The 57,671-nt window shown below is 69.0% G+C and carries 45 protein-coding genes and 11 pseudogenes; 28 read left to right on the top strand and 28 right to left on the bottom strand.

Annotation, left to right across the window (positions count from 1 at the left end; translation table 11 throughout):
- Window positions 1-545 precede the first annotated feature (545 nt).
- From CV755_RS08860 to CV755_RS08820, 9 genes are all read left to right on the top strand, one after another.
- Window positions 546-1,316, top strand: a complete 771-nt coding sequence (locus CV755_RS08860) for an SPDY domain-containing protein (protein ID WP_109279626.1) — start codon at window positions 546-548, stop codon at window positions 1,314-1,316.
- A 42-nt stretch (window positions 1,317-1,358) separates the two neighbouring features.
- On the top strand, window positions 1,359-3,158 hold the full coding sequence (locus CV755_RS08855; RefSeq protein ID WP_109279625.1) for a type IV secretory system conjugative DNA transfer family protein: 1,800 nt from the start codon (window positions 1,359-1,361) through the stop codon (window positions 3,156-3,158).
- A 184-nt stretch (window positions 3,159-3,342) separates the two neighbouring features.
- On the top strand, window positions 3,343-3,942 hold the full coding sequence (locus CV755_RS08850; RefSeq protein WP_109279624.1) for a hypothetical protein: 600 nt from the start codon (window positions 3,343-3,345) through the stop codon (window positions 3,940-3,942).
- 410 nt (window positions 3,943-4,352) lie between these two features.
- Window positions 4,353-4,577, top strand: a complete 225-nt coding sequence (locus CV755_RS08845) for a hypothetical protein (protein ID WP_109279623.1) — start codon at window positions 4,353-4,355, stop codon at window positions 4,575-4,577.
- Between the two features lie 124 nt (window positions 4,578-4,701).
- Window positions 4,702-5,571 (top strand): adenine nucleotide alpha hydrolase family protein, encoded by an 870-nt coding sequence (locus CV755_RS08840; protein WP_109279622.1) that lies wholly within the window; start codon window positions 4,702-4,704, stop codon window positions 5,569-5,571.
- A complete protein-coding gene (locus CV755_RS08835) occupies window positions 5,568-6,815 on the top strand; it encodes a DNA cytosine methyltransferase (RefSeq protein ID WP_109279621.1) in 1,248 nt (415 codons plus the stop codon). Before CV755_RS08840 ends, CV755_RS08835 begins: the two co-directional genes overlap by 4 nt.
- Complete coding sequence (locus CV755_RS08830) at window positions 6,815-7,942, top strand: DnaB-like helicase N-terminal domain-containing protein (RefSeq protein WP_109279620.1); 1,128 nt, start codon at window positions 6,815-6,817, stop codon at window positions 7,940-7,942. Before CV755_RS08835 ends, CV755_RS08830 begins: the two co-directional genes overlap by 1 nt.
- A 56-nt stretch (window positions 7,943-7,998) precedes the next feature.
- Entirely contained in the window at window positions 7,999-9,402 is a 1,404-nt protein-coding gene (locus CV755_RS08825) for an SPDY domain-containing protein (RefSeq protein WP_109279619.1), read from the top strand.
- Window positions 9,403-9,492: 90 nt separating this feature from the next.
- A complete protein-coding gene (locus tag CV755_RS08820) occupies window positions 9,493-10,692 on the top strand; it encodes a DUF6236 family protein (RefSeq protein ID WP_109279618.1) in 1,200 nt (399 codons plus the stop codon).
- 180 nt (window positions 10,693-10,872) lie between these two features.
- Here CV755_RS08820 and CV755_RS37115 read toward each other — a convergent pair whose 3' ends face one another.
- A complete protein-coding gene (locus CV755_RS37115) occupies window positions 10,873-11,076 on the bottom strand; it encodes a cold shock domain-containing protein (protein ID WP_364853062.1) in 204 nt (67 codons plus the stop codon).
- A 2,252-nt stretch (window positions 11,077-13,328) separates the two neighbouring features.
- On the opposite strand from CV755_RS37115, the gene CV755_RS34570 reads away from it, so the two are divergent.
- From CV755_RS34570 to CV755_RS37110, 3 genes and pseudogenes are all read left to right on the top strand, one after another.
- Window positions 13,329-13,748, top strand: a complete 420-nt coding sequence (locus CV755_RS34570) for a hypothetical protein (protein ID WP_161968626.1) — start codon at window positions 13,329-13,331, stop codon at window positions 13,746-13,748.
- A 536-nt stretch (window positions 13,749-14,284) separates the two neighbouring features.
- Window positions 14,285-14,494 (top strand): hypothetical protein, encoded by a 210-nt coding sequence (locus CV755_RS08800; protein WP_109279614.1) that lies wholly within the window; start codon window positions 14,285-14,287, stop codon window positions 14,492-14,494.
- Window positions 14,495-14,750: 256 nt separating this feature from the next.
- Window positions 14,751-15,821: pseudogene (locus CV755_RS37110) on the top strand (TOTE conflict system archaeo-eukaryotic primase domain-containing protein); the annotation flags it as partial.
- A gap of 655 nt (window positions 15,822-16,476) precedes the next feature.
- Here the strand turns inward: CV755_RS37110 and CV755_RS35930 are convergent.
- From CV755_RS35930 to CV755_RS08775, 3 genes are read right to left on the bottom strand one after another with little or no spacing between them, the layout of a single operon-like run.
- Entirely contained in the window at window positions 16,477-16,995 is a 519-nt protein-coding gene (locus CV755_RS35930) for a DUF6262 family protein (protein ID WP_241561084.1), read from the bottom strand.
- Window positions 16,996-17,000: 5 nt separating this feature from the next.
- Window positions 17,001-19,493: a site-specific integrase gene (locus tag CV755_RS35550; RefSeq protein ID WP_206608402.1), complete on the bottom strand. Its 2,493-nt coding sequence runs from the start codon at window positions 19,491-19,493 to the stop codon at window positions 17,001-17,003.
- The gene (locus tag CV755_RS08775; protein ID WP_109279611.1) at window positions 19,490-20,635 is read right to left on the bottom strand and encodes a tyrosine-type recombinase/integrase; all 1,146 of its coding nucleotides are present in this window, start codon (window positions 20,633-20,635) and stop codon (window positions 19,490-19,492) included. The genes CV755_RS35550 and CV755_RS08775 overlap by 4 nt, the downstream gene beginning before the upstream one ends.
- Window positions 20,636-20,799: 164 nt before the next feature.
- On the opposite strand from CV755_RS08775, the gene CV755_RS08770 reads away from it, so the two are divergent.
- Window positions 20,800-21,963, top strand: a complete 1,164-nt coding sequence (locus CV755_RS08770) for a DEAD/DEAH box helicase family protein (RefSeq protein WP_109279610.1) — start codon at window positions 20,800-20,802, stop codon at window positions 21,961-21,963.
- A gap of 196 nt (window positions 21,964-22,159) precedes the next feature.
- On the opposite strand, the pseudogene CV755_RS08765 reads toward CV755_RS08770, so the two are convergent.
- The 3 genes and pseudogenes from CV755_RS08765 to CV755_RS08760 all read right to left on the bottom strand — a co-directional run.
- A pseudogene (locus CV755_RS08765) lies at window positions 22,160-22,963 on the bottom strand (hydrogenase maturation protein); the annotation flags it as partial.
- A gap of 271 nt (window positions 22,964-23,234) precedes the next feature.
- On the bottom strand, window positions 23,235-23,642 hold the full coding sequence (locus tag CV755_RS34135; RefSeq protein ID WP_153068619.1) for a hypothetical protein: 408 nt from the start codon (window positions 23,640-23,642) through the stop codon (window positions 23,235-23,237).
- Between the two features lie 123 nt (window positions 23,643-23,765).
- Window positions 23,766-24,038, bottom strand: coding sequence for a hypothetical protein (locus tag CV755_RS08760; RefSeq protein WP_109279609.1), 273 nt, complete (start codon window positions 24,036-24,038; stop codon window positions 23,766-23,768).
- A 186-nt stretch (window positions 24,039-24,224) separates the two neighbouring features.
- Between CV755_RS08760 and CV755_RS08755 the strand changes: the two genes are divergently transcribed.
- Window positions 24,225-25,097 (top strand): helix-turn-helix domain-containing protein, encoded by an 873-nt coding sequence (locus tag CV755_RS08755; protein ID WP_109279608.1) that lies wholly within the window; start codon window positions 24,225-24,227, stop codon window positions 25,095-25,097.
- A gap of 108 nt (window positions 25,098-25,205) precedes the next feature.
- Window positions 25,206-25,664, top strand: a complete 459-nt coding sequence (locus CV755_RS08750) for a hypothetical protein (protein WP_153068618.1) — start codon at window positions 25,206-25,208, stop codon at window positions 25,662-25,664.
- An 89-nt stretch (window positions 25,665-25,753) separates the two neighbouring features.
- Here the strand turns inward: CV755_RS08750 and CV755_RS37105 are convergent.
- Window positions 25,754-26,078: pseudogene (locus CV755_RS37105) on the bottom strand (IS701 family transposase); the annotation flags it as partial.
- A gap of 160 nt (window positions 26,079-26,238) precedes the next feature.
- Between CV755_RS37105 and CV755_RS34560 the strand changes: the two are divergent.
- The 4 genes from CV755_RS34560 (at window position 26,239) to CV755_RS37350 (ending at window position 29,640) form a co-directional block, all read left to right on the top strand.
- Entirely contained in the window at window positions 26,239-27,006 is a 768-nt protein-coding gene (locus tag CV755_RS34560) for a hypothetical protein (protein WP_161968624.1), read from the top strand.
- Between the two features lie 523 nt (window positions 27,007-27,529).
- Window positions 27,530-27,973 carry a hypothetical protein gene (locus tag CV755_RS08735; RefSeq protein ID WP_109279606.1) on the top strand — a complete coding sequence of 148 codons (444 nt, stop codon included), beginning with the start codon at window positions 27,530-27,532 and terminating at the stop codon, window positions 27,971-27,973.
- 21 nt (window positions 27,974-27,994) lie between these two features.
- Window positions 27,995-28,279: an HNH endonuclease signature motif containing protein gene (locus CV755_RS08730; protein ID WP_109279605.1), complete on the top strand. Its 285-nt coding sequence runs from the start codon at window positions 27,995-27,997 to the stop codon at window positions 28,277-28,279.
- Between the two features lie 365 nt (window positions 28,280-28,644).
- Window positions 28,645-29,640: a DUF8175 domain-containg protein gene (locus CV755_RS37350; RefSeq protein WP_479681634.1), complete on the top strand. Its 996-nt coding sequence runs from the start codon at window positions 28,645-28,647 to the stop codon at window positions 29,638-29,640.
- Window positions 29,641-29,746: 106 nt separating this feature from the next.
- Here the strand turns inward: CV755_RS37350 and CV755_RS08720 are convergent, their stop codons facing one another.
- Window positions 29,747-30,241 (bottom strand): hypothetical protein, encoded by a 495-nt coding sequence (locus CV755_RS08720; RefSeq protein WP_109279603.1) that lies wholly within the window; start codon window positions 30,239-30,241, stop codon window positions 29,747-29,749.
- A 414-nt stretch (window positions 30,242-30,655) separates the two neighbouring features.
- On the opposite strand from CV755_RS08720, the gene CV755_RS08715 reads away from it, so the two are divergent.
- Window positions 30,656-31,204 carry a hypothetical protein gene (locus CV755_RS08715; protein ID WP_153068616.1) on the top strand — a complete coding sequence of 183 codons (549 nt, stop codon included), beginning with the start codon at window positions 30,656-30,658 and terminating at the stop codon, window positions 31,202-31,204.
- A gap of 214 nt (window positions 31,205-31,418) precedes the next feature.
- Here the strand turns inward: CV755_RS08715 and CV755_RS08710 are convergent, their stop codons facing one another.
- Complete coding sequence (locus CV755_RS08710; RefSeq protein ID WP_241561063.1) at window positions 31,419-31,784, bottom strand: helix-turn-helix domain-containing protein; 366 nt, start codon at window positions 31,782-31,784, stop codon at window positions 31,419-31,421.
- A gap of 15 nt (window positions 31,785-31,799) precedes the next feature.
- On the opposite strand from CV755_RS08710, the gene CV755_RS08705 reads away from it, so the two are divergent.
- Together CV755_RS08705 and CV755_RS08700 are read left to right on the top strand one after the other, a co-directional pair.
- On the top strand, window positions 31,800-32,756 hold the full coding sequence (locus CV755_RS08705) for a hypothetical protein (RefSeq protein WP_241561062.1): 957 nt from the start codon (window positions 31,800-31,802) through the stop codon (window positions 32,754-32,756).
- 128 nt (window positions 32,757-32,884) lie between these two features.
- Complete coding sequence (locus CV755_RS08700; protein WP_153068615.1) at window positions 32,885-34,549, top strand: hypothetical protein; 1,665 nt, start codon at window positions 32,885-32,887, stop codon at window positions 34,547-34,549.
- A gap of 270 nt (window positions 34,550-34,819) precedes the next feature.
- On the opposite strand, the pseudogene CV755_RS08695 reads toward CV755_RS08700, so the two are convergent.
- A pseudogene (locus CV755_RS08695) lies at window positions 34,820-35,061 on the bottom strand (aldehyde dehydrogenase family protein); the annotation flags it as partial.
- A gap of 133 nt (window positions 35,062-35,194) precedes the next feature.
- Window positions 35,195-36,099, bottom strand: a pseudogene (gene nicT, locus CV755_RS08690) (Nickel transporter NicT); the annotation flags it as partial.
- 163 nt (window positions 36,100-36,262) lie between these two features.
- Here nicT and CV755_RS08685 point away from each other — a divergent pair.
- Window positions 36,263-37,162 carry a DUF5710 domain-containing protein gene (locus tag CV755_RS08685; protein ID WP_109279600.1) on the top strand — a complete coding sequence of 300 codons (900 nt, stop codon included), beginning with the start codon at window positions 36,263-36,265 and terminating at the stop codon, window positions 37,160-37,162.
- A 156-nt stretch (window positions 37,163-37,318) separates the two neighbouring features.
- Here CV755_RS08685 and CV755_RS08680 read toward each other — a convergent pair whose 3' ends face one another.
- Window positions 37,319-37,819, bottom strand: a complete 501-nt coding sequence (locus tag CV755_RS08680) for a hypothetical protein (RefSeq protein WP_109279599.1) — start codon at window positions 37,817-37,819, stop codon at window positions 37,319-37,321.
- Window positions 37,820-38,516: 697 nt separating this feature from the next.
- Here CV755_RS08680 and CV755_RS08675 point away from each other — a divergent pair.
- The gene (locus CV755_RS08675; protein ID WP_153068614.1) at window positions 38,517-38,756 is read left to right on the top strand and encodes a hypothetical protein; all 240 of its coding nucleotides are present in this window, start codon (window positions 38,517-38,519) and stop codon (window positions 38,754-38,756) included.
- A gap of 145 nt (window positions 38,757-38,901) precedes the next feature.
- Here CV755_RS08675 and CV755_RS08670 read toward each other — a convergent pair whose 3' ends face one another.
- The 5 genes and pseudogenes from CV755_RS08670 to CV755_RS08650 form a co-directional block, all read right to left on the bottom strand.
- Window positions 38,902-39,276, bottom strand: a complete 375-nt coding sequence (locus CV755_RS08670; RefSeq protein WP_161968623.1) for a PIN domain-containing protein — start codon at window positions 39,274-39,276, stop codon at window positions 38,902-38,904.
- Entirely contained in the window at window positions 39,273-39,527 is a 255-nt protein-coding gene (locus CV755_RS08665; RefSeq protein WP_109279597.1) for a hypothetical protein, read from the bottom strand. The genes CV755_RS08670 and CV755_RS08665 overlap by 4 nt, the downstream gene beginning before the upstream one ends.
- Before the next feature lie 163 nt (window positions 39,528-39,690).
- Entirely contained in the window at window positions 39,691-40,029 is a 339-nt protein-coding gene (locus CV755_RS08660) for a hypothetical protein (protein ID WP_109279596.1), read from the bottom strand.
- Window positions 40,030-40,166: 137 nt separating this feature from the next.
- Window positions 40,167-40,954 (bottom strand): annotated as a pseudogene (locus CV755_RS37100) (helicase-related protein).
- 154 nt (window positions 40,955-41,108) lie between these two features.
- Complete coding sequence (locus tag CV755_RS08650; protein WP_109279594.1) at window positions 41,109-41,570, bottom strand: nuclear transport factor 2 family protein; 462 nt, start codon at window positions 41,568-41,570, stop codon at window positions 41,109-41,111.
- Window positions 41,571-41,657: 87 nt separating this feature from the next.
- On the opposite strand from CV755_RS08650, the gene CV755_RS08645 reads away from it, so the two are divergent.
- A complete protein-coding gene (locus CV755_RS08645) occupies window positions 41,658-42,224 on the top strand; it encodes a TetR/AcrR family transcriptional regulator (RefSeq protein WP_109279593.1) in 567 nt (188 codons plus the stop codon).
- A 138-nt stretch (window positions 42,225-42,362) separates the two neighbouring features.
- On the opposite strand, the pseudogene CV755_RS08640 reads toward CV755_RS08645, so the two are convergent.
- The 8 genes and pseudogenes from CV755_RS08640 to CV755_RS08605 form a co-directional block, all read right to left on the bottom strand.
- Window positions 42,363-43,036, bottom strand: a pseudogene (locus CV755_RS08640) (adenosylcobinamide amidohydrolase); the annotation flags it as partial.
- A 284-nt stretch (window positions 43,037-43,320) separates the two neighbouring features.
- Window positions 43,321-44,532 (bottom strand): annotated as a pseudogene (locus CV755_RS08635) (IS701 family transposase).
- A gap of 331 nt (window positions 44,533-44,863) precedes the next feature.
- The gene (locus CV755_RS08630) at window positions 44,864-47,458 is read right to left on the bottom strand and encodes an ABC transporter permease (RefSeq protein WP_109279592.1); all 2,595 of its coding nucleotides are present in this window, start codon (window positions 47,456-47,458) and stop codon (window positions 44,864-44,866) included.
- Between the two features lie 104 nt (window positions 47,459-47,562).
- Window positions 47,563-48,351 (bottom strand): ABC transporter ATP-binding protein, encoded by a 789-nt coding sequence (locus CV755_RS08625; RefSeq protein WP_277751790.1) that lies wholly within the window; start codon window positions 48,349-48,351, stop codon window positions 47,563-47,565.
- A 375-nt stretch (window positions 48,352-48,726) separates the two neighbouring features.
- A pseudogene (locus tag CV755_RS08620) lies at window positions 48,727-49,080 on the bottom strand (carbonic anhydrase); the annotation flags it as partial.
- 423 nt (window positions 49,081-49,503) lie between these two features.
- Window positions 49,504-50,727 (bottom strand): annotated as a pseudogene (locus CV755_RS08615) (IS4 family transposase).
- 77 nt (window positions 50,728-50,804) lie between these two features.
- Window positions 50,805-51,150, bottom strand: a pseudogene (locus CV755_RS35925) (transposase); the annotation flags it as partial.
- Window positions 51,151-51,415: 265 nt separating this feature from the next.
- On the bottom strand, window positions 51,416-52,513 hold the full coding sequence (locus CV755_RS08605; RefSeq protein ID WP_109279747.1) for an NADH:flavin oxidoreductase/NADH oxidase: 1,098 nt from the start codon (window positions 52,511-52,513) through the stop codon (window positions 51,416-51,418).
- A gap of 287 nt (window positions 52,514-52,800) precedes the next feature.
- Here CV755_RS08605 and CV755_RS08600 point away from each other — a divergent pair, with 287 nt between their 5' ends.
- On the top strand, window positions 52,801-53,859 hold the full coding sequence (locus CV755_RS08600) for an NADH:flavin oxidoreductase/NADH oxidase (RefSeq protein ID WP_241561061.1): 1,059 nt from the start codon (window positions 52,801-52,803) through the stop codon (window positions 53,857-53,859).
- Between the two features lie 2 nt (window positions 53,860-53,861).
- Here the strand turns inward: CV755_RS08600 and CV755_RS08595 are convergent, their stop codons facing one another.
- Both CV755_RS08595 and CV755_RS08590 read right to left on the bottom strand, forming a co-directional pair.
- Window positions 53,862-55,040 (bottom strand): acyl-CoA dehydrogenase family protein, encoded by a 1,179-nt coding sequence (locus CV755_RS08595; protein WP_109279589.1) that lies wholly within the window; start codon window positions 55,038-55,040, stop codon window positions 53,862-53,864.
- Window positions 55,041-55,151: 111 nt separating this feature from the next.
- Window positions 55,152-55,928, bottom strand: a complete 777-nt coding sequence (locus tag CV755_RS08590; RefSeq protein ID WP_109279588.1) for a phosphatase PAP2 family protein — start codon at window positions 55,926-55,928, stop codon at window positions 55,152-55,154.
- 241 nt (window positions 55,929-56,169) lie between these two features.
- Between CV755_RS08590 and CV755_RS08585 the strand changes: the two genes are divergently transcribed.
- Both CV755_RS08585 and CV755_RS08580 read left to right on the top strand, forming a co-directional pair.
- The gene (locus tag CV755_RS08585; protein ID WP_109279587.1) at window positions 56,170-56,595 is read left to right on the top strand and encodes an ATP-binding protein; all 426 of its coding nucleotides are present in this window, start codon (window positions 56,170-56,172) and stop codon (window positions 56,593-56,595) included.
- A gap of 633 nt (window positions 56,596-57,228) precedes the next feature.
- Window positions 57,229-57,671: AfsR/SARP family transcriptional regulator (locus CV755_RS08580; protein WP_193553377.1), on the top strand; the 443-nt coding region annotated here is incomplete at its 3' end.

Genomic DNA, 57,671 nt, shown 5'->3' with positions numbered 1-57,671 from the left:
CTGCACCACCTCGACGGATTCCTCGACGACAGCGAGAAGATCCTCGGCTCCTGGGACGCCTACTCCGAGGAGCACACCGGCCTCGACGGCTGGCCCTACGACGAGGACGCCTACGGTCTGCGCGCCAGCCAGCGCGACGCCGACACCGCCGCGGCGTTCGAAACCGTCCGCCCCGGCGCCCGGCACCTGCTGGCCACCGCCGAGACGCAGCTCGCGCACCTGCCCGCCCCCGCCGTACAAAGCCACTGGGCCTGGCAGCTGGGCGTCCTGCACGCCGCCCTCGACCGTCTGGACGCGCTGCACGAGCAGTGGCTGCAGACCCGCGACAGCCTCCCTCTGGATGCCCGGCCCGGCACTCAGGTCTTCGACGACGCGCTCGCCGAACATCACGCCGAGTGCTGGAGCTACCTCGACGACTGGGCCACCCACGGGCACGTCCTGCGCGACATCAACGCCGCCGCACGCCATGCCCCCTCGCCCCTGGCCCCACCGCCGGCCGCGACCCCCTTGCCCGCGGCCGGCCGGAGCGGCCCGGTGCGGAGAGGATGAGCGTGCACGAGACCATCGAGCAGGCGCTGGTCGCACCCCGCTACCTCGCCGGCGGCGGCGACCCCGCCTGGGCTACCGTTCCTCTCCATCGGGCCTGCGGGTGGAGTTTCGGCAACGACCCGCTGATGCCCCGCGTCATCCTGACCAGCCCCGACCAGCAGGCCGATCTGCGCCTCGACCCCGCCCCGGATGACCAGTGGTGGCGCCTGCACCACGCTGCCACCGCCGACCGCCCGGCCTGGTGGGCGAGCTTCGGCGCGCGCACCCCGGTGGAACTCATCGCCGCCGTCCTCGACGCGCTCACCGCCCCCGCCGCACCGCCAACGGCCGCCACCGACCCCTTGGAGCCTCTGCGACAAGCCGGATGGCGCTGGTCACCCAACTCCCGCATCTCGCCCGACGGCATCGCCGAGGTCGAGCACTTCACCGATCACGGCAGTAACACCTGGTTCATCACGGCCGCCGTCGGCGAGGGCCCAGAGCACCATCTCTGGCAGGCACGCATCAACGGCAACGCCCCTGGCCACCTGGTGACCGCCTTCACCCGGGCCCTCGCCAGCCCCACGCCGCTGGTCCGCGATCCCTTCCGCCTCCCGCCGCACACGCGCCAGCACGCCCACATCCGCACCGAGCAACTGCCCGTCAAGACCGTGGCATTCGCGCTGGAGCGACGAATTGCGGACCTCACCGCCCGGCACGCGAGCGCCACCACGCAGTCCCCTGCCGCCGGGGCGCCTCGCCTGCCGAAGCCGGGCCGCACCCGCTGACCCACCGGCCTTCTCGACCGCCCCCCCCTTGGAGGCGCCCTCTTGCCCAACAGCTCGTCCAACTCCAGCAGCACCGACGGCTACGACATAGCCTTCCGCGTCCTGCTCGGCGCCCTCGCCATCGCCGTGCCGGCGGCCAACCTCGCCTGGCTCGGCGGCAACACCACCGCCTGGCTCACCGACTCCGGCCCCTGGGCCCCGTACCAGCCCGTCGAAGCCCTCCTGCACCCCCACCACCTCTGGCCCCACCTGGGCGATACGGCGCTGCTTTTCGGCGCACGCATCGTCCCCGGCGCGGCCCTGATCGCCCTGGGCGTCGTCGGCGCCGTGCTCTGGTCCCGGCACCACGGCGGCACCGGTGGGCGAAAGAAGAAGATCGCCGGGATGGCGAAGCCCAAGGACATCGAGCCCCTGCTCGCCAAAGCCACCACCGCCAAGGCCCGCTCCCTGCGGCCCAGTTTGAAGGACAGCAAGACCATCTCAGCGAACGACACCGGCATCCTGCTCGGCAACATCCAAGGCACCCGCCACGAAGTCCGCATGGGCTACGAGGACGTAGCGGTGGCCATCATGGCACCCCGCTCCGGCAAGACCACCAGCCTGGCCATCCCCTCCATCCTGAGCGCCCCCGGCCCGGTGCTGCTGACCTCCAACAAGGCCGCCGGCGACGCCTACACCGCCACCCTCGAAGCCCGGGCCCAGGTCGGCCGGACCTGGACGATGGACCCGCAGCAAATCGCCCACGCCAGCCGCGAGATGTGGTGGAACCCCCTCGCCGACGCCAACACCCTCGAAGGCGCCGGTCGGCTCGCCGGGCACTTCCTGGCCGCCTCCGTGGATGCCTCCCAGCAGGGGGACTTCTGGTCCAAGGCCGGATCCAACATCCTCTCCCAGCTGTTCCTGGCCGCCGCGCTGGACGAGCGGCCGATCACGGACGTGATGCAGTGGCTGGCCTTCCCCGGCGACCGCACCCCGCTGGACATCCTGCGCGACCACGGCCACGCCGCTGTCGCGGCCCAGCTCAAGGGCACCGTCGAAGGCCCGCCGGAGACCCGTGACGGCATCTACGAGACCGCCCGCCAGTACGCCTCCGCCCTCCTCAACGCCGAGATCGCCGCGTGGGTCACCCCGCAGAAGGGCATCCCGGAGTTCCGGCCGGCCGAGTTCGTCACCTCCCGCGACACGCTCTACCTGCTGTCGAAGGACGGCGGAGGCGGCGCCTCAGCGTTGATCGCCGCGTGCGCGGACTCCGTCATGCGGGCCGCCACCGCCCAGGCCGAACGCGCCGGCGGACGCCTCGACCCGCCGATGCTCGCGATCCTGGACGAGGCCGCCAACGTCTGCAAGATCTCGGACCTGCCGGACCTGTACTCCCACCTCGGCTCGCGCGGGATCATCCCGATCACGATCCTGCAGTCCTACCGCCAGGGCCAGAAGGTCTGGGGGGAGGCGGGCATGGACGCCATGTGGAGCGCCTCCACGATCAAGGTCATCGGCTCCGGTATCGATGACCCCGACTTCGCCGACAAACTCTCCCGCCTGATCGGCGACCACGACGTGGAGACCAAGTCCACCTCCACCTCGGACTCCGGCACCTCCACCAGCATCAGCATGCGCCAGGAACGGATCATGGCCGCCGACGCCATCCGCGCCCTGCCCAAGGGCACCGCCATCTGCCTGGCCACCGGCATGCGCGCCGCCATGCTCGACCTGCGCCCCTGGTACGCCGAGCCCGGCGCCGACGACCTCGCCGCCGCCTCCGCCCGCGCCTCCAAGGCCATCACCACCCGCGCCATCGCCAAGGCAGCACCCAAGCCGGACGACTTCGGCACCGCCGCATAACAGCCGCACCCCCACCCGGCACTTCGCAAGGGCGCCAAGGGCAGCCGTCACCCCGCCCGCCGCCGGCACCCGGCGGACCCGCACCCCCGTCACCGTCCGCCGACAGCGGCACGGCTCGCCAAGGCGCCCTTGCGAAGCCCGGCCCCCTCATCCCCGGTTCTTCCCCCCATAGATCTGGACCGCTATGGCCTTCACCGACCACCACGCCGTCTTCGTCGGCTCCACCGACGACGGCCACACCTTCGTCCTCGTCAACCAGCCGATCCGATCGGCCCACCGCATCCTCACCGCCAGCGGCTTCACCCCCCGCGAGCACCAGGGCCGCACCCTGTACCTCCTGCCGCCCGACACCTCCCGGGAAGACGCGCACAACCGCACCGGCGAAGCCCTTCACCAACTCCTCGCCCACACCATGGACTTCGTCGACCTCAGCTGGACCACCCGCTACCACGCCACCGGCCCGGCACCCAAGGCCGTCGTCCGCTTCGACCTCTCCGACGGCCGCGTCACCGCAACCGCCCACACCCAGGCCGCCCAAGAGGTCCTGGAACAGCACGGGTTCACACCGACCTCGGCCGGCCACATCCTCCCCTCCCACCTGGGCGAACGCGAGAACGTCGGGGCCGTCGCCCGCGCTGAGACACACCTGTGGTCCCTCGGCCTCGCCTCCGAAACCCGCCTCGGCCTGCCCACCCCCGAAGCCATCGCCGCAGTGCCGGGACGCACCCGGCCCACCAGGCCGGCACCGCCGCCCGCGCCCACGCACCAGCGGCACACCCGCTGACCACCACGCGGCACAGCCGCCCAGCCAATCGCCAGTTTCCACAGGCGAGTTAGGCACCTGCTCTTGCCCTCGCCTCGCATCCCTTCTCTTTTACGGAGGCCGCCACGACTGCCGACACACCCACCCCGCATGACCTCGCCCGCGCCCTGGCCGCCGAGATCGCCCCGGACGCCGCACCACGCGACGTCATCGCAAGCTTCCGCGTCCGCCCGCAGGCCGGAGCGCGCTACGGATACAAGACCTCCGGCGGGCCCGTTCAGGGCCTGGCCCAGTCGCTGCACGCCCGGCTGTACGGGCTTCCCACCGACCCCGCACCGCTGCCCACCGCGCTGGATGAACTCCTCCAGGCCACCCGCACCGCACCAACCGGCGAGCAGCAGGCCGCCATCCTCGCCCAGCTCGCCGAGCAGTTGCGCAACGCGGTCGAGATCCTCCAGTGGGCCCAGCACCACGCCCACTGGCAGCAGCTGCCCGCCGACGTCTTCGACTGGCTGAAGTCAGCCAAGGACGCCGCCCAGCAGCTCGCCGACGGCCTGGACCGCACCAGCACCGCCTTCGCCTCCCGCCCGGCGCCGACGCCGGCACCGCTCCCGGCACCGCCAGCCGCGCCAGCCACCGCGCCCGCACGGCGCTGACCCGCTTTCCCCCTCTTTCCCGGCCGACGACCGGCCAGTCCCGCACACCGCAAGGACCAAAGCCATTTCCACACCCCCCGCATTCCGGTGCATCTCGCTAGGTGCAGGCATTCAATCGAGCGCGATGCTCGCCTTGTCGGCCGAGGGCGCCCTCCCGAAGGTGGATTATGCCATTTTCGCCGACACAGGATGGGAACCCAGAGCCGTTTATGACCATCTCGAACGACTGGAAAATGAGATAGCCGAACCAGCCGGCATCCCCCTCCTGCGCGTCACCTCCGGAAATATTCGCAAGGATGCCATTGACCCGGATCACCGATTCGCATCCATGCCGCTCTACATCCTCAATCAGGACGGCAAGCCTGGTATGACTCGACGGCAGTGCACAGGCGAATATAAAATTAAGCCGATAAAGAAGAAGGTCCGTGAACTCCTCGGCTACCCCTACCCCGCACGCATTCCGAAGGGGATATTCGTCGAGCAGTGGGTCGGCATCTCCACCGACGAGTTCCACCGGGCCAAGGATGCCGACGTCAAGTACATGCGCAACCGGCACCCCTTGATCGATATGGGCTGGTCGCGAGCCGACTGCGTCCGCTACCTGACCACGCTCGGCCTGGCCGATACGCCGAAATCCAGCTGCCTCGGCTGCCCTTATCACGGGAACGCACAGTGGCGCCATATCCGGGATAATTCGCCGTCCGAGTGGGCGGACGTGGTGGCCTTCGACGCGGCGATCCGCAAGGGCAACGCCCGCGCCAACGCCACCGGCAACCGACTGCTCGGCGAAGCTTTTCTCCACCGTTCCCGCATTCCTCTCGACCAGGCTCCGATCGACCACGTCACCGCCGCCGAATGGGCTGCCCTCCAGCAAGAGATCGGCACCGAATCCCCGCATTCCGAGGAGCTGGAGCAGGGGGTCATCGACGGTTGCTCCCCCTGGGCATGCCGCGGCTCCGAAATCACGCAGGATGACTTCGGGCTGGCGTCTTGATAATTGACCTCTTCAGCGGCCCCGGCGGCTGGAGTTTTGCCCTGTCCATGCTGGGTTTTCGGGACGTGGGCCTGGAATGGGACGAGTGGGCCTGCAAAACCCGGGCCGCGGCGGGACAGCTGACGATCCGGACCGATGTGGCCCAATATCCGGTCTGGCCGCTTGTCGGCAAAACCACCGCACTGATTGCGTCACCGCCGTGCCAGGCATGGTCGAGGGCCGGTAAACGCCTCGGGCTCATCGACAAGCCGCTGGTCCACCAGGCCGTCGCCGACCTCGCCCAGGGCCGCGACACCCGCGCCCGGCTCCTGGCTTCGTGCCGCGACGAGCGCTCCCTGCTCGCGGCCGAGCCGATGCGCTACCTGCACGCCCTCCACACCGTCGGCCAGCCGGAATGGGTGGCCATGGAGGAAGTCCCGGACGTACTGCCCCTGTGGCGCCAGTACGCGGCCGTGCTGCGCGGCTGGGGTTTCTCGGTGTGGGCGGGGGTCTTGAACGCCGCCGACTACGGTGTGCCGCAGACCCGGCGGCGGGCGATCCTGCTGGCCTCCCGCACGCGCACCGCCGCGCCCCCGCCGCCCACCCATGCGGACGTCGCCGAGCCGCAGACGCTCTTCGGCCCGGGCCGAGCGCGGTGGGTGTCCATGGCCGAGGCCCTCGGCTGGGGCGCCACCGACCGACCCGTGCCCACCCTGTGCGCCGGCGGCGGCCCCGGCGGCGGACCGGAGCCCTTCCCGTCGGGCGCGCGCAGGGCGCTGACGGATGCCCGCGACCGCGGCACCTGGAAACACCACCCCACCACCACCGGCCTCGCACGCGGATCGCGATGCGAGGGACCCGAGTCGGCTGAACCGCACAGCCCGTGCGCGGCATACCCGGCCGGGGCATCTGCCGGGTGGTCCTGGTCGCTGCGGAGCAACAACCAGGCCAACGCCACCGTACGACGGGTGGACGAGCCGGCCGGGACGCTGTTCTTCGGGCACCGCGCCAACGAGTGCGTCTGGGTCGCCGAACCGGCACCCGACGCCAGCAGCCCGGACACGTCCGTGCCGGAGTCGATCCGGATCACCGCGGCCGAGGCCGGCGTGCTGCAGACCTTCCCCGCCGATTACCCCTGGCAGGGCAACAAAGGCCAGCAGTTCTCCCAGATCGGCAACGCCGTCCCACCCCGGCTCGCCGCCCACCTGCTCGCCCCGCACCTCGGCAAAACCCTCGGCCCCGACGACTTCGCCCTGGCGGCCTGATGCCCACCACCACCCCCGAACCCGACGAGGACCTCTACCCGGACGACTTCCCTCCGCCGGAGCCGGTGCACTACGCCGAGCAGGCACTCCTCGGCGCGCTCCTTCTCCACCCGCAGCGGTTGAAGACCATCGGCCCACTGGAGCCCGACCACTTCGGCAACCACTCCCACGGAACCTTGTTCGCTGCGATGCGCACCGTGCCCGTGCCCGACCCCGAAGCACACGCCAAGGAGCCGGTCTGGCTGAACGCCGTTCTTGAGGCCGCCCGGCCCGAGGCCCCTGGGCTGGACGCCTCCTACTTGTTCACCCTGGTCCAAGCCTGCCCGCGGCCCGAGCACGCGGCGACGTACGCACAGATGATCCGTGCTGGCCATGCCCGCCGGACGCTGCGCATGCACGCCCAGCGCCTCGCCCATACCGCCGCCGACACCACACTGCCCAATCCCGCTGCCAGCACCGTGGAACAGGCCGACGCCCTGGCTCGGTTCCTGGACGAACTCGCCGGCCAATTCCCCCCGCACCCCGGCTCCCTGCCTCGCACCCCGCTCCCCCCACCGCCGCCCCGGGAGACGCACGAGGATGCCCTGGACGAGGAGCGGCTGCTCCTGGCCACCGCGACCGCCCACTCCGCCGAGCTGAAGACCATGCGGTGGCTGCAGGCCACAGACTTCTCCTGGCCCCTGCACGGAGCCGTCTTCCAGTGCCTGGCCGCCCTCGCCCACCGCGGCGACCCCGTCGATCCGGTCACCGTCCTGTGGGAAGCCCAGCACCGCGCCCTGCTCACCCCAGGCATCGCCCCGGCCGACCTCATGGCCCTCCTCTCTACGCCCGCCGGCTCCCCCGAGTACTGGGGCGAGAAGATCCTGCAGCGCTCCCTGCTGGCCCAAGCCCGCACGACAGCCGAACGAATCCAGGCACTCACCGACGACCCGGCCAACACACCGCACCAACTCGTCACCGGCAGCAGACGCGCCCTGGCCGATTTCACCGCGGTACGCGCCCGCTGGCAGCACACCGGGACCAAGCCTTCTCCCGCGGCGCGGCTCCCCTCGCGCGCACCGGCCGCCCCCCGCGCCGGCCCGCCACGCCCCGCTCCGCCGGCGACGCCAGTACGCGTCACTCGATAGACCACCTTCTTGTCCGGCCGGCACCCACCGGCCGGACCAGCGAATCCGGAGCCCTGATGCCCCACCCCGCCCTCAACGCCCGCATCCATCTCGCCCGGCATCCCCTGCACCCCGACGCAGTCATGGCCACGATCACCAGCTCCGGCACCCACACCGCCCGTGCCCTGCTCTGCGCACACGGGTTCCGCCCGATCGACGAGCACACCGTGATCCTCGTCCGCATCGATCACGAGGAGCCCTACTACGCCGACCAGGCCGCCCACGCCCTGCGCGAAGAAGGCGCCACCGTTGACATCTCTCCCGGCCTCCAGGAGGACATCGACACCGAGTGGACGTGGGCCAATTACCCGATGCCCTGGCTGAACCGCGACGAGATCCGCGAAGTCTCCAACGAGGCCCAGGCCATCCACGACGACATCGCCTCCGGCCGCCTCTTTATCCACGCCCACGCCGACGACGGCCACACCACCGTCGCCGTGGGCACCTACCCCCACAACGGCAACAGCGTCCACCTCCACGGAGAAAACCACCTGCGCGTGGTCGCCCTGGTCTACGACAACCCCGGCGAAGCCATCCGAGAGTTCCACCGCCTCTACGGCGACGCCATCCGACCGGGCCCTGCACCTGCCACCGACACCGAACGGCGCGCCGCCATCGCCCTCGCGACCACAACCACAGGAGCGCACACCATTCCGCCGGCCACCCAAGGCCCCGAACCTGCCCAGCCGAAGGCCGAGACCATCCCGGTGTACGCCGCCGACCCTGGAAACCACGAGACCCTGCTCACCACCTTCCTCGACTCCCACAGCGACTGGGAGAAATACCGCACGTGGTCAGACGAGACCACGATCGCCAGCCATGAATCACTGACCCTGCGCGCCGAGTTCGACCACGAAGCCGTCGGCCGGGACACGAAATGGACATTCGCCGCCTACGAGTCGCCGGTCGGAGCCCGCCTCTGGCACGCCACCGCCACCGCCAGCACCCCCGTCGAGATCGTGCGCACCCTGCTCGACGCCCTCGCCGCCGAGTCGGCATGGGGCACCGGGCCGGGCACGCCCATCTCCGAGCGCACCATCACCGAGGCGACACGGCCTCTGTCCGACGCTAGTTGGAAGCAGGCGGTCAACGGACGCTGGATCAACTGGACAGCAGCCCACGGCAGCGCCGGCACCCAATTCGACGCGTTCGCCGCCCAGAAGGCCGACAGCCCGGTTCCGACATGGATCTTCTGGGGCGGCAACACCATCGACCGCCCCACCTGGGCCATGCACTTCTCCGCCCACACACCCGTCCCCCTCCTGCAAGACCTCGCCGCCGAACTCGCCCATGGCTACACCCACCGGCCAGCATCCGCTCACGAACCGACCCCTCAGTCCGCCCTCACCCTCCCCCCGGGTCCCCGTGCCACATCCGCCGCTCCTCCTCCGCCCACCGGCGGCACACCCCTGGTGCGCTGAGACGATCGAGATGCCACAAGCGCCCCCCTACGCGGACGTGCCAGGCTTGGACCGGGTCATGGGGATGCCTGTGGGTTAACGGAGGGCGGCATGGACGACTTGGCGTTGTACTACCCGTTCGCGCACATCCAGAACGATGCGTGGTTGAAGGCCGCCGCCTTGTACTGGACCAGGATCGGGCGCATCCGGCCGGGGGCCGGTGAGACGGACTTCCCTCGGCGGGACTCTGCTGTCGCACGCGCCCTCACCGACGCGACGAACCTGATCGTCGACCTCTCAACTGACGGGGCAGGCTTCCACGCGGCCGGGGCGTTCGCCGACCGATTCCTCTCGGAATCCGAACAGGTGATGCAACTGCGTCAGCGCTACCCGTGCCCGCCCCAAGACATCGAACTGGTCGATCCGGTGCCCCTTCCCGGCTCGGCTGCCGCACGGGAAGACGTCGAGTGGATTTTCGCAGCGCACGAGAGCGCTATTGAGTATTCCAAGGTGCCCCCTGGGCTGGTCGAGGGTCTGGTGGGAGCAGGGCTCGGGGTGTTGCGGGCACGCGACGGCTGGCACTGGCTCGGTGTGCACCCGGACCTAGCCCGCTTGTACCTGACCTGGCTCGCGCACGTGATCGCCGATGAGTACGGACTGCGGCTCGTCACCGATCAGCTCCCTAATCCCGAATCGCCGACCGCTTGGACGACTCACACCGTCGTCGACGATGTTCTTCCCCCCATCAAACCGTCAGCTCGCGCCCTGTATGCGGCCGTGGCGTTGAACACCGTCGTGCCTGGCAACCTGGAGCAAGTGCCCGTCGAGAGGATCATCAAGGCTCGGCAGGAGCTGGCTCCGCAGTTCGCCGCATTCCGTGCCCATCTTGATGACCTGGGTGGGGTGTTCGCCGATTGTGACGGCACCGGGAACCTGCAGATCCTGCGCGCGAGGGTGGAGCAGCTCGCGCACGACAAGATCCTTCAGGACGTCGCCGATCTGGAGCGAGGGCTGCGTCAGCTGAAGCTGGAACCGGTCAAGGCCACCATGCGGTTGAAATCCTTCGAACTGCCCGCGGTCGCTGCGGCGGCTGCAAGCGCGCTGCCGCACATTCACGACCGCGCGGTTCTGTTGGACGCCGGGGTGGTAGCCGCCTGCTTCTTCTCGGCGGTCGTCGATCAACGGCGCAGTGAGCAGCAGCTGCGCCGCGGTGCCGCTGGCTACCTCTTGAGTCTGGGCGATCTTCTCACCCCGGGCAGGCGGAGCCGCCGTCTTCCCTGGCTCCGACTGCCCAGCGGCCCAAGAACATGAAGCCTCCACGCTGGTCTGAGGGTGGTTGGCTGCTTCGATCGGAAGGTGGATGAGCGCCTCGACGCCGCCCGGGACATGCGATGGGCGGGATTCTCCGGTGGCACAGCCGTGAAGGCCACCCCAACAACCATGACCAACCGCCACGCAAACCGGCCGACTCGTCGCCCTAAAGCGCCGAACTCAATGTCGGTCTTGCCGCAGTCGGCGGATGTTGTCCGCTCGGGTCCCCTCAGCATCCCTCTTCAGATCGAACTGGACCCGGTCACCAGCCATGAGCGGCCTGCCCTCACCGCTCTGGACTGCTTGCTGCTCTGCTACGGCGTCTAATCCGCCACCATCCGGCCGGATCCGTCCCACTCCCAGCGCCCGGTCGAACCACCGCACTGTGCCCAACGGCACCTCCACCACCCCGCTTCCCTTGGACAACCCTGGCCCAGGATCCGCAGCCGGTATGGCCGCCGCCCACCATCGCCCCGTCTGACGACAGCGACAAGAACTGGGCGCCTTCTTCTGGCACCTGTACCCCTGCGCCACGGATCGCGCACTGATGGCCAAGGCCCGGCCCAGCCGATGGTGATGGCATCGGGCGGCATGCCGTATCGCCGCATGCCCGCACCGCCCTGCCCGCACACGACAACGCGCGGTCCTCCTAGGATCGGCTGGTCGAAGCAACAGGTGGCAAGGCGGGAGACAGCAACGTGCGGTTCGCAGTGGTCGATGATGCTCACTTCTTCACAGACCAAGCGGAGTACGCCGACGCCCTGCTGGTGCGCGACCCCTGGGATGACTCCGGATACCGCACCACGTTCACACTCGTCCTTCTCGTTGACGGCCATCCCCGTGAGATCGGCACAGTGAAGATCGGCCACACCTCGATGAACAGGGACCACGTGAGCGTCGTGCCCCTGCCGGAACGGTTCAGCCAGCTGGACCACCGCTTCTTCTACCTCGGGCAGGACGACGGATACTACGAGCGGCTCCGGCAGATACCCGGCGGGCACCGCGAAGAGGTGCTGGAAGCCCTGCAGGACATGGCGTACAGCGAGGACAGCTTCCACACCGCGATGCAGCACGACGTCACGCGGATGTCCTTGGTCCGGTTCGTAAAACTGGCCACCGTCCGAGGGCAGTTGCGTCGCATCGCCCGCGGTGGCGCGCGTAGAGACTTGTTCGACATCGCCTACGAGCCCCCTGCCCCCCGCGGCATCGAACCCCCGCGCCTGCGCTTTCGCGTCGTGCCCGACTCCCAGCCTCCCAGCAACGTCCACGCTCTCACCGGTCGCAACGGCGTCGGGAAGTCTTACCTCCTCTCCCACCTCGCCCGGGCGGTCGCCGCCGCCGAGCCCCAGCGCGCCCGGCTCGGCCAGGTGATCGAGTACGGGCGTGAAGGGCGCTCGTTCGGCAACCTCGTCGCCGTCTCTTTCAGTGCCTTCGACGAGTTCCCCCTCGTCGAGGGCGACGAGATGTTCACCGCCTCCTACGTGGGCCTGCGGGTGCCCGGTGCACGGTCGCCGAAGTTCAAGACTGCCTGGCCCACCTGCCGCCTGAGGCGCAGAACGACCTGGCAGTCATGCTGCTGGTCAAGACGTGCAATGACGTCATCGCCTCGCTCAAGTTCCTCGAGGACGCAGGCTTCTCGCCCCAGGCAGCAGCACAAGCCGCACAAACCAAACCCCAGACGTCCACGGCATCGGGAAGGGGCCGCAAGACGCCGGGGAACACAGGAAGGAGCTGACCGGCGAAAGGGAACGAACCGGGCCGGCCCACGGGAAGGGTGGGCCGACCCGGCCCGCTCATCGAGCCTCGCCGCCCCCGCCGCTGGCCGCAAGTCGGGCATCCCGATCAAGGCGACCGGTCCCCCCACGCGCCGTGCACCGCAGCCGCACAGCGGGCCCCCCCTCCGCCCACCCAGGGTGCTTCGTTCTACCGTAACGCCCTCTTTGCTGGCCGCTCGGAGCCGCAGCCGCCGCGCCGGGAGGCCTACCTGCGGCTGCTGGAGGGCTGGGCGGCCCAGTACCCCGCTCCCGACCAGAGCGAGCCAGTGCCCGCCCCGGCGACACCGCAGACGTACCCCCTGGCGCCGGCTGCGCCCGAGTGCCTTGCTGCCGAGCCCTTCGACGCCGCTGGACATGCGTGAAGTAGACCTCCTGCAGCCCGTCCGCGACACGTGCTTGCGGGCCTGGGCGCGCACCCGGGGTCGCCATACCTTGCGGACTTCGCAGCGGGTGACCATCTTCCCTCGCCGCAGCGGGTCCTTGGAGTGCATGAACTGCTCCAGCCGGTGGCCGTCGTGGGCCGCGGCCGGCCTGGGCATCGGTGCCGAGGAAGACATGCCGTGCCGCACTCTGCACCGGCTCGCCCGGCCACCGCGCACCGCCCCGCAAACCGTACGCGACGGCGTTCGCTGGGCACGGCATCGCCAGCTCCTGACCGGGCCCGTGCGGCTGACCATCGCCAGTGTGACCCTCGTGCTCACCTGCCCCGAGGACGTCACCGCCGACACCGCCCGGAGGTGGCCGCCCTTCGGGACGCGGTCGCCGGTCTCGGTGACATCACGCGGGTACGGGCGGTGTGGAAGCGCCCATCTCCCAGGGCTAAGTGGACCAGCACGAGTTCCCCGCAAGGAGCTGACCGTCATGGCGCGACACGCAGCCAGCTCACGCCATGAATGGGTAAACGTTTTCTCGGGGTATCGCCTGATGGGGAGCTTTGGTTCCCAACTGCCCATGGGATACAGGCTCTTTCCTGCTATGGGAGGGGCCTGCCGGGAAGAAGAGGATGGACTGATGAGAATGTCCGCCCGCAAGGCAACCGCGGTGACCGTCGCTGTGATCAGTGCCTGGGGCTGCCTTGGCGCCGTCGCCACCACAGCCCAGGCAGCCGCCAGCAACCATTCGCCCACGAGGTCGGCCGCACCGGCGCGGCCGTTGGACAACGTGCCGGCTCCGAGCTGCTCCGACAACAACAACACGGTTCCCTGCTGGGAGTACCAGACCTGGTACTGGACCTACGACAACTGCAACAAAGCGGGCACCAACGCCGTAGACGCAGATTGAGGCAAGTACGACAACCACGTTTGCGTCCTCACCAGCAACCGCGTCGGCGTGGGGCTGTGGCTGCACAAACTTCACGACTGATCACACCCCACAGGACGCCGCTCCGGCGGCTCGGAAGCTGGGTACCAGCGGGAAGCCATGGCCGCGCCGGCGTACCGGCCAGGGCGGGAGCTGGCGGATCCGGTACAGGCCCAGCCAGCTGACGGGGCAGAGGTGTGGCGGCCCGATGCGACGTGCGAATCGGGGCAGAGGGCCGCCGTGCCGCGCCCTGTCATACGGCACTTGTGACCGTACGGCCGCAGTCCGCACCGGGCACTCGGGCGGGACCGGCAGAGTGATCTCGTGCCGGATCATCACTAACACGCTGCTGCCCCCGGAGACCGGTTCAGAACGCGGCTCGCCCCTGGTGACCTGAGTTATTGGTTCGCCCGGCCCGACCACCGGAGAAGGATGCGGCGCCCCGGCCCCGGTGTACACCGGCGCCCGGAGCTGACCAAGACTCACGCGCTGCTGCGGATCAGCCCCCATCCTGCGCCGTGAGCTCCTCCAACACGAGTACACCCGGCGCCGGCCCGCCCCCGGCAGGCACTGCCCCCGCCGAAGAGCAGGAATTCCTGCTGCAGCACGCGGCCGCCTTCAGCCAACCCGCTGCTGCTGACGCCGAGTTCACCTTCACCGCTTGGTTTACCCACTACCTGGGCAACTTCGAGCGCCGCCACCCGCACCTCGCGGCGGAGAACGCCTGACCGGGCTGCGTGTCTCCGTCCACTGTTGTGGCGGCCGTGTCGTGTCGGCGGCGTCCCGTTCCACACCACCGCCTTCTCCAATGGACCCCGGCGACCGGCTTCTCCTCTGCACTGATGGCCTCGCCGAAACGCGTCAGCATCTCATCGGCGAGCGCCTGGGGGCCCTGCTGCGCGCCCTCGGCCAACCCGGCCGGTCCCTTCAGGAGACTTGCTCCTGACTCCCTGACGCCCTGCTGTGGCATCCCGACGAACCACGATGACGTCGCGGTCCTCATCGCCCAGGCCGCACCGATCGCGCCAAGCTGACTGGTCGGGACTTGGCCGCGCGGTGGCCACTTTCAGGCCAACCTTGGCGATTTTCCGGTGTGCCGGGCCCGTCATGTGGATCATGATGGCTGTGGAGGACTGGTCAGACCCCGTCGAACTGTGGGCACGGCTCGATGTGGTACTCGAGGAGAACGCCGAGCTGCACGAGGAGGTCGCCCGGCTCCGGGCAGAGATCACTCAGCTGAAGAAACAGACACCGTCCGCCCTCCGGCAGCAGCCGTCGCTGCTGGCTATCACCGAGCCCGCTTCCGCGCCGCCGCGTCTGTCCGGCGACCTTCCGTACGCCGACGCCTCTTCCGGAACTGATGCCAAGGTCGCGTTGTTCCGGGCTCTGTTCGTGGGCCGTGACGACGTGTACGCCACACGCTGGGTCAGCGCCAGGTCAGGCCGCACCGGCTGGAGCCCGGCCGAGGACAACCCTTTCGACCGCACCAAGGCCGACGCGGACCGGGTGTTCTGGCCGCTCACCGACGAGGCCGTCTACCGCCACCTCGACCCCATCCAGCAGGGCCGTGAACTCCACCTCGGCTTGTACCCGATGCTGGCCGATGACACCTGCCGTCTCTTGGCCTGCGACTTCGACGGCAAGGACGGCAGCGACTGGCGCGGTGACGCCGCCGCCTACGCCGCGGCCTGCCGCGAAGCCGGCGTCCCCGCCCTGGTCGAGATCTCCCGCTCCGGCGCCGGCGCGCACGTCTGGACGTTCTTCACCGCACCTGTCCCGGCCGCCACCGCCCGCACCCTGGGCATGGCGCTCCTGCGCCGCGCCATCGACGCCCGGGGGCAGATGACCCTGGCCAGCTACGACCGGCTCTTCCCCGCCCAGGACTTCCTGCCCGACAAGGCCAAGGGCAGCTTCCGGTTCGGCAGTCTGATCGCCCTGCCACTGCACGGTGTCTCCCGGGCCGGCGGGACCACCGTCTTCGTAGACCCCGGCACCTTCACGCCCTACCCCGACCAGTTCGCCCACCTCTCCCACCTTGAGCGGCTGTCCCCGGCCGACGTCGAAGCGCTCGCCGACAAGCTCGGCCCCGTCACCGCCGGACCGTCCGCCACCGCACCCGAACTGGGCCCCAAGCCCCGCCGGAAGCACCTGGGCAAGGCCCCGGCCGTCGTCCGCGCACGGCAGGCGGCCATGCTGGAGATCTCCACGGCCGGCCTTCCACCGCAGCTGCTCGCGGCGCTGAAACACACCGCCGCGTTCCACAATCCGGAGTTCTACCGCCGCCAGAACCAGCGCTTCTCCACCTGGAAGACGCCGCGCCTTGTCTGCTGCTTCGACGCCACCGACCCCGACTGGATCCGACTGCCGCGTGGCCTGAAGGACGAGGCCGCACAGCTTGTCGCCGCCGCCGGCGGAACCCTGCGCATTACCAGTGAGCTGCCCGAACCCCCGCCGATCAGCGTCGAGTTCACCGGTGAGCTGACCGAGGTCCAGCGCCAGGCTGTCGATGCGATGGCCGGGCACCGGGCAGGCGTTCTTGTCGCACCGCCCGGCGCGGGCAAGACCGTGATGGCGTGCTCCCTTATCGCCGCTTCTCTGGGGGTCAACACTGTGGGGATGGCTGCGGCCTCAGTGTTTGTGCAGCTCAGCGCTGGTGAGTCCGACTCTATCCAATGCAACAGGTGTGGTGCTAGCAGGACATCGAGAGAGATCAGCTCCTGGCCGTCCCGGTGTGGTTCAGAGCTCGGGTCAGCTCCCGGTTGGCGGCTCGTGCCGCTTCGAGCTCTTGGGTGCGTTCTTCGAGTTCGCCCTGCTTGTCGGCGAGTTCCTGTTCGAGCATGGAGACACGCTGTTGAAGCTGATCCAGATCGGCGGGTGAACCGAGTCCCGAATCGACCCAGACTTGTTCGCCGAGGCTCTCGGACATCCGCTTCTCCAGCTGCCGGACCCGCGCCGTCAGATGTTTGTTCCGTTCGAGAGCGTTCGCGAGGTCGGCCTGGAGCGACGCGCGGCTGACCGCAGCTTGACGGCCGTCCGAGGCTGGGGCGGCTGCCGCGGCGTGGACGCGCTCCAGGAGGTCGGCGTGTCGGTAGAGGAAAGTGCGGTCAACTCGGGCCGCGCGAGCGACACTTGACACCGTGATGTCGCTGCCGTCCCGGACCGCGACGTCGAGCGCGCTGAGCACGCGCTGACGCCGCCGGGCCGAATCCGCCCGCCGGCCTTCGATCATGCTGTTCATGCGAGCCTTCCTGACGAGCCGGAGAAGTCCGATATGGGTGGGCCGATGCGAGGCATCCCGAGCGAGACCACGGTGCGGCTGCGTCGCAGGACCGCGGTGGCTTCCCTGATGTGGGCCCGGTCCTCGTCGCTGAGAGCGTCGAGGTCCTCCTTGACGCGCTGGACCAGGCGGCGGACCTTCTTGATCTCGTCGTCCGAGGGCATGGCCTCCGAACGGGCCCAGTCGTCCGCATGCACGAAGGCGGCGAGCCGTTCGCGGTTGCGGAGGAGATCGGCGAGATACGCTTCCAGATCGGGCAGGTAGGAGGCGTCGGTGCGGAAGTGGTCGCAGCCGACACAACGGAAGCGGACAGGGCAGTCCATGCCGCCGGCCACGACGTTCGTCGGCTCGGTGCAGACCCCGTAAGGGACCTGGGTCTCGCCGATCGCCCGGCGCACGTGTTCGGAGTCCAGTAGTGTCTGGGCCGTGCGCCAGACACGGGTGCCATGCCGGTCGAACTGCATGGCGGTGACCCGGTCGACGGCCTCGCGCTTGCGGGTTTCACTGACCCGGTAGTAACGCTGCGTAGTGTCGAGTTGGCGATGGTCCATGAGCTCTTTGAGCACGTCAATGCGGATATTGGCGTCAGCATGCCGTTGCGCGTAGGTGTGCCGGTAGGCATAGGGGAAGATCTTTGCCTTGTCGAAGGGCAGCATCTCGGTGACGCGCTTGCCGTCCCGCTCGATGGTGATGGGAACGAACACATCGGGCAGGGAATCGACCCAGGACCGGTGACGTTCGGTGATCCGCTCGTGGTCCAGGGCCTTGGTGCCGTCCGGGTTGGTCCGCCAGGCCGGGAAGAGCTTGAGGGCCCTCTGCGGGGTGTCCGGGAACAGGCTTCGGGTCCGCTCCTGCTGCCGTCGGATCACGTCGGCGGTGGTGTCCGCGATCGGCAGCCGGCGAGCGTTGCGCAGGGCCTTGCGGTTGTCGTAGACGAGGACGAGTTTCCCGTCGCCGTCCCGCTCGAGGCAGTCCCAGGGCAGGTTGGAGACTTCGGCGGGGCGTCGGCCGGTGTCCATGAGGATCTCGGTCGCGGCCCGGATGTGCTGATCGAAATCGGACGTGAACGCGTCCAGGCGGTCGCTGAGGAACCGCATGACCTCCGTGGGCAAGTCGCGTCCCGCCTCGGCATCGTCCGGATCGTCGGGGACGTCGCCGGGCCGCAGGGCGAAGTCCCGGGACAGCCCGTGCAGCGGCTGCCCCGGCTGCGTCAGCCCCAGGGACCGCATGCGGCCCAGCAGCCGTTTGGCGTCCCGGACATCGAGCACGTGGCGGTAGCCGCTGACCTCGCCCTTGTCCACCAGCAGCCGCATGCGGTTCAGGAAGAGAACGATGTCGTCCCGGCCGAGCAGACGAGGGTCGGCTCCGGCGTCGGCGCGGTTGAGGCGCAGGCTCTCTGAGAGGCGGCCAACGGAGCGGACCTGGAGCTGGACCGCGTTGCGGGCCTGGCTTCCGCGGCGTTTGGGCAGGTCATCGAGAGCCCAGTCCTGGACGGCGCGACGCAGCCACTCCTGGCTGATGTCCTCGAAGGTGAGGAACCCCCGGAAGCCGAAGGCCCGGGTGTCCCAGACGCTCTTGAAGCGCTCGGTCTCGGGCGACAACTGCGAGACCCGCAGATGCTTGAGCATCTCCCGGAACATCCGGCCCGTGCTGGCGCCGAGCGCGTCGGCGTCCACGTCCTCAAGCGAGGGCAGCTGCAGGACCCGGAGCTGGTCACAGAGCGGACGCAGGTTCTCATCGCGCTGCTTGATCCCTGCGGCGAAGCGCTGGTGGAGGCCGAAGAGGAGCTCGGCCACCACACGGTCCGGCAGGCCGCGCAGACTGACGACGCCGGCCTCGGCGATCGCCCCCGTCGTGCGTCGCCACATCTCCTCGTCGTCGGCTGTCCCCAGGCGCTTCTCACGGTTCCAGCGCTGTGCGTGCGCCAGGCAGTAAGGCGCGTGACCAGGGCGCTCCCGTGTGCAGGCGACGACCTGGCAGGCGCCGAACCCGGGCAGAGGAACAACCTCGGGGTGAAGGAGGAACTCCTCAAGGGACATCCGCAAGACGCGTTTTCGCTGGTAGGAGTGTGTGGTGCACAACGGCTCCAGCGCGGTCTTCCAAGGCCGGGCGCAGTCCGCGACCCGGCAGTTGGAGATCCCGATGCCCCGCCAGTGACGCACGGTCGTGGCGAGGAACTCCTCCCGGGAGAGGCCGCCCGCCTCCATCCGCTTCCAGCATCCGGCGCAAAGACCCCGGTCCTCGGGTGCCCGGACCCGCTTCTCGCAGCCCTTGACCTGGCACTCTGCAGCTGACAGAAGAGGCTCGCCGAGTGGGAAGTGCAGCAGCTTGACCTCGTGCTGCCATCCCATCAGATCGAGGAACGTCGCGGGAACCGCCGCGAGGAGGTCGGCCGTCACCTGGTCCTGGTCAGGACCAGGCTGGACGAAATGAGCAAGCGTCGTCGTCACTTGGCGTCCTCCTCGTGCAGCAGCACCCGGGGCGAGGGCACTCGGTCGACGGCCTCGCGCAGACGGGATGCGCTCGGATGCAGGTAGGGGCGGGCCGACTCGGGGTGTTTCTGGGTGAGCAGTGCCTGGACCTCGTCCAAGCTGCCGCCGGCGTCGGCGACGTTGCTGGCCATCCCGTGCCGCAGCATGTGGGGAGCGATCGGACGGTCCAGCCCGGCCCGCTTGGCCAGTGACCCGATGAGTTCACCGATCGCGTCCGGGGTGACCGGAGAGCCGAGCGGTTCCCGGAACAGGTTGACCAGCACGAAGTCGCTGCCGCCGGTTCCCAGGATCTCGTGCCGTTCGAGGACGTACTGGTTGAACGCCTGGACCACCAGGAAGTCGACCGGCAGGGCGTGCGACTGCTTCGCCTTCGACCACGCGTCGTTCTCGTTCTGGCGACGTACCACGTGAAGGTGAGTTCCCTCGACCTGGCAGCCGAGCGACCGGGAATCCATGAGTAGATGTACGTCGGTCCGGCGCAGGCCGGCGGCCTGGCCGCGGCGCAGACCGACGCGGGAGAGCAGCAGCACGATCAGCCGGTCGCGGGCCGAGCGGCAGGCGAGGAACATCGCGACGATCTCCTCGTCGGTGGCGCGGTCGACGTCCGTTTCCGGTTCCTGGACCCGGTGGCGGGCTCGCAGCCGGATACGCATCCCTCCACTCTCGCCGCGGGCGTCCTCCGGCAGGTCGCTGTCGTCGCCGATCTCGTAGAGCTGGTCCAACACCCAGGCCGGTGCTTCCCTGTTCACCACGGCGTGGGAGAGGAACATGCGGATCGCGGTCAGCACCTTGTTGATCCGGCGCTCACCCCGGACCGGCTTGGCCCCGGGGCCCGGCACGACGACCCGGTGCTGGCCCCCGCGACCGGGCGTCCACCTGAGCCAGAGGATGAACAGGCCGATCTCCCGGGCCGCAGTCCGCCAGTCGCGCCGAGTGCTCAGGCACCACAGGAGGAACAGGGCTAGCGCCTCGGCGTACGACTTGGTCGTCGTCTCCGCCCGGCCTCGGGCCAGCCGTACCTCTCTCAGGAAGCGGTCGGCCTCGCCGACCACCGCCAAGTCGTCATCGATGACAGTCCAGTACCGGATACCGGATGGCATCCGTACAGGGAACGCACGCACGTGTACCCCAACTCCATTGGTTGATCAGCAACGATCCACCGCAGAGTCACACCCCCTGAGAACCGTCGCGCTGCCCTCGGAGAGGAACAGTAGTACGACGTCCCACAACACCCACGAGACCCCCAGAGAACGCCCGCCACGGCGTGTCCAGCGCTGTGATTGTCAACCGCTCGGAGCTCCTGGACCAGTGGAAGGAGCGGCTGATGCGTTTCCTGGACCTCGGGGACGGCCAGGTCGGGTCGCTTGGGGGAGGCAAGGACCGCCGCACCCACACCATCGACCTGATCATGTTGCAGACGCTGTCCCACCGCGACGCGCCCGCCGGCCTCCTGGACGGCTACGGGCTGGTCATCGTCGACGAATGCCACGCCGTGGGCGCACCGGGCGCGGAAGCGGCGATCCGCACCGCGAAGGCCCCGCGCTGGCTTGGACTGTCCGCAACGCCCTACCGTGCGGACCAGATGGACGCCCTGATCACCATGCAGTGCGGGCCCATCCGGCACGAGATCGAGGACGCCAGCACCTTCGGCAAGCACCTTGTGGTGCACTCCACCGCCTTCACCACCGACGAGCCCGGGACCGACGGCGCCTCCATCCAGACCATCTACAACGAGCTCGCAGGTGACACCGACCGCAACGCCATCATCGCCGCAGACATCGCTCACGCCACCGCGCGCGGCCGGTGCAGTCTGGCCCTGACCAACCGCGTCGAACACCTCCGCCAACTCACCGCTGCTCTCAAGCCGCACGGAATCAAGCCCCTCATCCTGCACGGCGGTATGTCTACGGCAGAGCGCACTCGGGTCCGCACCGTCCTGGCCGCCGACAGTACGGAACCTCTCGTGCTCGTGGCGATCGACAAGCTCGCCGGTGAAGGATTCGACCAACCACGCCTTGACACGCTCTTCTTGACCAGCCCCATCTCCTTCAAGGGAAGGGTCATCCAGCAGGTCGGCCGGATCATGCGCAACACCGAAGCCCGCAAGTCCCACATCGAAGCCCACGACTACCTCGACGCCGACGTCCCGCTCCTGGAGCGCATGCACCACAAGCGGCGACGCATCCTCCAACGCCGTGGTTTCGAGGTCACCTCCACCGAAAACCTGCCAACAGCCGTACCCCGCGCCGCCGTCCCCGCCCACGGCCGCCCAGCGGACAAGGCGCCTTCGCCGGCAGCGCCACCGGTGGCCGAGGTACGGCGGTGGGCCAAAGACCGCGGCATGGACGTGCCATCCCGTGGCCGACTCGGCAGCGGCATCTGGGAAGCCTGGCACGCAGCGCACGCCCCGACGCAGCCAGCCGGCTGACAAACCAGGTACGAGCGGGTGGTGGTGTGCTGCCAGTCGTCCTGTTCGCGCCAGGCGACAGAGACCCATGACGTGGCCGGGACGCGGTTCTCCCAGTCCACCCAGCGGGCCGGGACGTCGAAGGTGTTGCGTGGGAAGGCGCCGGTCTCGATGTAGCCGCCCGGGAACAAGGATTCCACCACCTGCCGGCCGCCGTTGAGGAGGAGAAGTCCCGTTGACCGCCGAGCACCAGCACGGAGGTGGGGCGCCGGCAGGCGGCCCGGTAGGCGCTCAGCAGCCGCCGGCAGTGCCGGGTGCTCATCGCGCCGCCGGGGAAGCGGAAGCGCAGAAAGCCCACTTCGCCGCGCTCCTCATAGCGGATGTCGCTGAAGGTCCGGCAGTGGGCGGGCAGTTCCAGGGGTGCGGCCATCTCCGGTACGGGCGGGAGGAGTTCACCCAGGGCGGCCGTGGCGGGCAGCCGGATGCCCGGTTCGCCGTCGGCCGTCCGGCACCGGCGCAGTTCGGGGATCCATACCGCGCCGTCCACGGTGGCCCGGCAGATCGCCCCGGCCCGGGTGGCCAGGATCTGGCCGGGTTCGCCGCGCAGCCGGTCCTCGGGGTGGCCGCCATGCAGGAACCATTCGTCGCCCAGGAGCCGGTCATGTACCCCGGGACGGGAGTCGGCGGCGCGCAGGGCGCTCAGCACGGTCTGGGTCGGCTGGGCGGTCCAGTCGATGCGGCGGTCGCTCTGCCGCATGGGCGGGCGGGCGCGTACCGGCAGGTCGTCCTGGGGCCGGGGGGTGAAGCCGCCGGAGGCGAAGCGTTCCACCGCCAGGTGCACCGCTTGCAGGGCGGCGTCCGCGACCTCACCCCGGTAGACCTCGCTCTTGCCGGCTCCGGCCGGCACGGTGAAACCGGCCTCGGCCCACACCGGCCCGGCGTCCAGCTCCGCCCGCGCCTGAAGCACCGTCACCCCCCAGCGCGGTGCGCTCTCCTGGACCGCCCAGTCCAGGGCAGACGGGCGCCACGTGCGAGACCATCCTCTCGCACAACTGGTTTGTTGTGACGGGAACCACGGAAATCTTGAGAATCCAAAGGCTCTGACCGTCCGGTATCTGGGGCATCGGTGCCCGGCCGGTGACGGCCCTTGATGGGTCTGCGCCCGCCGCCGTTGTCAGCGCGGCGGGCGGTGTGCGGGTCTGGGCGGCGGAACCGCTGGGAGCGCCGGGCGGTCTCTATCGCGGCGGACGCCCGGGCTCGCCTCCCGGGCCTGCTCCCTCGCCTCCGAGAGATCAGTATGACCAGGTCAGGCCAGTTCCCAGTCCGTTGGAAGCCGCACGGATCTTGGGGGTGGCGACTACGGCGCCCCAGGGGATCGAGCCGCCACCGGACTGGCCGCAGCCGATGTTGTGCCACTTCTTGTCCTGATAGCTCCATGCCTGTACGCATACTTGGGCCATGGAGCCGGTGTTCACGCTCCAGGTGAAGCCCTTGCGGGATCCGGCGGAGCCGTAGACGGCGCAGTTCCCCAGTGACTCTGGGCCCCATCCTGTTCCGGGCGGCGCGTAGGCTTGGCCACCGCAGCGGATTTTGGGTGCTGCCGGGGCTGCCTGTGCCGTCGTGGAGGTGACGAGCGCGCAGGTGACGACGGCGGCCAGCGACAGCGTCGTCAACGCGAGGCGTTGTGGCCTGAGTTTCATATGTCTCCCCTTTTGTGGCTGAACAAGCGTGGCGTGATGCAGACCGCGGAGCCGCTCTTCGGGCCGGTGGTCAGCGTCCTGCGTCGGTGGGTTGTTCCTGTGCTTGGCTCGAAGGGATGCCGCTTACCAGACGATCAAGCGGTACCAAGGACGGTCGTCGTTGGGTTCGTGGACGGCAACGCACTTGTAGCTGCTCCATTCGCCCAGGAACTGGCCCCACATGCCGTTGCTCTCGCAGCCGAAGGCACTGATGTAGTCGCCGATGACCGTCACGGAAGCAGTGGCGGACCTGCTGTGGGCAGTATGGGGTGAGGCAGTGGCCGCCGAAGCCGTGCCGTACGTCGCGGCGGACAGGACGGCCGCGCCGAGCGCGGCGGTGATCAGACGTCGTTTCATCCGTTCTCCTGATGGCGAGCCGAGGACACTGTGGCCGCCCCTTGGTGCCCCGATCGAAGGGCCGGGCTGGGGCGTGTGAGAGCACTTTGGCCAGGTGCCGCCTACACCAGCAACTGCCCTTGCTGCCAGGCTGAACAAGACTTAACAATGCGCGCGGCACCGAGTAGCTGAGGCGGGGGCACGGGTATGGCGGGACGCAAACGCGGTGAACTTCAGGGCACCGGTGCCCAAGCGGAACTGGCGATGCGGCTTCGAGACCTGCGCGACGCCTCAGATTTGACACTGCGGCAGCTCGCCGCGAGATCCGGCTTCTCGACAGCTTCCTTGTCGGTCGCGGAAAGCGGCCGGCGCACGCCGAGCTGGGCGGTGATCGAGGCGTTCGTCGGGGCGTGCGGCGCAGACGCTGCCCAGTGGCGGCAGCTGTGGGAAGTGGCTGCGCAGTCCGCCTCAGCCGGCAAGGAAGCCACCACGACGCCCCCAGCGGCGAGCGCGGTAGAAGACGTGCACGCCGCTGGCGTCCGGCCGTACAGGAGGTTGCTCAAGCGTCGCGGCGTCCTGTCCCTCGTGGCGCTGTTTGTAGTGGTATGTGTCTCGACGCTCGGGTGGGTGTTGATCGGCAGTTCCGGTCATGCGCCCGCCCCGGACGAATCCGCTGCCCCCTCCCGATCCGGCTTGCCGATCGCGGCCCGTCCGGCACATGACGACACCGACCCCTACCACGAGGGCTGCAACACCGACCAGAAGCAACTGGACTGGCAGCCGGTCAACCGCGCCGACGGCTCACCATTCGGCACCCTTCAGCTGCGCGCATCCAAGGCCTGCCAGGCCGCCTGGGGGTACCTCGCCGGGCCGAACAGCAAGGCCTGGACCATTCACATCACCGTCCATCGCACACCTGGGAACATCAGCATCCCGTGGCACTTCAGCGGCGACACCCAGCCTGGTTCGTGGAGCAACGTCCTGTCCACCCGGAAAGGCTGCGTATGGGTCGAGGCCTACGTCGTCGACACCCACGGCGAAGGACCACACGCCCGGACCGCCTGCTTCCAAGCGCCCTGACCTCAGAAGCGATGCACATGTTCGGTGAACCGCAATTGGACGCGCTGTTCCCAAGGAGCGCCACCCCTCCTCCCCTATTTGACAGCCGCACGAGGGAAGGGCGGGGTGATGGCGCAGCTGTTGGCCCGGCAGGAGTTTGAGGTTTTCGTGACCTACCACAGCTTCGGGCTCCAGGAGAGCGACGAGTCGAACGTACCGGTGCCGTACCCCGACGACCCTCCCGAGTACGGCCGGTTCCTCCACATCCGGCCCGGACGGATGGACTTCTTCAGCGCCGGCCATACGCACAGTGCCCACGTTGCTGTGGAGACATGGGATGGTGCCCCACCGGTGGACGACACACGCGGATGGGAAGAACAGGAGGAGGGCACGCTGACGACGGCCGGCGGTGAGCTCGTCTTCTGGGACATGGGCCGAAGTGAGGACGTGGTGCACCTGGGCGAGACCGGCGGGGCCTGGGGTGTGCGCGTGGCGTCCTCAGGGCGCAGCGAAGTGGCGTACCTGGCGGAGCAAGGGGAAGACGCGGACAGCGTCGAACAGTACTTACTGCAATTCTGGCGCAAATAAGCGGAGGGGCAAGGGAGACCGCCCCTCCGTTCAATCAGTCGACCTGGACGACATGACTACCGGTAGTTCGTTAAACCCGGCGGCAGAGATCAAGCGGTCTTCCGGTGCTGACGGCGTCGAGCAGGGCATGGAACTCGGCGGGCGGGCCTTGTCTGTCCAGGCTCGCCACCAGTGTTGCAGGGTGACAGCCGGGGCGAGCCATGAACGGGCCGCGCGTAAGGCCCTGGGCCAGCAGGGCAGTTGGGGCGGGTGGGACTCGGATGGTCCCCCTCTCTGGCCGGTCGTCGGGGCAGGCATCCGGCGCTGAGGTGTCCAGGGGCCCGGGTGGGGCGAACCACTGGTCCCAGCAGAAGGTAAACGCGAAGTTGACCAGGGTCTGGTGGCGGCGGAGGCCCGGTCGGAGCGGACTTGGAAGCCCCCAACCTCACGCCCGGGTAAGCCGGTTGGTCTCCGGCCAGGATCACTAGGGAGTCTGCACCGCCCACTAGCGCCGTGACCTTCCCCACCCCTGGCAGTTAGGTCAGCGTATGAGTACCCGGTCATATGACCGGCAACGACGGTGAAGGGAAGGCTTGTGAGGAACGCTCGGCGGATTGCGGCGGCTGCCGCGATTGTTGTCGCCACTCTCGGGGTCGGCTGTGGGACCGCCTCGGCGACCGAGGCCCACCACGGGGACATCGTGTACATCTACTGCGATAACCCGTCCAACGCCAGCCTGGTCGATGCCTCAGGAGGCGCCGCGCTGCTGCGCCAGTCCCAGGACCTGCTGGGCGTCGGCATGGGCGGCCACGGGTCCGGCGGCTCAGCAGGCGGCGGCTCCGGCTCGGGCGGTGACGGCACCAGCGGCAACGGCACCGGCGGCCAATCCCAGGGCGGGGCCGGCGGTTCCGGTGACGGCGGCGTCAACTCCTCCGGCAGCGTCGGAGTTGGTGTCGGTCCAGGTGCCAAGGGTTCCGGAGGCAAGGCTTCCAGCTCCGGCAAGGGCACGGGCGGCAGCGGCGGCCAGTCCACGGGCGGCGACGGATCGAGCGGCGCCGCCACCGGTGCGACCGGCTCGGGTGGCAGCGGCTCCGGGGGCGCCGGCAAGGGTGGCGCCGGATCGGGCGGAGGCCAGCAGCGCCAGGGTTCCGGAGCCAACGGAGGTAAGGGCGGCAGCGCCGACCTCAACAACGTCCAGCAGGCCACCAACAACCGGTGCGGACAGAGCACGGACACCGACGCCCACAGGGCGATCGACAACAGCACCGCCATCGACAACAGCACGGCCATCGACAACAGCACGAAGATCGACAACTCGGTCAGGAAGACGCACGTGCGCAGGAACACCACCGGTCTTCTGTAGCGGCGCACTGCCTACAGGCAGCTGCGCCTCATAGGCTCGCGAGGGCGGGCGGGGCCGATGGACCGGACACAAAAGCCATCGGCCCGCCCCAACTCGCGACACCGCGCAACCGGTCCTCGGCCCCGCCGACGAAGGCGAGCCGAACTGGCAGCATGTACCTGCCGACTCCCCCAACGCCCGCCTGACCCAAGGGAGAGGTGCGCCGCACCCAACCGGCAGAGTTCCCGGTTCGAACCCGGGGGCGGGCACACACTTTCACTGCGTCAAATTGATCCCGCTGCCGACGTCTTCCAGAGCCCCGCGCTTTCTGTTGCACTGAGCGCGTAGGTTCGCCAGCTTCCGCGGAGGGGAGACGTCGATGTCTTCCGAACAGCCCGTACCTGATCCTCCCAAGGTGCCACCGGCCCCGCCCGCGCAGAGCTACCCGCCGCGCCCCATGCAGCCCCCGCCGGGATGGCGACTTGTTCCGGGCACGAGGACAAGCAGCCACACAGCGAGCGCACGGCCTGGAATCGGCTGGGCTGTGGCAACCGTCGCAAGCGCACTGCTGACACTGATCACCCTGTGGCTTCCCTGGGCGACCCAGACGGACGAAGACGGCCGTACCACCGATCATGTGACCGCTCTCAACCTCTACTCCGATACCTGCGGGAAAGGCTGCTCCGACCATGTGCTGAACCTGTGGGGCGTGCTGATCGCCGCCGTGTGCGTCCTGGCCGCACTGCTGGCAGTGCTATGGCTCATCGTCGAACAACACGCCCTGCTCACGGCGGTGGTATGGCTGGGTGTCACGGCCCTCGCCCTGGTGGTCCTGGACGCCGTGATCGTCCTGTCTGACGCTCATCAGCACGAAAGTCACGCACCCTTGTCCTACAACTACTCCCACCACATCTCAGCCGGGCCGTTCGTAACCTTCTTCGCCGCGCTCGCTCTGCTCGTCACCGCAAGCAGAGCGCGCCACAGCTGAGCACGAACGAGGTGATCGGCCTTGCCCTGGCACACCAGCAACCAGGCCGCCCGCCTCCCGGGCAACTGGTCAGTCATCCGGACCCACGTCCTGTCCCGTGACCCGGTGTGCCGCATCTGCGGCGTCCGCCCATCAACCCAGATCGATCACATCAAGGCCATGACCGACGACCACCGCGACCACGCCCTCCAAGGGGTCCGCTACCCCTGCCACGCCCAGAAGAGCGCCCAGGAAGGGGCCGCCGGACGCGCCCAACGGCCCGGCCAACGACGCCCCGACGACGACCACCCCGGACAACTGTCGTAGCCCTCTGTAACTGCCCCCTGGGGGTGGTCCCCTCCCGGCACCGCCCCAGGGTCGATGGGCAATGCACTCGCCCCCGTGTACGGGCCTCCGAGGCCGTGTGTGGCTGGCTCCTACGATTAACGTTGCCCGTGCATCACGCACCTTGCCGTTAATCACGGTGGTCTGCCGAGGTCGTGAGGCAACGCGCGGGAGACCTCCCGCCTGGACGAGTGACCCGCCATCACGGCGGCCGAAGGCGCACCTCATAGTGCTCCACCTCCTGGCACCCGTCATGAGACGGGTCGGCCGAACAGCCAACCACCGCAGTCGCTTCCCCCCAGTGGCAGGGCACCCCAAGCCCTCACCCAGGTCTGGGCGGACTGCACATGCGTCAGCCAACTGGTCGACTGGGCGCGTTTGCCGTGGGTGACGGCGGAGACGGGTGCGGATATGGCACTGGAACCGACGAAACTGAGGAGGGGTGTTCACGAGTGCACCTGGCGTGCGACAACGAAGCGTGCTGGAGATCGCTTCCCAATCGGCTGGAGATCGCTTCCCGGCCCTGGGCTGATCGTTTCCTGTTGAGCCTGATCCTTCTATGCTCGGCCTCGCGCTTTGACCACAACAGGGAGGGGGGTCTCGTGCGTCACGTTCGGCGTGGGTCACGCTCTCGCGCATGGGTGCTGGCAGCGGGGTTGATGCTATCCGTGGCTGGGTGCGGTGGCGGTGAGACGGTTTCTCACGCGGGGGGCGGTGGTACGCCAAGCCACGGGCGCCCCCACACAGCCGCCCCGTCCCACGTCGCCCAACCCACCCCTGGCGGCAGCCCGGCCGCTGGCAACGGCTGCGGGCTGACCGACACCAATCAGACCCCGCCCACCAGCACGCCCAAAGACGTCACCTGGCAACTCATCAAGGGCGACGCGATGCCCGTCTCACCGAGCGCCGGCCCGGGTAGGATCGAGGGCCCCATCGCCCGCTGCTACGCCCACACGCCTCTCGGCGCACTGATTGCTGCCTCGCAGATTGGCGACCGGCTGGGTGTGGCGTCCAACCGCGAAGCAATCGAGATCCTCAGGCGACAGGCCATCCCCGGGCCGGGCGTAAACAACAACCTTCGACTACTGGCCGGGCCCGAGGTGAATGACGGCAGCAGCGACGGGCAACTGGCAGGCTTCCAGTTCGTCGACTACACCCCCGACATGGCCGTCATCAACCTCGCCAACCGGTTGACCGACGGCACCTTCAATGCCGCCACCTTCACGCTGAAATGGCTCGACGGGGACTGGAAAATCAAGATCCAGGACAGCGGGGCAGACAGTTCCAGCGTCTCCCAAGTCACAAGCCTGGCCGGGTACGTGCCCTGGAGCGGTGTCAGCTGAGTGGCCGCTGTTCACAGGGCCTTGCCGACCAGTGAAACGGACAGACCCGCAGCTGGCAGGGTGCCCGTCGCTACGGTCGGTGGCCGTCTGGTCGGCCCGGCCGGCCTCAGCTGGCCCGTACGTCGTTGCGGATCGCGTTCACCTCGCGTGCGAGAGCGTCGAGGTCCACGTCATCGGGACGGACCTTCGAGAGCAGAACTTCTCTTACCGTCGCAACCGTGGCGGCGTCCGCCCACGTGCACTCCGCATCCCATCCGTGGTCGCCCACGTCAGGGTGTGTCACATAGATCACACGGCACTGCAGCGGCTCTTGCGAGCCAGGCGGGGTGATCGTGCGGGGACCGGACACGGTGCGCGGTTCGTTGTCCCGGCGGTCCAGGATCTGCAGAAACTCGTCGCGCGCTGTCACCGGGCTCAGGACAGTGCCATACACACCCGTGACCGTCAGGAGACCCGCCTGCTGTTGGGACACCACCTCGTATGCACCGAAGACGGGGGTCGGATGCTCGACCTGGCCCGCCATGAGGTCAGCGAGAGCTTGCTCTGGATCAGCCGCATCATGGTCACGCCGGTAGTGGCCGTGCGCCAGGGACTCCGGCATGACCAGCCGGTGATACACCGTCGGCCGTGACGCTGGAGCTGCGGGTCCCGCCCCCGAGCCGGAGCTGCCTCCGCATCCGGTTGCCACCGTCGCTACCGCTGCTACGACGCCCGTCCATCTCTTACGCCCCACCACAGCACTCTCCACTGACGCAGCAGAAGTTGACCATGACAGCTTGGCAGACAGGCCGGTCAGGATGAGGGCCGGTGGTAACCGCCAACTGTGTTCCTGAAATGGCCCTGGCTCGCGGCAGGGATGCGCCCGGGCTGTTGCTGTTGTGGCTGATCTCCCCCTGTCGGCTCAAGGGCGGTAACGAGCCGTGGTCCGGCAGTAGTTGTCGTTTGGGATCATTAGCGATCACTGTCTGCGATCTTGATCGTGGTCCCCTTAGGTTTGCCTGGGGCTTCGACTGTCATGGAAGCCCTGTTGTTGGCAGCGGGTGATTTCAGGGGCGGTATGACGTCGCTGTTCGAGCGTTTGGACACGGAAGAAGCCATCGTGCGTGGGGAGTTGTCCGTCCTGCGCGAGAAGCTCGCGGTGGCGGAGGAACGGCTGGCCCACTTGACCATCACCCGGGAGACACTGCGGTCGCTCGTGGGCGACGAACCTCCTCGTGAGGATGCTGCAGTGGGCCCGGAAGTCTGGTCCTCACCCGATGACGCCTCCTTCACCACTGCAGATGACGCGGTCGCTGAAGAGCCCGTTGCGAAGCCCGGGCCTTTGCGGTGGGAGGTGGCGCGTGAGCGGATGCTGGTGCTGCTGGCGGGGGCGGGGAGGGCCATGAAGGTGCAGGACATCTCTGCCGCGATCGGTGAGGACACCTGTGTTGCCCGGCGGGTGGAGACCACGCGTTCCCGGCTGAAGCGACTGGTGAAGGAGGGCCGGGTAGTCGAGGGCCCGACAGCGTGGTTCGCGATCGCACCTTCTGCCGGTGAAGAGGGAACGGAGGCCGCCATGGGCTGATGAGACGTCCGCCAGTTGGCCTTCGTGCCGCGTCTGGCGGCGAAGAGGCTGGCACCGCCGAGAGTAGAGCTCGGCGGTGCCGGTTGCTCGAGTCCCCTGCGAAGGTGGCTCTCGCATGCCCTGACAGTAGTGGAGATCATCTCGCTGGTGGGTGCGGAGCCGCGAAATCGTCATGCCCGGTCGCAGTTGTGCGAGTCCGGGTGCGAATCGAGGCTCATTGTTTGCTCTTCCGGACGGTTACGGGCCCAGTCGGCCACAGGTGAACTCCGGTAAAGGCGGTCAGCCGGGCGATGGTTGCCACGTCGGGCCAGGATTTACCAGCCAGCAGATCGGCGATGGCCTGCCGGTTGACCCCGGATCCGGCCGCCGCCGCCCGCAGGCTCAGGCGTCGTTCGTCCATCGCGCGGGCCAGGTGTCGGGCGATCTGGCGGACGGCCTCGGCTCCCGCATCCGCGGCTCCCGCATCCGCGCTGGACACGTCGGGCCAGGCTTCCGGATCGTGGGTCATCTGCCGCGGGGGGCGTGCGCGGGCGCGTCCGCCGACCATCCACGCACCATCCTTTCCGTTGAAGTCGATCAATCCGCAGACGGCTGCTTGTCCAGCCGCTATTCGTGGACCGTGGTCCTTGATCCCGACACATCCGCGAAGATCAGCCGCTACCGGCCGCGTCAAGCCCCGCCCGTCTGGGAGGATGTCGCGCCGCTGGTCAGAGCGGTGGTGACAGCCGCGGTGCACGCCGTTCCTTACGACGTGGAACGGCTTTTGCACGTCACCGCGTCCTTGGCCGTCTGGGCCACCGTGGCAGGACATCCCAAGGATCCGGATGCGTGGCTGCGCAACGAGGTCATCGACGCCTACGTCTTGTCCAGAGCCGCAGGCCTGCAACCGGCTTCGATCCGGACCTACCGGACCTGGCTCCTGCGGGTGCGCGATGCCCTGGCATGGAGTGAGCGCGGGGAAGCTCCACCTGCCCGCCTGCACGCCGACACCAACCCGCACTCTCCTTACAGCCAGGTGGAGTTGGCGGGTCTGCGGCATTGGGCTGTGCATCTTCGCGGGCAGCAGCGTTCGGACGCTCTGGCGCTGCTGGGGCTGGGGGCGGGGTGCGGTCTGCAGCCGAAGGAGATCGCATCCAGCCTCGGCTGCCATTTGCGGCGCCGTGGTGAGGGGCACGGGCCCTTGGTGCACACCGGGGTCACCCGCGAGCATCCGCTGGCCGTTCATGCCGGATGGGAGGACACCCTGGAGGAACTGGCTCGTCAGGCTGGCGACGAGTACTTGTTCCGGCCCCGTCGCACAGTCGAGTACGCCAAGAACCTCATCAGCTCCTGGTCGCTTCTGCACCGCCCCCCGGACGGTCTGCCGAAGGTCTCGGTGGGGCGTCTGCGGGCAACATGGATCGTCCGGCTGATGGCCACCGGGCTCGGGCACAACCTGATCGCCAAGGCTGCGGGTCTGGCTTCTGCTGCTTCCCTGGCCCGCTATCAGCACCATGTGCCGCCTCTCGATGACGACACCGCAGCCCGGCTTCTGCGAGGCCCCAGGCCATGACCGTCCCCCGCTCCTGGCGGGACAGCAAGAAGATCAGGCATTGCCGGCCACCTCCGGTGACCAACGCACCAGCCCGGATACCCGACTCCAAAGTCGGCCAGCTCGATGCGCTCCTGCACAACAGCGGAGTGCTCGGCCTCATCGATGCCGAGCTGGCCGGCCGCCCTGGCCCGGTTGGCCTGCCGGTGCGGACGGTGCTGGTTGGCCTGCTGCTGTCCCTGCACTACCACCACAGCGCCACCCTGGCCGATGCCTGCCGGGTCCTGCTCGACGAGCTCACCCCCACCGCCCAGAACTGGCTCGGCGTCAGTGACAGGGACCTGCACGATCCGCACGCCCGGATCGCGTTTTCCCAACGTGTCTACCGCACCTTCAACAGGCTGACCAGCACTCTCGATCCACACAGGTGTGACAGGCGAAGCCGCCTGCCGTTTGAGATGGCCGCCGAGCACGCCGCGGCCTGGGAGGACACGGACGCAGAACACCTCCGGCGCCGGAGTCTGCTGCAGGAGATCAGTGACCGCCTGGTCCAGGTCACCGTCCGCCTGGCCCTCAAACGCGGCCTGTTCAAAGGCTGGAAGGGCGACATCGGCGTCGACACCACCGCCATTCCCGCCTGGCACCACCCGCCCAGCACCCGGCGCGACCGGGCCTCGATCGAGGTCACCGCCGGCTGGCATTTCAGCGCGGGCTCCACCGAGGGCGTCTTCGGGCACAGCGCGACCCTCCTCGTCGCCGCCAGCCGCCGCCACCCCACAGGTCACCCGCGCGAAGGCCGGCGCGTCAGCTCCCACCCTCAACTCGCGCTCGGCTTCGTGCTGGACACCCCAGGCAAGCGCATCGGCCCCAACGCGATCCACGCGCTCAAGGCCCTGACCCCGCTCGGCCTGCCGACCGGGGTCCTGGCCGCCGATCGCGCCTACACCGACCAGACCACCGCCCACTTCGCCCAGCCCGCACGCCAACTCGGCTACCAGCTCGCCCTCGACTACAAACAAGAACACCGAGGCATCCAGGGCACCCACCTCGGCGCACTCCTCGTCGACGGCACCCTCGCCTGCCCCGCCATGCCCACCGCCTACGCGCACGCCACCACAGGCATGGACGACAAAGCCGTACGCGAACCGGATGACCATCTCCTCCAACTCCTTGCCAAGCGCGAACCGTTCTTCCTCAAGCTCAAGCAAGCCGCCGACGCACGCGGCGCCATCCGGCTGCAATGCCCCGCCGCCGGCACCGCACCCACGGTCACCTGCCCACGCTTCCAGCGACTCCACCGCGCTCCGGCAGCGAAGCCGAAGGCCGTGGACCTCACCAGCCTCCGCGCCACCGCCGCCCACACCGCGGCCAAACCCATCGTCCCCGTCGAACCCGCCAAACGCCTGCGGCCCCTGCCCCAGGACGAGCTCCCAAGGATCTGCCAGAAACCGACCATCACCATCCACCCAGGCGACCTCGGCCAGCGCGAGAAGTTCCGGCAGGACTTCCGCTACCTCAGCGGCCCATGGCAGGACGTCTACAAGCCGATCCGGGCCAACAACGAAGGACTCAACGGACGCGCGAAAAGCCACCGCATCAACCTCACCGACGCCAGCAAACGCCTCGCGCACGGCCGCGTCGCCCAGACCATCCTCATCGCCCTGATGATCTGCACCATCAACCTGCAGATCCTCCACGACTGGCACCTCACCACCGGCGCCCCGCCGCACTCCACCGACAATCACCCAGGCCCAGGCAGCCACCACATCGCACCGGTCCAGCCAGCCAACAGCGGAATTCCACCGCCGCGTTGAACACCGCAACAGGGAATTCCTGAAGAACGCCCTATGCCGCCGCGGCCCGCGTCCCGCCCAGCGGACATCCCGGCATGCCCTCCGCACCCGGAACCACCCCCGAACCCGCACTACCGGCCAGCCGAGCACCCGCCCCCAGAACCGCCGAGTTCGCAAACGACCTCGAACAAACCCCAGAAACGACGAGATCCCGTCCGATCAATCAGATCGGACGGGATCTCGTCAAGTGCCCCCGAGCTAACTCGAGAACAGTCGTGAGGACGGCGACAGGGGATTCTCAAGGAGGTTATCGACCGGTTCCCTGGCGTCATTGACAACGCTGAGGACATCAGCCGGAAGACCCGCCTCCGAGAACAGTTCCGCGAGCTGGAGCGGAACGGAGAGGCCGCGCTCGGAGGACCTGAGGCTGAAGGCGTTGCCCAGGCCAGGACCGGGGCGGACTTCCAAAGCGGGATCACCGCAGGGTAGTTGAACGGCGTGGTCCCGGCGACTGCGCCGAGACGCGCGCGCAGTAACCGGTCTCTCGACGGCCACAGCGAGAGCCGATTCGGCCTCGGCCCAGTCCATCCCGCATCACGGGCCCGGACTTCACCGCTGGTGACGGACACCGGCGTCGGTGTCCGTCACCAGCAGTGCGTTCTCTCGTCAGTCCACGGCCGGCTCACCGGGCTGGGTGTGTGCGGTCGATCTCTCCTCGATGCGGGCGAACCTCCAGACCGCCAGGGCGACGATCCAGGTCATCACGAACAGCCCGACGATGACAAACCCGATGATGTTCAAGTCCAGACTGCTGACCCAGTCCCAGAACGCCCCGTGGAGCCCGAGCTGGTCGGCGAGCAGGCCCAGCAGCTCGACGGTGCCGATCAAGAGGGCGACAGCGACGGACAGGCCGGTGATGGTGAGGTTGCAGTAGACCCTGCGCACCGGCTTGGAGAAGGCTCAGCCGTAGGCGAAGTACATAAACGTGCCGTCGATGGTGTCCAGCAGTTACATGCCCGCCGCGAAGAGGATGGGCAGGCAGAGGATCGCGTACCAGGGCAGTCCGGAGGCCGCGCCGGAGCCGACCAGCACCAGCAGGGCGACCTCGGTGGCGGTGTCGAAGCCGAGGTCGAACAGCAGGCCCACCGGGAACATCTGCCCCGGCTTGGTGACCGACTTCATCACCCGGCCCAGCAGACGGTTCATAAAACCGCGGTTGTTGAGCTGGTCCTCCAGCTCCGCCTCGTCGAAATGACCGGCCCGCATGCGCCGGAAAACCTTCCAGATCCCCGCCAGGATCACCACGTTGATGATCGCGATGACGTACAGGAAGCTGCCGGAGACGATGGTGCCGACCAGGCCCGTTGACATCGTGCAGCTGTGAGCCGTCGTCCGACACCGGTCCCGCCAGCTGCCGGACGCCGAGGGAGAGCAGGAAGGCCAGCGCGAACACCACGGTGGAGTGGCCCAGGGAGAACCAGAAGCCGACCGAGAGGAGCCACTGTCCGGAGTGCATGAGCTTGCGGGTGGTGTTGTCGATCCGCGATGTGGTCGGCGTCGAAGGCGTGCTGTCCTGTATGGCTTGACTCTGCATATGTCAGCTCTAAGCTGCATGCGATCTTGCATCGGTCAGCGTGACCGTGCATTGTGGGGCGGGGTTGGCCAGTCGTGGTGCGTGCGTTAGAGGTGGCGTAGCCCTTGTATCGCCTCGAAGAGCGTGTGGGGGGAACAACGGTGGTCGAGCGCATCTGGCTGGATGTTCCGTACGCGGAGAAGGACCAGGCGAAGGCGGCCGGGGCCCGGTGGGACCCGGCCGCCAAGCGCTGGTACGCGCCCCGCACGGGCCTGACCGCGCTTCAGCAGTGGGCGGCGGCTCCGGATGTGCCGGACCTGCTGCCCGGCGAGGACCGCACGCTGGGCCAGGGCCTATTCGTCGACCTGGTGCCCTCCAGCTGCTGGTTCACCAACGTGCGCTCCTGCGTGGCTCCTCGGGACTGGGAACGGCTCCGCCGGATGATCACCCGGCGGGCCGGGATGCGATGCGAGGCCTGCGGGGCCAGTGAGGACCGGACGGCCCAGCGGTGGCTGGAGGCCCACGAGCGGTGGGTGTACGACGACGCCGCCCACGTCCAGCGCCTGAAACGGTTGATCTGCCTGTGCACCGACTGCCACACGGTCACCCACTACGGATACGCCCAAGTCCGCGGCCTGGAGTCGAAGGCCTTCGCCCATCTGGTCAAGGTCACCAAGATGGACGGGGCGACGGCCCGCCGCCATATCGACGCCGCGTTCGCAACGTGGCGGCGCCGCTCGCAGGTCGCCTGGAAGCTGGATCTGAGCATCCTCACCGACGCAGGAATCACCCTCCAACAGCCGCCCAGCGCAGACAAGCGTCCCGGCATCGCCGCAGCGACGCTTGCCGCTGAACGCGGTCTTCCCCGACCGGCCCCCGCCTCTCCTGACGCGAAGGCGGTCGCAGCGAGAATCGCCGTCGAACGCGGCACCGACCTGCCCGCTGCCTCCCCGGCAGAGCCCCCGGTACCGGGCCGCCTGCCACGTCCAGCGCCTGCGGTGACCACCCCACGCGAGGACTCGCCCTCATTGCTACGACGCTTCTTCCGCCGGGGAACCTGAGCCGGCCCGGGCCTGCGGGGACCCGCCGGGCCGGTGAACCGTGGGCCTGTGGTGGGTCCGGCACCGCACACATCCACCGCTCCCAGTACGCCCTCTCTGTCACCGCTCGGGTCCGCTGCCGGCGAAGACTGGCCGGAGGCTGAAGCACCAGCCGGGTCAGGAACCGAGACCCGCCTTGATCTCCGTCTTCCAGACGGTGTAGGCGCGGTCGACGTGCAGGGCCGCCAGGTAGGCGGACAGCCGGTCGTCTTCGGCATCGGCCAGCGCATCGCGGGCCAGGAGAGTACGCGCCTGAGCCAGCCGGTCCTTCACCCGCCACCACTGCGGCTCGACCCCGGCCTTCTCCTGGACCGTCTCGTACAGGGCCTGGAGCGCGTAACGCACGGAACGCACATCACCCGGCGCTACGTCCAGGCGGGGAATCGTGGGGTCGAGGACGGTCCGGCCCCAGGTGTTGATCCGCGCCACGATCCGCCGCAACGAGATCTCCGCCATCGGGACGTCGAAGACGCAGTCGTCACCGGTGGGCGCCTGATGCTCGGGATGGGCTGGAGCATTCGGCGTCAGGGCGAGCAGGCCGGCCCGTTCCAGCAGCCGCGCCATGGGCCCGCAGGCGTCCTCGACATGGTGGAACGGACAGTACTCCGGGATCAACACAGGGCCTTCCACACGCGGCGAGCAGCAGAGCCGGACATGCTACGGCAACCCATCTGCGAGCCGGACACGCCTGCCTTCCACCCTTTCAAGCGGATTGCAGATAGCCGCGTTGCGGTAGAAATCGCCTCCATGGCGAGGACCACCTCCACTCCACCCAAGCCGACGCGCGTGATCGCACGCAGGCGTCCCGCTCGCCAGCCCTGCAGCCCACCCTGGCCTGAAGCAAGCGGGGTAAGCGTTCGTTGCTGAGACGGCGTCCGCCTTCGTTCCGGTCTTCCGTAAAGGCTCGTTCCCCAAAGACGGCCACCGCGGGAGACTGGAACCGTGTCACGAGAGCTGGGTCGAGTGCAGCGGGCCGTACTGGCCTACGTCCGCAGCGAGCCCGGCGGGCGCAGCGACGTCGACGGCGGCCCCCTGGCTGTCTGTTCGGGTGTCGTGCGTGGTCTACGGTGTTGAGCGGCCGAGTGATGCCCAGCGTGGCGCTGTACGGCGGGCGGTGCGGCGTCTTGAGGCCGGTGGCCAGGTCGAGGTCCGCCGCCGCGGTGTTGGCCATACGTACACTCAGCGCCGATCCCATCCGCGATTCGCTCCGCCGCACTACGAGCATCGTCTTGCAGTGTGCACGGGCACGGCAGGTTGCGCGGGATGCGCAGCAGGCGACCGGCCGTCGATGTACTTCGGGGCCGACGTCGTAGCAATGTTCCTTGATCACTACGGCAGCTTTGCGGAGGCCGAGCGTCAGCTGTGGCGGGCCACGGCACGCGGCTGGCACTTGTACCCCGTTCCGCTACCCCGGCCGGCGAACCACTACCGCCGGTATGCGGTAGAAGTCACCGAACTGTGCGTGCGGCGCGCCTTAGCCGAAGAAGAGCACGCCCGGGCCGAATTCCTCCAGCCCTACATCGCCGCCGACCGGGCCGCCCGGCACCGCCGTTGAGAGCGTGCACCCCAAGCTCCGACAGCCGAGGACAGCACGCGTAACAAAGAGAAGGAACAGACTGCCCCAGCAGCAAGGTGGCGGGGCGGGCAGCAAGGCGGACCCATGGGAACTGCCAACTTCGTTCTCCCGGCAGGCTTTGCGGCTAAGCAGGGTTCAGCGGCGTGATGCCTGTTTCCCCGTAGAGCTCTGGTTTGAGCGACAGCACAGTGACGGGCTGCCCCGCCTTGACTGCCTGCCAGGCGATGGCTGCTGCGTGCGCCACTGACCCTTCCACCGTCGGCCAGCCCATCGCATCTACGGCGTGTGCCGTGGTGAACGGAACGCTCTGCGCGAACCGCAGAGAGGCAGCGTGCTTGCCCGCGCCCGCAACCTGACGCTCGGCAGCGAGAACGGACAGCGAGGGGATCAGGACGCGGCCGGTCCCGCGGGAAGCTTCGACGTACAGGCCGGTGAAGAACGGGTCCGCCCGGTAGAGGACGGCCAAAGCGGTGTGGTCCAGGACGGCCGTCAGGCTCATGCGGCGGCGCCGCCCTGGTGGGCGCGGATCCGTGCCCAGGCATCTTGGCCGGCCTGCCGAAGCTGCTCGGTGTAATCGACCCCAAGCTCCCGGGCAGCTTCGGCGGCCTGCTGTTCCCGCTCAGCCGCAGTGAGCTCACGCGCAGCAAGCTCCTTCAACAGCTCCGTGATCGTGGTGCCGCGCTCTTCCGCCAGCACACGCAACCGGTCGCGGACCTCTTCACTGGTCTTGATACTCGTCGGCTTGCCCATACCACCGATTCTACCGCCGGTAGAATCGCCTGGCGGGCCCACTCCGCAATTCGCTGCCCAGTGTCCGCATTGAAGTTCACCGCCATCGCCATGAGTTGACATCCAACGTCACGGGATGTCTGACAGGCAGGCCCCATGGCGCGCTTCCCCGGCCGGGGGCGACTCACTCCGGGAACTGCAAGAAGGCCGCTTGGACCCGGAGCAGGTGGGTGTCGGGGTGGGTTTGCGCGTAGCGGTGAAGGACCTTCTGCCAGCGGCCGACGTCGAAGTCCTGGCAAGCCTGCTCATCCTCGTCCATCCCGCAGGCCATCGCGAGCTTCGCGCCCTCGCGCAGTGCCTGCTGCTTCGTGGCGTACACCCACACGTCCAGCCGCCCGCTGCCGCTGTACCCACGGTGTGCCAGCGTCCAGACCGCCGGATCCTTCGTCGTCTCCACCGTGCCGTCCGGCCGGTACAGGCGGGAGGAGACCTGCTGCTTGATGAACCGGGAATAGTCGGCCACTGCGGCACCGTACTACCCGCCTCGCCGGGCCACGGCCATATTGCAGGAACCCGACCCGCACCAGGCCACAGTTCTCACTCGATCCTCAGGCAGAGGGCCTTGGACGGGAACTCGGGGCGTGCGGACGGCGGTTACTTCTACTTCCGGTTGGGTTCGCGGACGAGGCCGAGCAGGGGTCGAGTCGCAGCGTGTGGCGTCCGGTGCCAACGGGTTGAACACGGCCGTCGGAGGTGAGCAGGTGCGGGAGGAGCCGAAGGTCCCCGGCGATCGGGGTGCCCCTCCACATCCCCGGCGATGTCGCCGGCATGATCGAGACGGTCTATGCCGAGGTGAACGACCTGGCCAACAACGCCCTGGCCGACGACCGGAACCGGGCCGTGCGCGACGCCGCCGACACCGTCGCCATCCCCGGCCCCCACCACCTCACCGACCTGCACCCGGTCACCGACCGCGAAATCGACCCGTCCCAGGTCACCACCCGTGCTATTCGAGGAGTTCGCGAGTACGGCGCAGGAGGGCCGGGTCGTAGACCTCTCCCCAGGCCGGCGGGGGCAGTTGTCCGGTGGGGCGAGGACGACCAGCCGGGGCTCGGCGGCCCAGGCGGGGCGGGTACCGCGGTCGCCGAGTGTGTGGCGGTGGCCGCGTCCTGCGCGTTGCAGGAGCTGGGCGAGGGGGGCGAGGTCGCTGATGACGAGGTCGAAGTCGACGTCCAGGGACTGCTCGGCCACCTGTGTGGTGACGACGATCAGCGGCTGGGTGGAGCGGTGGGCCTTCGGGCCGGCCAGGTCCAGGACGGTGCTGGTGATCTGCTCGCGCTCCATACCGGCATCCGGGCGTGCAGCAGCAGGACCCGTACGCCGCGGCTGCCCTGTCGGCGGGTCAGGGCCTGGTAGGTCTTCTGTGCGTCGGGAACGGTGTTGCACACGACCAGGACGGAGCCGGGGTCCTGCGCGGCGTCGTAGAGCGGGGCCAGTTCGCCGACCCTGCGGCGGCGTTCTTTGGGCTTTGCTGAGCGCGGTGGTCTCGGACGTTCGCGCTGCCTGGGCCCACCGTCGTCTGGGGTGGCGTGGCGGCGGGCGTTACCGGAGCGGGATGTCAACTCCGTGCTCTTCCCTGGGCCGGGGGCCGCGGATGCGCCGATCGGCTTCAGGAATGGCGACGTCGTTGATGCTCGCCTCGCGGCGCCGGAGAAGGCCACGCTCGTCGAACTCCCACAGTTCGTTGCCGTAACTGCGCCGCCACTGGCCTTCCGCGTCGTGCCACTCGTATTGGAAGCGGACGGCGATCCGGTTCTCGTGGAACCCCCAGAGACTCTTGCGCAGCGCGTAGTCCAGTTCGCGCTCCCACTTCTGCGTCAGGAAAGCGATGATCTCCTCGCGGCCGCTGACGAAGGTGTCCCGGTTCCGCCACGTCGAGTCCGGCGTGTAGGCCAGTGCCACCCGGTGGGGATCACGGCTGTTCCATACGTCCTCAGCCGCCTGGACCTTGTGCAGGGCCGTCTCCTGCGTGAATGGCGGGTAGGGCGGGCGATCTTCGGGCACTGCGACCCCCTCGTGTCGAGAACGAACGTTCTCTATGGGTGGAGCCTAAGGTAGGAAACGATCGTTCTCAACGTCAAGGAGCCCCGGATGCCAGCCCCGATCACCGACGAGCAGAACCGCCTGGACCGCGAAGCACTGCTCGACGCAGCGGAGAGGCTCTTCTACCAGAGAGGCATCCAGGCGGTCGGTATGGACGAGATCCGTGCGGCATCCGGCCTGCCGCTGAAGCGGATCTACCGGTTCTTCGAGGCGAAAGAGGACCTCGTGGTCGCGATGCTCAAACGTCGCGACCAACGCTGGAGGGGCAACCTGGCCGCCCATGTGGAACAGGTCCCAGATCCCCACGCGCGCGTACTCGCGATCTTCGACTGGCTTGCCGAGTGGTTCGCCGAACCTGGCTTCCGCGGATGCGCCTGGATCAACGCCTACGGCGAACTCGGCCCATCGTCCCAAGCGGTGCTGGCCGAAGTCCGGTCGCACAAGCAGGCATTCCACGATCAGATCTCGGTGTGGGTCCACGCCACCGGGCTGCCGGTGGCTGAACCGGTCTTCCTGCTCGCTGAAGGAGCCATTGTGACAGCTGGCATCAGCGGCGACCCAGCCCCAGCCCGTCATGCACGCGCAGCCGTCGCGACGCTGCTCGGGACACCCTGATCCCTGGCCTCAGCATCGGGGTGCCCAGTACGAACCGGGAACCACGCCACGTCTACACCGCATCGACGGCACGAGGGCTGACGGCAGCGATGTGCGCATCGAAGGGACTGCGACCGACATCGTTCGGCGTGGGCCCGTGGTCGCGGCGGCCCTTACCGCGCTGTGGACGGCCCGCGCGAGGCGGGCGCCCCACAGCGAGCGGGGGCCTGCGAAGGCGTGGGGGTCCTGGCCTGGGCAGGGCGTGCGTGCGGCGACGCATACGGCGTCAGTGGGCGTGCCAGAGCAGTGGTAGCCAGCATCAAGCAGGGCCTGGACCTTGGCTTCGGTGGCGGTGGCGACCGCGTTGACCAGGGCTGCGTCGGTCAACGCCACCGGAAGCGCGACGATGATGTTGATCGTGCCGGGCTGTGCGGGCGAGGTCGTGCCCTCGGCGGGGGAAGCGGCCCAGCCTCGCACTCCGAGTCCTGCGGTCGCGACCGCTTCCACTCCGCCGTCGTGCGCATGACCGTACGCCCGGACGTCGGCAGCTGTCAGGAGCCCGACCCCAGGCCCGTGCGCGCGTGGGCGGCGCCGGCCAGACTGGCGAGGTGACGGTCAGGGTCGGTGCGCCGGTAGCCGTGGGAGACCTGAGCGTTCAGGACCCAGGAGCCCTCGCCCAGGCCGCCGCCGAGGACCGCGCTGCTGATCATCCGCCAGCCTGCTCCCGCCCTCCACAGCAGAGCGTGGAGTTCCTCGCCGTCCTCGGTGCGGGTGAGCTGCTGGATGGGCAACAGCCCGGTTGCGGTGCGGGGCGGCGGGACAACAGCGCTCACCGAGAAGGCACTCCTTGCATGGCCGACGGGATCGGCTGATCGTATGCGGAAGCTGCCGACGGCCAGCCGCCGCCCCCAGCACTTTGACAACCACAGGCGGCCAGCCGATCGCTTCGCCGCTAGTACTCCAGCTGCAGTTCACTATTCCTGCTGGTCAGAGGCCTGTTTTCAAGTGTAGCGAGCTGACCGTCCATCAGGTGGTGGAAGTTCGTGACATCGGGTGCGCCGGTGGTAGTGGCAGCGTTTGGCGGTGGCCTGGTGGTGACGCCTGAAGTGGGACCACCTCAGGGCGTGATGTGTGTGCTGACGGTGACCTGCTCCAGGGCTGCAAGCTGCCATGAGCTTGCGGATCTCTGCCGGGGTGAGCGGAGCGAGGAAAGATCCGTTTCTGCGGCCCCTTTTTCATCTCCGGCCTGGGCAGCCATGACGGCGAGAAAGGCGTGGGCGAGCATGACGAGGGTGATGTGCCGGTACCAGCCCGGGTAGCGGCGGACCTCGTACTGGTCCAGGCCGCATTCGTTCTTCGCGCTCTGGAAGCAGGACTCGATCGCCCAGCGGCTGCCGGCAACGGTGACCAGCTGTTTCACGGTGGTGCCCGTGGTCGCGTGGGCCAGGTAGTAGGCAATCTCGTCCGGGCGGGCGATGCTGCGTCGGGCCAGTACCCATCTGCGGTACGAGGGCTCGTCATCGTCCGTCGTAGACGCGTGGACCTTTGGCCCCGTCGCCACAGGAGAGCCGTTCCCAGGCGTCGTCCGGTGCGTCGGAGATGAGCTGGTCGATGCGCCAGCAGCCTGCCAGGGATTTGACCTGCTGCGACTTCGGCAGCGCAACCACATAGCCAAGACCGGCATCCTCAAGCATGCGGCGGAAGTGCCAGTCCTGGCCGTAGAGCGCGTCCGCAGTCACCCACGAGACAGGCAGCGGCGAGGCCAGTGCGCGGGTGACCAGGTTGCGGGCGAGCTCGGTCTTGGTAGCGAAGGCCCGGCTGTGGGGCACTCCTGCCGCCCGGCATCGTTCCCGGTCGGACGTCCAGGACTTCGGCAGGTACAGCTCCCGGTCCACCAGCGTGCGGCCCCGCGAGGACGCATACGCGGCGAACACCGCGACCTGGCAGTTCTCCGTGCGTCCCGCCGTGCCCGAGTATTGACGTTGGACACCAGCCGAAGCGGTGCTTTTCTTGAGGAAGCCCGTCTCGTCGATGATCAGGACACCGTCGGGTTCGCCGAGCCGTTCGGCCACGTATTCCTGCAGGTCGCGGACTTCGTCCGCGTCCCACCGGGCCCGGTTCAACAGATGCTGCAAGCCGGCTGGCACGTCATGGCCGACGTACTCGGCCAGCTGCCAGCGCCGTCCTTCCGGCCGACGGGGCCGAGCAGCCCGCGCACGTAGTCCCGCATCCGCCGCCGCAGGTCGACCCGGCCGAACCGGTGACCGACCCGCAGCAGCACCTCCTCCAGCTCCGAAGCCCAGACACCCGGCTGCACATCGTCTTGCATGATCAGCACAACAGCGATCACGCACCGCCAGTCACGAACTTCCACCACCTGATGGACGGTCAGCTCGCTACACTCGAAAACAGGCCTCTGACCAGCAGGAATAGCGAACTGCAACTGGAGTAAGGGCAACGTCTACCGGTGCGGGCAGCCGAGACGACCCCCAGGCGCCTCCAGCAGGCTGGCGCCGCATTCGATGCAAGTCGTTGCTCAGCCCTCCTGTCTCTTTCCCGGGGCGGAGCCCCGGAGATTCCTCCCCTGCCAGGCGTTGCCTCGTTGGGTGTGGTGCACCGTCGCGTGCGCCACACCGCGTCGTTGGTCCGTTTTGGGAGGTCTACTCGGTGCCGATGGCCTGAAGCATGTTCAGCCGGGCGGCTCGGCGGGCCGGCCAGACTGCGGCCAGCACCCCGACGATCAGGGCGATCAGTACGAACAGCCCGAGTCGCTCCCAGGGCATTGCCATCTCGTATGCCTTGAAGGACTCGCTGTTGCTGAGCAGTTGTCCGCCGGCCCAGGCCAGGAAGATGCCCAGACCCATGCCGAGTGCCGCGCCGAAGAGCGAGATGACCACCGACTCCAGCCGGACCATCTGCTTGATTTGGCGGCGGTCCAGGCCGATGGCGCGCAGCATCCCGATCTCGCGGGTCCGTTCGAAGACCGACATGGCCAGGGTGTTGACCACGCCGACCACGGCGATGACGACGGCCATCGCGAGCAGCCCGTAGATCATGTACACCGCGGTGTCGATCTGGCCTGCGATCTCCTTGCGCAGATCGTCGTGGTCCTGGATCTTCAGCAGCGGGCTGTCGCCCAGCGCCTTCCGGATCTGCCGGGCCAGTGCGGGTGATGCGCCTGCGTCGGTCTTGACCAGGAGGGTGTCGTTGCGGAGCCAGTGCAGGTGCGGGTCGACGAGCGTGGTGGAGGCGAAGGAGTCGCCGAGCACCGGGTTGTCCTGGTAGACGGCGCCGATCCGCAGCGCCGTCGGCTTGGTGCCCTGGCCGGGAAATTCCACGGTCACGGTGTCACCGGCACGCCAGCCGTGTTTCCTGGCGCTGCTCTGCGAGACCGCGATCGCGTCGCGCTCGCGTTTGACCGCCTCCAGTGAGCCCTGGACGAAGGTGAGCTGGGTGACCTTGTCGATCTGGTCGAGGTCGCTGCCGCGCAGTCGGCCGAAGCCGCCGCCGGGACCGGATGCGGCGGCGTTGGTGGTGTAGGTCGCCGCGCGCATCGGGGTCATCGCCGTGACGCCCGGGATTTTCGCGACGTTCTGGGACAGCTTGGTGTCCAGGCCGGTGGACTCGGGGGTGCTGATCATGTAGTCGGCCAGCAGGCCGGTGGTGGCCATCTTGTCCTCGGCCCGCTGGGCGGAGTGGCTCACCACGGTCAGGCCCGTGATCAGGGTGAGGCCGATCATCAGCGCGGAGCCGGTGGCCGCGGTGCGCCGCGGGTTGCGCAGCGCGTTGTCCTTGGCGAGCTTGCCGCTAATGCCGAACAGGCGGGTGGTGACGAGACCGGCAAGAAAGATCAGGGGGCGGGACAGCAGTGGAGCCAGAACCATCACACCGATGAGGGTGAGCGCCGAGCCCGCCATGGCCAGCGGCAGGTTGTCGGTGCCCTTGAGCGTGGAGACTACGAGCATCACCGCGATGCCGGCGGCGGTGAGCAGTGCGCCGAGGGTGTGGCGCCACGCCAGGCTGCGCATGGCGGGCGGTGCGTCGATCGTGTTCAGCGCCTGAACGGGTGCGATGCGTGCCGCCTTGCGGGACGGCAGCCAGGCTGCCAGCACGGTCACCACGACGCCCACGGCCAGCGAAGCGAGCACCGCGGTCGGGCTGATGACGAGCGGCCCGTCCGGGAAGCCGGCGCCCTGGGCGCCTAGGAAGGACCGCAGTCCCACCGCGATCCCCGCACCGAACGCGAGCCCGGCGGCCGAGGAGACCAGCCCCAGCATGCCGGCCTCGATGAGCACCGAGCGCACCACCTGGCGGCGTGAGGCACCCACCGCGCGCAGCAGCGCGATCTCGCGGCTGCGCTGGGAGATCAGCATGGTGAAGGTGTTGGCGATGATGAAGACGCCGACCAACAGCGCGATCCCGGCGAAGACCAGCAGCGTCCGGCTCAGTGTGCGGTTCTTCTGCGCGAGCATCTGCGCCTGCTGGGCGGCGAGTTCGTCACCACTTGCGACCCAGGCATCCTCGGCGGGCAGCAGCCGGCGGACCTCGGCGGCCAGCGCCGCCTGGTCGGTGCCGGGCCGGGCGGCGACCAGCAGCTCATTGAACTGGCCCGGATGCAGGAACAGCTTCTGCGCGGTGGCGGTGTCCAGCAGCGCCAGGCTGCCACCGGCGTTCACCGCCGGGTCGTCGGTCGCCACGATGCCGACCAGCCTCTTCTCCAGCGCCGGGCCGTCCGTGGCCAGCCGCACAGTGTCGCCCAGGCGGTATCCGACAGCCTTCGCGGTGGACTCGGCCAGCGCGATCTCGTCCGCACGGGCCGGACCCCGGCCGCGCACCAGCGGATAGCGCGGGTCCGAACCGTCCTTGCCCGGAAGGTAGTTGACGACCTGGTTCTGCCCGCTGTTGCCAACCGGACGGCCGTCGTCACGGGCGGCCAGGGTCGCCTCGCCGGTGACGTCGGTCCTCACACCGGCCACGCCGGGCAGCGCACGGATGCGGTCCGCCACCCGCTGGTCCAGGGCGGTGGCCCACCGGCTGTCCTGGCGCGGTCCGTCAGGGCTGTCGGTGGCGCGGGCCTGGACGGAGACGGCCACATCCTTGAGGTTGCGGGACGAGGCGTTCTTGGTGGCCTCGCCGACGGTGTCGCTGAAGATCAGGGTGCCGGCGACGAAGGCGACGCCGAGCAGGACCGCGAGCGCGGTCATCATCAGCCGGGCCTTGTGCGCGAAAAGGTTGCGCAGAGCGGTGCGGAGCATGGTGGTGGTGTCAGTCCTGGGTAAGGGGCGGGGAGGGGCGCGGCCAGCGACGGCTGGTCCGGCCTGCTGGTTCGACCGGTCCTTGGCGAGCGGGTTCGGCTTGGCTAGCTGGTACGACCCGCGGCCTCGAAGCGCCGCATCCGGTCCAGGACGGCGTCCGCGGTCGGCTCGTACAGCTCGTCCACGATCCGGCCGTCGGCGAGGAAGACCACCCGGTCCGCGTAGCCAGCCGCGACCGGGTCGTGGGTGACCATCACCACGGTCTGGTTCATCGCCCGCACCGACTGCCGCAGGAAGCCCAGTACCTCGGCGCCGGAACGGGAGTCGAGGTTGCCGGTCGGCTCGTCCGCGAAGATGATCTCCGGCCGGGCGGCCAGTGCCCGCGCCACGGCGACCCGCTGCTGCTGGCCACCGGACAACTGCGCCGGCCGGTGCCCGAGCCGGCTCGCAAGGCCCACGGTCTCCACGACCCGGCCCAGCCGCTCCCGGTCGAGGCGGCGGCCGGCGATGTCCATCGGCAGCGTGATGTTCTCCAGCGCGGTCAGCGTCGGCAGCAGATTGAACGCCTGGAAGACGAAGCCGACCCGGTCCCGGCGCAGCCGGGTCAGCTGCTTGTCGTTCAGCTGCGCCAGCTCCACGTCGCCGATCCGGGCCGAGCCGCCGGTCACCGAGTCCAGCCCGGCCATGCAGTGCATCAGCGTGGACTTCCCCGAGCCGGACGGACCCATGATCGCGGTGAACCGCGCCCGGGCGAACTCCACGCTGACGGAGTCCAGCGCAACCACCCGGGTCTCACCCTGACCGTAGACCTTGCTTAGATCCGTGGCACAGGCAGCGACGGCCTCGGCGGCGCGAGCGGGGAAGGCGGAACGGGGAACAGCGGCGAGCGACACCAAAACTCCTACGGGGGCGTCTTTACAAGGAACGGAAAGGACGAAGTCACCATTCTCGATCTCGCAGGTCAGCCCGGCCGTCGCTCCCAAGCACCGGATCGGTACCAGCCGCAAGTGCGACGCGCCCGACAGCAGCGTCATCCTCTGGACGGACAGGACTCCGCCCGAAGTCCGATAGCGCATTCATGTGTCGATGTGACGGCCACTGCGCAAGCTGTCCGGGCGCTGAGCCACACAGTGCGGGAAACCCCGGAAACTGCACGACCCGGACAGATCGTGCAACTGAGACGACACGAAGACGGGCTCCTGCCCACCTCCGGGACGGGTACGGGCCCGCGTGTACCCGTGGCCCCGCCGCGGGGACCCCCGCCCTGTCTACTGTGCCGCGGCAGCAGCCCCGCTCAGACCACGGGATGCGACCAGTCGTGCGGTGCCATCGGCCAGCAGGTACGACATACCCACGACAGCCAGGCGGCTGGCTGCCACCCTCTCCGCCAGGACTCGTGAGAGGCCCAGCAGCAGGTCAACGGTGTGCTCGACATGCCCGGCAAGGATCTCATCGGCACTCTCGCGTCCGGCGGCCCGGGCTGCCAGCACGCTCGGCGTCACCCGCTCGACAACGTCCCGGACGAAGCCACCCGGCACGTCGCCCCCATCGACGGCGGCGCGGGCAGCGGCAACGGCCCCGCACGAGTCGTGGCCCAGGACCACGACAAGCGGGCAATCCAACGGGCCCGGCGAGAGGCAAGAGACCGACGTGACGGAGCGCGTCTATCGGTGGCGGTGCTGCTGGTGGGCATCACCGGCTCCGGCAAGACCACCCTTGCCCAAGCCCTCGTCGACTGCGGCCACGTCACGCGCTTCGAGCCCCCGGCCGACGACAAACAGGCCGCACCACGTGCGCGCCGAAGACGTCGCCCGCCTCTCGCCCCTGATGTTCGCCCACATCAACTCCCACGGTTCTCTCGCTGGTCTGTGGGTGTTCCGGCGGGCCGGTCTGGTCTTGGTCGGCCCGACCAGGTTCACGCGGGGAGCGTCCGGCTGGGGGGATCGCGCTGCTCGCTGCGTTTGAGTTTCCAGTTGGACATCTTGCGTTTGATGACGCGGGGACTGGAGCGCAACCGGCGCGGGGGCAGGGGACGTTCGCGGATCTCACACAGGGCCGTGGCTAGGGCCCGGGCCATTCGGGAGGGGGGAAAACGCCGCCTGGTCGGTGACATGGCGGCGGATGATGCGCAGGGTGCGGGTGAAGGAGATCCAGTCGGGGTCCTGGTCCGACTGCCGGGCGGCCTGGTGCATCAGGTCCCGCAGAGCGTGATGCACCAGCAGGAAGGCGAAGATCTCCTGCTCCACCCCGCCGGGGTGCTGGGAGCGCACGACGAGGCGGGGCCCGCCCTGGTGGGTCTTGATCTCGTCCAGTGTGCTCTCAATCTCCCACCGCTGGGCATACAGCGCGGCCAGCGATGTGGTCGACGCGGCCTTCGGGGCGAGGACGGTGGTGATCAGCCGGTATACCGTGCCGCTGCCGTCGCGACCGAGGGTGTACTCGATGACGCGGACTCAGGTCGGGTCCGCGCGGCGGTTCTTGTCCCTCGCGGCGACGATCTCCGAGAGGTAGGAGCCGTCCTCCAGTAGGGTCCGCACCGGCAGAACGGCGTCGTTCTTGACCCGCCACAGCAGGTCGGCGCCGGTCGCGGCGGCGGCCCGCCACAGGTCGAAGCCGCGAAAGCCCAGGTCGGCCAACAGCAGCATCCCCGGCATCAACGATGCTCAACAGGCGCTGGGCCAGCTCGGTTTCATGGACGGCCAGCGGTCCCGCCTCGGCCGCGAAGACCGCGTGCGCGCCGCGCTCGACCAGCGCGGCCACCCTCACCTGCGGGTAGGCGCTCTTCTCCTGCCCGCGGCTGACGTCGGGACGTCCGAAGAAGGCGGCGTTGGCCTCGGTGTCGGGCACGTCGAAGGTGGTGCCGTCCACGGCGACCAGCCGCCAGCCCCGGGACCACGATCCGCTCGTGTCCTCGGTCGCCACCGGCCGGCACACCCTGGTGAACAGGGCCTTGAGCGGCTCCGAGCCCGGCCGATCGCCGCGGTGGTCGGCACTCGCCACGTCCCCGTCCACCGGCCCATGCGCTCCAGCCCGCGAGTGAGAAGCCGTGCGACCTCCTCATATCCCTGCCCGGAGAACAGGCACATCGCCAGCACGAAATAGACCACCATCCGGGCCGGCAGCAGTCGGTGACACTGCTCGGCCCGGCCGCACTCCGCGATCACCTCGTCCACCAACTCTGGCGGGAACGCCTGGGTCAGCACCCCGAGCGCAATCCGATCCGACAACCGCTCGCCTGCCGGCGACTTCACCTGTCCGGGCCTTGGCACGGTTCTTGCTGCTGTCCGGTGGAGCAAGAGCATGATGGTGGCCAGGTAAACGGCGTTTTCGGAGATACCGAGGCGGTACTCGTAATCCTTGGCGAGTCGCCGGTAGCGTCCCAGCCAGGCAAAACTGCGCTCGATCACCCACCTGCGCGGAACCACGGCGAACAGTGGCACCTCCCGCGGCGGGGCACCGGCTGGGGCCCAGGTGTGCCGGAAGCCGGCGTCCCGGCGTTGTACGACCTGGATGGTGATCCCGTGGGTTTCGCGGATGCCCGCCAGGAAGTCGCGGCCGCGGTAGCCCTGGTCGGCCCACAGGTGCCGGAGCCTGGGGAACTTGCCTGCGGAGCGGTCGTCCCCGCACCCGTGGGGGTAATTCCCTCGGCCGTCAGGTGCCTGACCAGCGTCAAAAAGGGCCTGACAGCCCATCAGCACGAGTCATCAAGTGAGCGCAAACAGGCGTCATTTCAGCGTCAGGAGATCGCCTGCAACGCCCACAATGCACTAATGCGCACGCGCAAGACCGCAGGCCAGAAGCCCTGTGCCACCCTCTTGAGCGCCGCCCCGCACTCCACTTGATGCGCAACCGGGAACAGGCCGAAGGCCCGCGTCCGACGCTGCTCCCCATCGGCGGTCCGCTCGGCGCGGGTGGCTGTGCTGCAGGACTTCCGGGCCCGCGTGGAGGCATCCCCGTTCAGGTGGCCCAGTGGTACTGGACCGGATCGGCTATTTCGCCGCCGAGTTCACGCGCGGCATGCCGTGCGAAGTAGGGGTTGCGAAGCAGCTCGCGACCGATCAGTACGGCGTCCGCCTGGCGGTTCTCGATGATTTTCTCAGCCTGTCGCGCTTCGGTGATCTCTCCGACGGCACCCACGGGAAGTCCGGTCTCGGCCCTGACCCGCTCCGCGAACGGCACCTGATAACCAGGTCCAGTGGGGATACGGGCCTTCGGTGCGTTGCCGCCTGTGGACACGTCCAGCAGGTCAACCCCATGTGCCTTCAAGTCAGCGGCGAACCGCACGGTGTCCTCGACCGTCCAGCCCTCGCGCTCGTCATCAGGGTTTTCCGTAAGCCAGTCGGTCGCGGAAATGCGGAAGAAGACCGGAAGTTCCTCGGGCCAAACAGCTCGCACCGCGTCCACGACCTCCAGCGCGAAACGCGTCCGGTTCTCGTAGGAGCCTCCGTAGGCATCGGTGCGGTGATTGGAGTGAGGAGAAAGAAACTCGCCGATCAGGTAGCCGTGGGCGCCATGCAGCTCGACCACCTCGAATCCCGCATCCCGCGCCCGCCGGGCCGCGGCAGCGAAGTCCTGAATCACCCGCTGGATTCCCTCCACCGTCAGTTCGTCCGGAATCGGGTGCCCGTCAGCGAAAGGCAGCGGGCTCGGCGCGATCGGCTGCCAGCCATGCGCTTCCGGACCGAGGGGGGCGCCGCCATTCCACGGCGCAGCCGTCGATGCCTTGCGGCCGGCGTGAGCAAGCTGCACACCAGGCACCGTGCCCTGCTCTTTGAGGAAGGAGGTGATCCGCCGGAACGCTGCTGACTGCCTGTCGTTCCAGATTCCCAAGTCCCAGGGACTGATCCGGCCTTCCGGGGAGACAGCAGTGGCCTCCACCAGGATCAGACCAGTACCACCAGCAGCCCGTGCACCGTAGTGGGAGAAGTGCCAATCCCCTGGGACGCCGACATCCGCTCCGGACGCCTCTGCGCTGTATTGACACATGGGGGACATCCAAACCCGGTTGGGGATGGTCAACGACCGAAGCCGAAACGGCTCGTAGAGGGCGCTCACAAAGGACTCCATTCATCTGGCAGCCAACTCGGCCGCGCTTTGTACGGGACCCACCGTACTACGGAGATCTTCGAAATACGACACCCTTCGTACTAGCTCATTGCCAGAGGGGGCGGCGGGCGGACGGATCGCCTCCACACTCATCCCTACAACCTGACGAGGCATCAGATAAGTCAGCAAAGGGTCAGCATGCATCCGAGTGGACCTGGTCGAAGCTGACCACACCGGCACATCGATCTGGCCCCAGGAAAGCCTGCCTGAGCTGCGGCGATGCAGGTGAGACACCCTTGGGCTATAAAGTGGAGCCACCCCCGGTGGAGTTGTGCCAGTACTCGGCCGAGCCCGCCGGCCCGGCCACGGGCGCCATCACCGACTGGCACTTTGCGCACTACGCCGCCCGCGCCACCGGTGGCACCGGCCTGATCCTGGTGGAGGCCACCGCGGTCAGCCCCGAGGGCCGGATCAGTCCCGGAGACCTGGGCCTGTGGAACGACGACCAGGCCGCGGCCCTGGGCCGCCTCACCGCCTTCCTCAAGCAGCAGGGCACCGTCCCCGGCATCCAGATAGCGCACGCCGGGCGCAAGGCCTCCACCGAGCGGCCGTGGCTGGGCGGGCGGCCCCTGGACTCCGCGGAGGGCTGGCAGACCCTGGGGCCGAGCCCGCTGCCGTTCGACGAGGGCCACCCGCTCCCCCAGGAACTGACCAAGCAGGAAATCCAGGACATCGTCGGGCAGTTCGCCGCGGCGGCCCGCCGGGCCCGGGCGGCGGGCTTCGAGGTGGTGGAGGTGCACGGCGCCCATGGCTACCTGATCAATGAGTTCCTCTCCCCGCACTCCAACCACCGCACCGATGAGTACGGCGGCTCCTTCGAAGGCCGTATCCGCTTCGCGCTCGAGGTGGTGGACGCGGTGCGCGCCGAGTGGCCGGACGAACTTCCGGTGTTCTTCCGCACCTCGGCCACCGACTGGCTGACCGAGAACCCGGAGGACCCGCGCCAGGGCTGGACCGCCGACGACACCGTGCGCCTGGCCGGCGAGTTGCGCGCCCATGGGGTGGACCTGCTGGACGTCTCCACCGGTGGCATCGCCCCCAAGGCGGCCATCCCGGTCGGCCCCGGCTACCAGGTGCCCTTCGCCCAGCGGATCCGTCAGGAGGCGGGGCTGCCGACCGGCGCGGTGGGTCTGATCACCGAGCCCCGCCAGGCCGAGAAGATCCTTGCCGACGGCCAGGCGGACGCCGTGCTGCTGGGCCGTGAGCTGCTGCGCGACCCCTTCTGGGCGCGGCGCGCGGCCGCCGAGCTGGGGGTGCGCACGACTCTGGCGCCGCAGTACGCCTGGGCCTCCTGAGATCAGCGGCGCACCCGCGGCATCCCCAGCCCGAGCCAGGAAACGATCTCGCGCTGGATCTCGTTGTTGCCGCCCCCGAAGGTGAAGACCACCGCACTGCGGTAGCCGCGTTCCAGCTCTCCGTGCAGCACCGCCCCGGCCGAGCCCTCCTTCAGGGGGCCGGCCGCGGCCAGCACCTCCAGCAGCCAGGCATAGGCGTCGCGCCGGGCCTCGGAGCCGTAGACCTTGACGGCCGAGGCGTCCTGCGGGGTGAGCGCCCCGCGCCGCATGGCGTCCACCATGCGCCAGTTGAGCAGTTTCATGGCGTCCAGCCGCAGATGGGTACGGGCCAGCAGGCCGCGTACCCAGCCGAGGTCGATCACCCTCCGGCCGTCGGCGGTCTTGGTGGCGGCCGCCCAGTCGCGCACCTCCCGCAGCGCCCTGATGGCACCGGCCCCGTGCGCGGCCAGGGTGACCCGCTCATGGTTGAGCTGGGTGGTGATCAGCCGCCAGCCCCCGTTCTCGGCGCCCACCAGGTTGCCCACCGGGACCCGGACGTCCTGGTAGTAGCCGGCGGTGGTGTCATGCGAGGCCAGGGTGTGGATCAGGGTGCTGGAGTAGCCGGGGGCGGTGCTGGGCACCAGCAGGATGCTGATGCCCTTGTGCGGGGGCGCCTGGGGGGCGGTGCGCACGGCCAGCCAGATCCAGTCGGCGGTGTCGCCGTTGGTGGTCCAGATCTTCTGCCCGTTGACCACATAGTGGTCGCCCCGCCGCTCGGCGCGGGTGGTCAGCGAGGCCAGGTCGGTGCCCGCGCCGGGCTCGCTGTAGCCGATGGCGACATCGATCTCCCCGGCCAGGATCCGGGGCAGGAAGTAGGCCTTCTGCTCCTCGGTGCCGAAGCGCATCAGGGTGGGGCCCACGGTGTTCAGCGCCATCAGCGGCAGCGGCACCCCGGCCTGGGCGGCCTCGTCGAAGAAGATGAACTGTTCCATCGGGCCGAGCCCGCCGCCCCCGTACTCCCTGGGCCAGCCCATCCCCAGCCGCCCGTCCGCCCCCAGCCGGCGGATGGTCCGCCGGTAGAAGCGCTTCTGCTCGGCCGGGTCGGTGTGCCGGGCCAAGGCCCCCTCGGGCACCAGACCGGCGAAATAGCTCCGCAGCTCGGCGCGCAGCCGCTGTTGCTCGGGGGTGTAGTCCAGGTGCACGGGCCCTCCAGGGTTCGTCCCGGCAGACAACGGCGCACACGGTAGAACGCGTTACAGAAATACGGAAGGGCCGGGCGTATCCGCCCGGCCCTTCCGCCGAAAGCCCACCGCTCAGCGGCCGGCCCGCCTGCGGTGCCGTCCACCGCGCCCCGGCGCCGGCACGGCGCCCTGGTAGCCGCCCGGGTAGCCGCCGCCCTGGGCGGCCTGCGCCCCGGCCCGCTCCTCGGCCAGGCCGAAGCGGTCCAGCAGCGGCAGCCGGTCCAGGTTGGGCAGCACCCAGGCGTGCCAGACACCGGTGACGAAGATGATGGCCGACCCGGCCACCAGCACCGCGCCCAGGGTGTCGGTGGGGTAGTGGGCGCCGATGTAGAGCCGGGAGAAGGCCACCAGCAGCACGGCCAGCACCCCGCAGACGGCGACGGTGCGGCGGTGACGCGACTCACGGAACAGGAAGTACGCGGCGACCGCCGCCGCCACCGTGAAGGCGGTGTGGCCGCTGGGGAAGCTGTTGGAGCCGATCTCCGGGTCCAGCGAGAACTGGGTGGGCGGCCGGTGCCGGGCGACGATGGCCTTGGCGATCTGGGTGCTGTTCCAGCCGATGGCCACCACCAGGAAGGTGGCCACCGCCTTGGCCGGGCGGCGGCGGATGAACAGCAGCCAGCCGGTCCACACCACCAGGACGATCACACCGGCCGTCGGGGAGGCCAGATAACTGACGCCCTTCATGACGTCGTTCAGCCAGCCCGTGCGCAGATTGGTCTGGATCGTACGGTCCAGGCTCAGATCGTGCGGCTGGATCGCATGAGTGTGCGCGGCGATCAACCCGAGCACCAGCGCTACCGCGAACAGCAGAACGGAGTTGCGCAACCAGTGGCGCACATAGGGCATGGGCGGGGGTCCTTCGTATCGGCTTGGCGGCGCCGTAACGGCTGCGCGCGTCGGGTGGTGACCAGCTGCAAAACTACATGTGCGCGGCCTGGAACCCCCAAGTGCGGCCCCCGGCAAGGGTGATCAACGGTACGCAGCGTGACGCACCGGTCGCGAAACGTGCATACGTTACGTGTCCGCTCCCCGCGCCGGTCGTTCTTCTCCCGGGAGAGCCATCTCTGCGACTGGTTGAGGAGCCTTGATGCGACGAGTCCTTACCGCGGTCACCCTGGCCGCGGCCGCCGTCGGCCTGGGGTCGGCGAACACGGCCCAGGCGGCCGTGCTGCCGAAGCTGTCGGAACTGGGAACGCTGGCCGCGGTCGATCCCGGCAACCTGGGCGAGACGGTGGACGGGGTCGCCCAGAAGTCCACCAGTGTCGTCGGGGAGACGGGCGGCAACGCACTCCGGCGGGCAGTCCCCACCGCCGGGCGCACCGGCGGTACGGCGGTACGCAAGACCGGTGGCGCGGTGCGCCGGGCCGCCGGTGACACGGTGGGCTCGGCGCGGGAGATCCTGGGCGAGACGGCCAGGTCGGCCGCGCTGGACCAGCCGGTGGGCGGGCTGCCGGTCAAGGGGCTGCCGACGGGCGGGCAGCTGCCGGTCAGGGGCGTACCGGGCGTCAACTGAGGAGCAGCCCCAATCTTTTCCGCTTTCCGCCGGGCGGGCCGGACCACGGCCCGCCCGGCGCCGTATGTCCGGCGGCCCATGCCAGGGCCTCATGTCGGGGCCTCATGTCAGGGGCCGCGGCGCCGGCTTGAAGGCGTCTTGGATACCGCTTGAGGATTTCTGGCCGCCCGCCCGGCCGGACGACCCCCGGAAGGTGATCGCTGGGTAACCCCGCGGTCCCCCTGGGTGACAGCGCCGCCGTGACGAACCGGCAAGGCCGTCAACGCACTTGGACTCCCGGGGCCCCTGGGGCGCCCGGGCAGGGCGGGCCGGGTTTCCCCGGTTGTGGCCTTGCCACCCCTCCCCGGGACCGGACGGACACGTGTCCCCGGTCACGTTTAACCCGGACCGCCCACCGGCAACTGTGAGTGGGTAACCAGCCCGCGTCTCCTCCTCACCGCCCGCCCCCGAATGGTCCGTTCCAGGTGACCGGCAGTTGGCCGGGGATCACCGTCAAGGGCGCACGGGGTCTTGGATATGCAACGAAGCTGCGCTTTGATCGTCCTGTACGGAAGCGGGCGGGTCGCCCCACAATGGGTGATACCTCCTGCCGCGCATCGGCAACCGTCACCGAAGTAACCGGAGGAAAGTGTCATGTCCTTAACCGCCGGGCTTTATATGAGTGTTCTTGGGCCGTTGACGGTCCGGGCGCAACAGCGCCCGGTGGACCTGGGGCCGGCCCGGCAACGGACCGTGCTGGCCGCCTTGTTGCTCACCCCCGGCGAATCAGTGCCACCCGAGCGGCTGCTGGAGGCGGTGTGGCCGCGCAATCCACCCGCCGCCGCCATGGCCACCCTGCACAGTTATGTCTCCAATCTCCGCCGCGTCCTGGAACCCAATAGCCCGCCCCGCTGCCGCAACCGGGTGCTGCGCCGGGAATCCTCCGGATACATCCTCGCCATCGACCCCGAACTCATCGATGCCTGCCGGTTCGAGCGCCTGCTGCGCGACGGCCGCCGGCTGCTCCTGGAGGGCCAGTACAAGGCGGCCAGCCGCACCCTGGAGTCCGCACTGAGCCTGTGGCACGGCGCCCCCTA

The organism is Streptomyces orinoci (genome assembly GCF_003121295.1).
Taxonomy (GTDB): Bacteria; Actinomycetota; Actinomycetes; order Streptomycetales; family Streptomycetaceae; genus Streptomyces; species Streptomyces orinoci.
This window is presented reverse-complemented; position numbering and strand designations above follow the sequence as displayed.

What these genes read in the sequence shown, in the direction of transcription:
- CV755_RS08860 (WP_109279626.1), top strand. Translation starts at nt 546, where the DNA reads ATGAGCGTGCACGAGACCATCGAGCAGGCGCTGGTCGCACCCCGCTAC.
- CV755_RS08850 (WP_109279624.1), top strand. Translation starts at nt 3,343, where the DNA reads ATGGCCTTCACCGACCACCACGCCGTCTTCGTCGGCTCCACCGACGAC.
- CV755_RS08840 (WP_109279622.1), top strand. Translation starts at nt 4,702, where the DNA reads ATGCTCGCCTTGTCGGCCGAGGGCGCCCTCCCGAAGGTGGATTATGCC.
- CV755_RS08830 (WP_109279620.1), top strand. Translation starts at nt 6,815, where the DNA reads ATGCCCACCACCACCCCCGAACCCGACGAGGACCTCTACCCGGACGAC.
- CV755_RS08825 (WP_109279619.1), top strand. Translation starts at nt 7,999, where the DNA reads ATGCCCCACCCCGCCCTCAACGCCCGCATCCATCTCGCCCGGCATCCC.
- CV755_RS08820 (WP_109279618.1), top strand. Translation starts at nt 9,493, where the DNA reads ATGGACGACTTGGCGTTGTACTACCCGTTCGCGCACATCCAGAACGAT.
- CV755_RS34570 (WP_161968626.1), top strand. Translation starts at nt 13,329, where the DNA reads ATGGCGCGACACGCAGCCAGCTCACGCCATGAATGGGTAAACGTTTTC.
- CV755_RS35930 (WP_241561084.1), bottom strand. Translation starts at nt 16,995, where the DNA reads ATGATCGAAGGCCGGCGGGCGGATTCGGCCCGGCGGCGTCAGCGCGTG.
- CV755_RS08775 (WP_109279611.1), bottom strand. Translation starts at nt 20,635, where the DNA reads ATGCCATCCGGTATCCGGTACTGGACTGTCATCGATGACGACTTGGCG.
- CV755_RS34135 (WP_153068619.1), bottom strand. Translation starts at nt 23,642, where the DNA reads ATGAAACTCAGGCCACAACGCCTCGCGTTGACGACGCTGTCGCTGGCC.
- CV755_RS08760 (WP_109279609.1), bottom strand. Translation starts at nt 24,038, where the DNA reads ATGAAACGACGTCTGATCACCGCCGCGCTCGGCGCGGCCGTCCTGTCC.
- CV755_RS08755 (WP_109279608.1), top strand. Translation starts at nt 24,225, where the DNA reads ATGGCGGGACGCAAACGCGGTGAACTTCAGGGCACCGGTGCCCAAGCG.
- CV755_RS08750 (WP_153068618.1), top strand. Translation starts at nt 25,206, where the DNA reads ATGGCGCAGCTGTTGGCCCGGCAGGAGTTTGAGGTTTTCGTGACCTAC.
- CV755_RS37350 (WP_479681634.1), top strand. Translation starts at nt 28,645, where the DNA reads ATGCGTCAGCCAACTGGTCGACTGGGCGCGTTTGCCGTGGGTGACGGC.
- CV755_RS08720 (WP_109279603.1), bottom strand. Translation starts at nt 30,241, where the DNA reads ATGCCGGAGTCCCTGGCGCACGGCCACTACCGGCGTGACCATGATGCG.
- CV755_RS08715 (WP_153068616.1), top strand. Translation starts at nt 30,656, where the DNA reads ATGGAAGCCCTGTTGTTGGCAGCGGGTGATTTCAGGGGCGGTATGACG.
- CV755_RS08675 (WP_153068614.1), top strand. Translation starts at nt 38,517, where the DNA reads ATGTTCCTTGATCACTACGGCAGCTTTGCGGAGGCCGAGCGTCAGCTG.
- CV755_RS08670 (WP_161968623.1), bottom strand. Translation starts at nt 39,276, where the DNA reads ATGAGCCTGACGGCCGTCCTGGACCACACCGCTTTGGCCGTCCTCTAC.
- CV755_RS08665 (WP_109279597.1), bottom strand. Translation starts at nt 39,527, where the DNA reads ATGGGCAAGCCGACGAGTATCAAGACCAGTGAAGAGGTCCGCGACCGG.
- CV755_RS08645 (WP_109279593.1), top strand. Translation starts at nt 41,658, where the DNA reads ATGCCAGCCCCGATCACCGACGAGCAGAACCGCCTGGACCGCGAAGCA.
- CV755_RS08630 (WP_109279592.1), bottom strand. Translation starts at nt 47,458, where the DNA reads ATGCTCCGCACCGCTCTGCGCAACCTTTTCGCGCACAAGGCCCGGCTG.
- CV755_RS08590 (WP_109279588.1), bottom strand. Translation starts at nt 55,928, where the DNA reads ATGCCCTATGTGCGCCACTGGTTGCGCAACTCCGTTCTGCTGTTCGCG.
- CV755_RS08585 (WP_109279587.1), top strand. Translation starts at nt 56,170, where the DNA reads ATGCGACGAGTCCTTACCGCGGTCACCCTGGCCGCGGCCGCCGTCGGC.